Consider the following 57,671-nt stretch of genomic DNA (forward strand, 5'->3'; position numbering starts at 1 on the left):
TGTTGGAGATGCTGGGTGGAGATCGAGCGTTTTTATTGGAGCTATTGTGGTCTTTTAAAGCCAACTCCCAAGACGTCATGGATAAAATCGCGGCGAGCGTCGAATCGGCGGATTTTAAAGCCGCTACCGAGCTGTTGCACGGGCTGAAAGGGACGGCCGGCAACCTGGGCGCTTACGGTTTACAAGGCGTTTGCGCGCGTTTGGAGACTGCTTGTCGGCAGGAGGCGTGCAATTCAAGCTCGTTAGCCGAATTAGAATCGGTTTATCGCGAGACCATTGCCGAAATCGACAGGATGTCGGAACACTGAGGATGTTTTGCCGACTGTAAGCGCTAAGGATATTCCACATACTCACTTATCTAATTTGCCGCAGCTGCTCCTGTTTATCTCAAAGCACCGATAGCCTGACACGAATGAAGAGGATAGGGGTCACTACCCTAGGGCTTAGGTCAGATGGAACCGTGCTCCGCAAACCTCTTTATACCGGCAGAGCCATGGCCGGACGAATCCGCTCCATCATCGAGCGGATTCGGTTCATGGCAGGGGATAAGCGTTCTAACCTTACTCTGAAAGTCACGCGGCAGGTGCTCGAAAGACTAACGAGCCTCGTCGACTTTCATTTGCCGGGGCGATTGCCAAGCCTTCATGCCCGTTAGAAATAGACGAAGGACGCTTGGCAGCTGATGTCGATGAATTTAGACGGGTTGACCACGCCTTCGAAGGCGGTTGGCGCAAACGGGGTATTGACCGTAGTCAAAATCAGTTTGCTTTTAAAATCGACCGGAGCCTCCCCCATCGAAATCGACGGAATCAATACCGACGCGTGCTCGATTTTAAAATCCGGAATAAATTTTAAGGTTACCTCGTACAAATCGCCGATCAAGGTGGACTCGGTGGTCACCTCTTCACCCTGGAACGAATAGTCTTTGCGGCCTATCGTAAGATTCAAGCTAGTGGTGGGCGCTACTATGCCGACTTCGGCATTGCTGCCGACCACCAAGGTCAAGTCCACTTTTTTACCGCTGCATTGATAGAAATTCGGCGTTTGCACGGCTTGCGCGGAAACGGCGCTTAAACTAACGACGGCGGCTAGTGACAATTGATAACACAGTTTCATTGGGTAATTCCTCTTAACAGTAACGAATGATGGTGAACGGAGCCGGGGTCTCATGCTGCTTCGCCCCTTACCGACGAGATAACGGCCTAACTAGGCGGCCGAATTATAGCGTTTTCCGCAGAAAACTATCCCCTACCGTCCGCAGAAAACTATCCCCTACCGAGGGAGGATGCTTTCAAACCAACCGGAAGTTATTTGTGCCTATATCCTTACAACCCTAGCGCTGTTAAAAACTTGGTATCGATCGCTTTGCAGTCAATCGGACTACTACGTTTCCGCTTTCAGCGGCGGCCGTTTGAACGTCAATCGGCAAGAATTGCTGAATGATCTCGGCATTCGTTGCCGCATGCGGACTCCAATCCGTGGCGACAAAAGAACCGCCCCCCGCCAAAGCCATCGGCAGCAATAACTGATCGGTCAGAAAGTGTCCTGCCGTTGCCTCGCTTGTCATGTAACGTTGGGCGCGCTTGACTGCGGCATTGGCAACCGCTTCGGCGGACACGCCTTTCTCGCCGAAACCGGTAAACACCTCGGTCACGTGTTCATACTCCAAGGTAATAAGCACGGCATTGCCCGGGCCTTGTTGCCGGTCTATCCCGCGCAGCAGTAAGCGGTCGTCCGCCCAAGCCAAGCGTTTTTTGACCATCGCTAATTCACGCTCGGCAATATGCGCGGGTAAACCGGCAAAAAAACTTTCCGCATAGGCGTTGATACGCTCGCCTCGGTTTTTCAGATGCAATGGCTGTAAGGGTTTACCGGCAGTCACCGTCATGCTTATTTCGCCGCCGCCCGCCGGATAAAAGCCGAACCGGTTCAGTTGCAGCTCCACTTTGGCGCCCATTTTTTCCAGCAATGGCACAAAGGCTCGTTGCAGAAAGTGGAATGGCGGGCTCAGCGGGTTATGGGTGCCGCCGCTTAAGGTAACGCGACTATCCTTGTCGGCTACCAGCAATGCCGGCAAGATCGTCTGCAAGACTAGCGTGCAGCTGCCGGCCGTGCCTATGCTGAACCGATAGTCGCCGCCTTGAATTTCACCCGGCGCAAATGCGAGATCGGCCGACCCGACCTGTGCGCCGTCGACGTGGGCGCCGGAAATCGCGGCCGCTGCTTGCACTGCAGTGAGATGCTGCCGCATCAAGCCGGGATTTTTCCGGTTCGCCCGAATATTTTTGATGCGCAGGGCTTGCCCGGTGCACATCGATAACGTTAAGGCGGTCCGTAAAATTTGACCGCCGCCTTCGCCCTGAGAGCCATCCAATTCAATCAACACGTTCTTTCCAGTATGGTTGCCGTTTCCGATGTTATCGAAAACGGCTGCGATTAGCCTTTGACGCATACCACCTGTTTCAAGGTATGCACGATTTCCACCAGATCCGCTTGTGCCTGCATGACCGCGTCGATGTCTTTATAGGCCATCGGGATCTCATCGATGACGCTGACATCTTTTCGGCATTCCACGCCTTGCGTCGCCTGAATCTGGTCGTCTACCGTAAAGCGGCGTTTGGCCTCGGATCTGGACATGACCCGTCCGGCACCGTGGCTGCAAGAACAAAATGCCTGCGCTTCGCCTTTGCCTCGCACGATATAAGACCGTGCGCCCATGGAGCCGGGAATAATCCCCATTTGCCCCGGCCACGCCGCCACCGCGCCTTTACGAGTAACCAAGACATTTTCGCCGAAATGATTTTCTCGTTGCACGTAGTTGTGGTGGCAGTTGACCGCTTCTTCATCGACCGCAAATGGCTTGGGCATAATCTTTTGAATCGCGGCGACCACATTTTGCATCATCAGCGCGCGGTTTTTTTGCGCAAAATCTTGCGCCCAGCTGACCGCGTCGACATAGTCTTTAAAATGCTCGCTACCTTCCGGGAAGTAAGCCAAATCTTTATCCGGCAAATTGATGAAAAACCGTTGCATATCTTTTTTTGCCAGCTCAATGAAGTAGCTACCAATCGCATTGCCGACGCCGCGAGAACCGGAATGCAGCATAAACCACACCCGATTGGCTTCATCCAAACACACTTCTATGAAATGGTTGCCTGTGCCTAAGGTGCCAAGCTGTTTATGGTTGTTGGTATTTTTTAAGCGCCGGTGTTTATCGATCAGAGTTTCGAATGCGGGTAATAGCTCGGCCCAGGCCGCATCGACGTTACTCGGCGGATTTTGCCACGATCCTTTATCACGGCCTTTGAAGGTCAAGCCGTGAGGAACAGCGCTTTCGATGGCAGACCGCCAAGCGTGCAAATTATCCGGCAGATCGTCGGCGCTTAGACTGGTCCGAGCGGCGTTCATGCCGCAACCGATATCCACGCCGACCGCGGCCGGGATGATGGCACCCTTGGTTGGGATAACGCTGCCTATGGTTGAACCTTTACCCGGATGTACGTCCGGCATTACCGCGACATGTTTGTAGATAAACGGCAGCCGGGCGATGTTTTGTAATTGCGTTTTGGCTGTGTCCTCGACCGGTACGCCTTTGGTCCACATTTTTATCGGCTTGGCGTTGCCGGTTTGCAATACTTCGAAATTCTCCATGGTCATGTTCCTAAATAAAAGAGTTAAGTCAGGCGACAAGCGAGCGCCAGGACATCTGCTCTGCCAACCGAGCTACTTACCGAGGCAAGGCCGGATTCGAACCGGCGACACGATGTAGTCTTTAACGGCATTCGCGTTGAACTAAAAAACCGCCGACAAATACCAACGGCAGTGCCGTCAATCATTGAAACGGCACCTCCGGCACGGCTTGCGATGGATCGCATTTATATTTTTCATACGCTTTGGTCAGCGGCGGCAAGTTCTCCACGTTGTAAGGCTTACCGATCACTGCATTCAGCAACTGCTGTTCCGAAGCCGTGTTCAACCAATTTTGGATCAACTTTTTCGGCCGCGTACCCAAGGATTTACGGCCAACCGCACCGCTACGCAGAATCTGCACCAGATTACGCAACATCTTGCCGTTGCCAATCACCCGCGCAAACACGGCTGGTAAATACTCCGGACCGCGTAAGGTCAAGATTGCGGTTAACAATGCCGGCGTATCTTTCATGTAGCTCCTTTCTCGGCAGTACAGCGCTGTCTTGGCAATAAAGCGCGGCTCGACGTTTTGGCAGGCGTCCAACAGGGTGTCCAGTTGTACAACGGCATCGGCATAAAACGTAGCGTTCAAACCTCCGCTTGCCGCATATTGCGCCAGACGATGGCGTTCATCGAAGGCATAAGCCGAAGCGCATGCTTCGTTCAAGGCATCGGCGTGCGGTGCAAATGCGCCTCTGCTGCTCGAAAATAAGTGTAAGTTAGCCATTTGACTCTCCCTTTCCTGATCGATTTTTATATCGACTAACGCGAAAGCCGTGCCAAGCCGCATACAAGCCCAAGAAAAACTTATAACAAATTGTTTTTTAAATTATTTTTTATTGGCTTTCGCGACAGCGCAGCCGCCGAGCATAAGGCTGATATACTTGTTTTATATCTTTATTTATACAACTTTAGATTTATTTATCATGAAACGAAAAGTCGTCATCGGTTTCTTAGGCACACAACTTGACGCCGGCACAACGCCGTCGAGATGGGAAAAATGGCGTCCTACGGTATCTCTGGTACAGCACGAAGAGTTGCTCATCCATCGCATGGTGCTAATGTACGATGGCAGACATCAAAAATTAGCGGCGCAACTGCAGGAAGACATTGCCGCCGTCTCACCGGAAACCGAGGTTGCGCTCATGGAGATCACTATCGGCGACCCCTGGGATTTCGGCGAGGTGTATGCGGCATTGTTCGATTTTGCCAAGCATTACCCGTTCGACACCGAAACCGAAGACTACTGGATACACATCACCACCGGCACGCATGTGGTGCAAATCTGCCTGTTTTTGATGGTCGAAGCCCGCTATATCCCCGGCTTGTTGTTGCAAACTTCGCCGCCGCGCAGGCAAATAGCCGCTTCTCCCGGCAGTTATGCGTTGATCGACCTGGATTTAAGCCAGTATGACGCCATTGCCCAGCGCTTTGCCCGCGAGCAGTCCGACGCGATTGCGCTGCTCAAATCCGGCATTGCCACGCGTAATGTTTCGTTTAACCGCGTCATCGGTGAAATCGAACATGTCGCGGTGCGTTCCAAGGCACCTATGCTGTTGATGGGCCCGACCGGCGCCGGCAAATCCTTTCTGGCCAAACGCGTATACGAATTGAAAAAGACTCGCCACCAAATGACCGGCCCTTTTGTCGAGATCAACTGCGCCACCTTACGCGGCGACGGTGCGGCATCGGCTTTATTCGGTCATATCAAAGGCGCGTTTACCGGCGCCATGCAAGATCGGGGCGGCTTATTGAAAACGGCGCATCAAGGCTTGCTGTTCCTGGACGAAATCGGCGAACTGGGGGCGGATGAACAAGCAATGCTGCTGAAAGCCATTGAAGAAAAAACCTTTTATCCTGTCGGCGGCGATAAGCCGGTCGGTAGCGACTTTCAACTGATTGCCGGCACCCACCGCGACCTGCGGCAAGATGTGCGGGCAGGCCGTTTTCGGGAAGACTTGTATGCCCGGATTAATCTGTGGACTTATGAATTGCCGCCGTTAGCTCGCCGGCCGGAAGATATCGAACCCAACATCGATTATTTGCTCTGCCAACAATCAGCCGATCTGGGGCGGAAAATCGGCTTCAATAAAGAAGCAAGACACAAGTATTTGGCCTTTGCCATGTCGCCCGCCGCAACATGGCCGGGAAACTTCCGCGACCTTGGCGCATCGATCTTGCGCCTGGCAACATTAGCCGACGGCGGCCGCATCGATATTGACTTGGTGGACAAAGAAATCGAGCGGCTGCATCAAATCTGGGGACAACAGGATCCGCACGATTCGAACGCGTTAAGTGCTTTTTGGGCTCCCGCTCAAATAGCTGAACTGGATTTGTTCGATCGCCTGCAACTGCAATCGGTCATTCAGGTCTGCCAAGCATGTAATAGCTTGTCCGAAGCGGGGCGCCGACTATTCAGCGTGTCCCGCACGCAACGAAACAGTACCAACGATTCGGATAGGCTTAGAAAATATTTGAGCCGATTTGGGCTGGAGTGGTCGGCTATCAAGTCGCTATCTGCATGATTGCGCCGCTATACAATGCCAACAATTGCCGGCGATTATTCAGCGTCTGGTAAAGAAAACTAAATCGCCGAATCGGCCCAAGTAAGGCGCAGGATAAACACTCGCCTTGGCGCGCCGGCCGGTTAAAATGCGCCTACCTCAGCAAAACGGCTCCAACGTCTACGTTCGCCCATGACAAGTTCCACCCCTATCGATCCGCTCCGCTTCCCGTTGTCCGGGGTACGGCTGATCGAAGCCAGCGCCGGTACCGGCAAGACCTTTACGATAGCCGCGCTATACGTGCGTTTAGTACTCGGTCACGGGCTGGAACGCCAAGCCTTATTGCCGCCGGAGATATTGGTAGTCACTTTCACCGAAGCGGCTACCCAAGAGCTGCGCGAGCGCATACGCAGCCGGCTGAATCAAGCCGCAGCCTATTTTCGCGAATTGACCGAGGCAGCCGATCCGTTTTTGTCGGCGCTACGCCAAGATTATCCGCCCGAACAATGGCCGGCCTGCGCTTACCGTTTGCATATCGCGGCTAACTGGATGGACGAAGCGGCGGTGTATACCATACACGGCTGGTGCCGGCGAATGCTGCAGCAACATGCCTTCGACAGCGGCGGCTTGTTCGATTGGGAAGTCGACAACGACGATCAGGATTTGCTGCAACAAACCGTGCGCGACTATTGGCGCCGACACTTTTATTCGTTGTCGGAATCCGCCAGCGCAGCGGTGGTCCGCTGTTTCGCCAATCCCGACGCCTTGTCCAAGGAGGTCAACCCACTGCTGTTCGACAGCGAGGCCTTGGAGTTGCAACAGATCGAGGTCGATCTTGAACAAACCTTCGCACGCTGGGAAGAATGGGCATTACGCTGCGAGCAACTGACCACCCGAGCGCAAACGCTGTGGCGCAATCAGCAAAACGACTTGGAAAGGCGTTTGCTCGACGCATCGGAACAGGGTTGGCTAAAAGCCAATCTGTACCCTAAGGCCGGCTTCAAAGACAAGTTGGCGCAAATCGCGGCCTGGGCGCATCATCGGCAGAATCTTGAGATAAAGGAACTGGCCCGATTTTGCTTGCAAAAACTAACTGCCGGCTTGGCTAAAGCCCACCAAGATAAAGCGGCCCTGTTCGATTCCGGCGTTTTTGCCTTGCTGGACCAACTGGTCGGCCATCACGCCGAAGAATTGGACCTCGCCGACGCGATTCGCCGCCACGCCGTGGCCTGGATACGCGAGCGTTACGCCCGGGAAAAACAACGCTTGTCCCGCCTGACCTTCGACGACATGCTGACCCGCTTGGACCAAGCGCTGGGCAGCGACGGCGGCGCGCGCCTGGCACACCTCATCGTCCGCCAGTATCCTTTGGCGCTGATCGACGAATTTCAGGACACCGACCCCGTTCAATATCGCATTTTCAGCCGCTTGTATCCTGCAGCCGCCGACAATGGCGGCGGCTGTTTCATGATAGGCGACCCGAAACAGGCCATATACTCGTTTCGCGGCGGCGATATTTATACCTATTTGCAAGCGCACGCGGCGACCCAAGGCCGGCATTACACCTTGAGCAGCAACTTTCGCTCGACGGTCGGCTTGGTGCAAGCCGTCAACCACTTATTCGAATTTGCCGAACGCGGCCAACCCGAAGGCGCATTCAAATTCGGCGGCGAAACCCATCCGCTGCCGTTCATTCCGGTATCCGCGCAAGGCCGAAACGAAACCTGGATTGTAGACGGCCAAGCAGCGCCTGCTTTCACCGTTTGGCACTTGCAGCAGGACGAGCCGGTCGGCATGCCTTTTTATCGCCATCACATGGCGGAAGCCACCGCTAGCGAAATCGTGCGCCTGTTGACGAGCGCCGCAGCCGGACATACCGGTTTTCGCCACGCCGACGGCGACTGGCAGGCCTTGCAACCCGGCGACGTCGCAATCTTGGTGCGCAGCCGCGGCGAAGCCGAGGTGATGCGTAAAGCGTTATCCAAGCGACATTTACGTAGCGTGTTTTTATCGGAACGCGAATCCGTATACGCCAGTCGGGAAGCGGGAGACCTGCTGCTTTGGCTGCACGCATTGGCAACGCCTGAAGACGAATATAAAGTCCGCGCCGCACTGGCCAGCCGCAGCATGGAATGGAGCTTGGCCGCCTTGCAAAGGCTGGCGCAAGACGAAAGCGCATGGGAACACCATCTGGAGCGTTTCCTGAGTTACCGCGAGCGCTGGCGGCAAGACGGCATATTACCGGCACTGCAACAGCTGATGCACGATTACCGGCTCCCCGCCAAACTGCGCAACGCCACGGACGGCGAACGGCGCTTGACCAATCTGTTGCATCTGGCGGAACTGTTGCAGCATGCCGATAGCCGGCTGGACGGCGAAGCGGCTCTGATCCGCCATCTCGCCGAAGCGCTGCAAAACTCCGGCGGCAGCACCGACGATAACGTCATCCGTTTGGAAAGCGACGCTGAATTATTGAAAATCGTGACGATACATAAATCCAAAGGCTTGGAATATCCTTTGGTTTTTCTGCCGTTTATCTGCAGTTTTCGGGAAGTCAACGCCCGCAACAACCGCTATTACCGGTACCACGACACGGCCGCCCGCTTGCGCGTGGATTTGAGTAAAGACGATGCCAACAAAGCCCTTAGCGACAACGAACGCCTACAGGAAGACATACGCTTGTTATACGTGGCCGTCACTCGAGCCCGTTTCGCCTGCTGGCTGGGCGTGGCGCCGGTCAAAGGACAGGGCAAACAATGCCAGCTGGAGAAATCCGCCATGGGCTACGTGCTGGGCTGGCAATCGGGTCTGGCCGAACCCGCCCTGGCTGCCCGGCTGGGCGAGCTGGCCGGCGCATGCCCTGACATTGCCGTTCTCGGCGCTCCGCCTGTCTCCGAAGCGGTTTTCCAGGCAAATCGGGAAGAAGAGGAATGCCGAGACGGCCCTAGGAACTTCAGCGCAAGCATTCGGGAAGCGTGGTGGATAGCCAGCTATTCGGCGTTAGCGGCAGACCACACCCCTACAACGGCAGCGGAGGCGGAAACCGCCGGAGACGATAAACGCCAAGACGAAACCGAACCCGCGGCTTCGGCAAGCGCCGGGCCGGCAAACGGCATCCACGCGTTGCCGCGCGGCGCGGCGGCCGGGGTTCTGATCCACGCATTGCTGGAGCGGGCCGCAACCGAGGGTTTCGCCTCGGTTGCGGCACAAGCCGAATTACAGGCGCAACTGATCAAAGAACTATTCGGCCAGCCTGATTGGCTGGGCAGCGGCGAGCAAATGCTGCGGCATCTGGCCGCTTGGCTGGAGTGTCCACTGGCCGGCACGCCAACTGTCAGTCTAAGCCGATTGCCGCCTGACGCTTACCAAGCCGAGATGGAGTTTTTGCTGGGGGTGGATTCGGTAGACGTCACCCGCCTGGACACGTTACTTAACCGCTATTGTTTGCCGGGCCGCAGCCGGCCGGCGCTGCAACCCGGTCACATCAACGGCCTGCTGAAAGGTTTTATCGACCTGGTCTTCGTCTGCGGCGGCCGTTACTATGTGCTGGACTACAAATTCAACGCCTTGGGCAACCAGGACGACGCATACGGCGGCGAGGCATTGACGACCGCGCTGCTGGCTAAACGCTACGACCTGCAAGCCGCCTTATATTTACTGGCGTTACACCGTCTGCTGAAATCCCGCTTGCACCGCGATTACCACTATCAGCGCGATGTCGGCGGCAGCTTGTATTGGTTTCTGCGCGGGGTGGGACACCCTGGACGCGGTCAGTTGTTGCTGCAATTGCCGCAGGAGTTGATCGAAACGCTGGACGCAATGTTCGCCGGAGTTCGAACATGATGCCTTCGGTATTCGACGACATGCAAGCCTGGAGGGCACAAGGCTGGCTTAGCGCTTTGGACCAGGCCTTCGCCAAATTCCTGTCCGACCTGGCGCCCAACGTCCATCCTTGCGTGTTATGGGCCGGCGCGCTAGTCAGCCGCCAACTGAGCCGCGGCGAGGTGTACTTGGATATCAAGCGTTTAAGCGTCAATCCACAACTCACATTGGCCCTGCCGGCGGAAGCGGCGAGTACAAGCGGTTTAGCCGCCATTTCGCACTTTTCCTGTGAGGATTGGCTGAACGCCTTGTCCGGCTCTTGCCTGGTCGGCCTGGGAGAAGGCGATACGCCGCTGGTGTTGAGCGAACGGCGCCTGTATCTGCGCCGCTTCTGGCACTACCAGCGCATCGTCGAACGCGAAACAGTGCTGCGGTCGCAGCCGGTCAGGGCTCACTTGCCGCCGGCTTTGGCCACGCGCATTCGCGAGTTGTTCGCAGACTCGCAGGTTCCGGATTGGCAACAAATTGCCTGCGTGTTGGCCTTGCGAGCCAAGCTGGCGATTATCACCGGCGGCCCGGGTACCGGCAAAACCACCACCGTCACCAAATTGCTCGCGCTGTTGACGGAGTTGGCCCAAATCGAACAAACCCGCCTACCGGTCATCGCGTTAGCGGCGCCCACCGGTAAAGCCGCCGCCCGAGTCAGCGAATCGATAGCCGGCGTGCTCGAAAATCTAACGTTGCCGGCAGCGGTAAGCGCACACATTCCGCAAAAAGCCGGCACCCTGCATCGCTTGCTGGGCAGCCGCCCGGATAGTCGCAAATACCGCCATAATCGGCAAAATCCGTTAAGCGTCGACGTAGTCATCGTCGACGAGGCATCGATGATAGACCTGGAAATGATGGCGGCCTTGCTGGAAGCGCTACCGCAATCAGCCTTGTTAATTTTGCTGGGTGACAAAGACCAGTTGGCGTCGGTGGAAGCCGGCGCGGTACTGGGCGAATTGTGCGCCGGCGCTGAACATGCCGCTTACGACACCGACACTCTGGCTTGGATTAACCGATACGCCGGCGCCACTTTGCCGGCACGCCGGACAAGCGGAACGCCGATCAACCTGCAGACCGTCATGTTACGCCACAGCCACCGTTTCGGCGCGGGCAGCGGCATAGGCCGGTTGGCGACAGCGGTCAATGCGGGCGACGCCGACGCCGCGCACGCGGTGCTGAATCATCCGGCGCAATATGTCGACATCAGCTATCTGCAGGTTGCGGCGGATTTGAGCGGCAACGTGCGAAACCTGGTGTTAGCCGCCGACAGTGAACGTGAACCGATCGGCTACGGTCGATATTTGGCAGAGATCGCTAGGCGCGCCGATTTTGCGAGTAGCGACGCCTGGGCCTCGGCAGTGTTGAAGTCTTTCGAGCGCTTTAGAATGCTGTGCGCGCTACGCCAGGGCGATTGGGGCGTGGAGGCTTTGAACCGCTTAATCCGCCACTGCTTGTTTGGGCCAAGCGACAGCGTTTGGTATCCGGGCCGTCCCGTCATGATCAGCCGCAACGATTACAATTTGGGCTTGATGAACGGCGACATAGGCATTGCTTTACCAGCAGCGGACGGACGCTTGCGGATTGCCTTTCCAACCGACGGCGGCGAATCGATGCGCTGGATTTCGCCGTTACGCTTACCGGCGGTAGAAACCGCATTCGCCATGACCGTACACAAATCGCAAGGCTCGGAATTTGAGCACGTCGCCTTGCTGTTGCCGGATGCCATGAGCCCGGTCCTCAGCCGGGAATTGGTATATACCGCCATAACCCGGGCCAAACGGCATTTCAGCTTGTTGGAAAGCGGTCCGGGCGTTTGGCGGCCAGCCGTAGAACGTCGCCACAATGCATGAAAAATGCCGGCAGCCCTGCGTCGGCTGTCGGCATTTGTAGGTTGAATAGCCGAACTAAGACGATTTTTGCCGCACTACGATTTTACCGGGTTGCTCCATCGGCACCGGATGACGCGCTTTGGGATACCAACCCAAAATCCTGCGCACGTAGTTTTGGGTTTCTTGATAGGGAGGAATGCCGCGATGGCGTTCGACGGCGCGCTCGCCCGCGTTATAGGCTGCCAGCACCCATTCCACGTTACCCTCGAAATGTCTTAGCAACCAATGTAAATAAGCGACTCCGCCTTGGATGTTTTGAACCGGATCCCAAACATTCTTGACGCCGAAGCGTTCAGCGGTCGCAGGTATCAACTGCATCAGGCCTTGGGCGTTTTTATTGGACAACGCCGAAGTATTGAAGCCGGACTCGGCACGTATAACCGCCATAATCAGTTCCGGATCGATGCCGTAGGCCGGGGCGATTTGCTTGACCCAGGTTTCGACGATCTGCCGGTTGGCGTTGATGGCTTGATCCGCCACTATCGTCACTTCCGGTAGCTTGGGCTTGCAATTTTCGTCCGCCACGTCCGCCACGTCGGCAAAACGCGCCAACATTTTGCCGGCCATGGGATCGCCTTGCGCCGCCGCCTTGCGAAACCAAGTCACCGCCAAGCCCAAATCGCGCTTGACGCCGCGGCCATTGAAATACATGAAGCCCAAGGCATAGGCCGATTCGCCGTCGTCCTGCAGCGCCGCGTGGCAATAGTATTCGAAGGCTTGCAGGTGATCCTGTTTGACGCCTTCCCTACCGTGCTCGAAGCGCACGGCCCTGGCACGCGCTTCCGCGACCGTCAATTTGATTTCGGTCGGCTCATCGGCTTCGGCAAAACCGGCCAATACGCTTAACCCCAATACGATAAACCAACGGTGTATGCTCGCCATGATGAATCCACAGGTTGAATGTGCTTGAACGATAACGGGCAAATTTATCGGCTAACGCCCGACGAAAAAATTGCACCAAAGGACAGCCGGTAAGCCGGCGGCCATACGTCACGCCGGCAAGGCTCTAATCAAGGCGACGATTTGCGCAACCTCGGCCGCCGGCGCTCGTTCGCCCAGCAAACAACGCAGCATATCGCTGTCTTCCAGGCTCAACAGCTGTATAAACTGGGCTTTTTCCGCCTCATCGGCCAGCGGATAACGCCGATCCAAATAACGCAGCAGCAACACGTCCAGTTCCAGCACGCCGCGCCGGCAGCGCCAGCGCAGGCGCTTGAGCTCGCTCACCGCTTTTCGTATTCCAATAATAATTTTTTGATTTCGGCGATGGCCAAAGCCGGATTCAAGCCTTTGGGACAGGTATCGGTGCAATTCATGATGGTATGGCATCGATAGACTCTGAACGCATCGTCGAGAAATTCCAGACGCCCGGCATCGCTATTGTCTCGACTATCGGCCAGCCAACGATAAGCTTGCAGCAAAATCGCCGGCCCCAAATACTTGTCGCTATTCCACCAATAACTCGGACAGCTGGTCGAGCAGCAAGCGCACAACACGCATTCGTACAAGCCGTCCAACTTGGCGCGCTGTTCGCGGCTTTGCAGACGTTCGCGTTCCGGCGCCGCCTGATCGTTGCTCAACCACGGTTGGATAGCCGCGTACTGTTCGAAAAAATGACTCATGTCCGGCACCAAATCCTTGACCACCGGCATATGCGGCAAGGGATAAATTTTGATCGGGTCGGAATAGTCGGCAATGGCTTTGGTGCAGGCCAAGGTATTCTTGCCGTTGATGTTCATCGCGCACGAACCGCATACCCCTTCCCGACAAGAACGCCTGAAGGTCAAACTGCTGTCGATCTCGTTCTTGATCTTCAAGATCGCATCCAAGATCATCGGCCCGCAATGATCCATGTCGATTTCGAAATGGTCCAGGCGCGGGTTCTCGCCCGTGTCCGGATCCCAGCGATACAGGTAAAAATGGCGGATTTTGGTCGCGCCGGCGGCTTTGTAAGTCTTGCCCGGTTTAACTTGGGAGTTTTTCGGTAAGGTAAATTCGACCATCAGTAAACCCTCTCTTTAGGCGCGATGACTTCGACTTCGTCGCTCAAGGTAAACAAATGCACCGGGCGGTAATCGATGCTGACTTGATTGTTGTCCCGCCAAGTCAGGGTGTGTTTCAGCCAGTTGTCGTCGTCGCGTTTAGGATAATCCTCCCGGGCGTGACCGCCGCGACTCTCCTTGCGATTGGCGGCGGCAGTCATGGTTACCTGCGCCTGGCCCAGCAAATTATCCAACTCCAGGGTTTCCACCAAATCGGTATTCCAGATCAACGAACGATCGCCGACTTTAACGTCGGCAAACGAAGCGGCCACGGCAGCCATTTGCTCTACACCTTCCTGCAAGGTAGATTCGGTCCTAAACACCGCCGCCTTGTTTTGCATGGTGGTTTGCATGTCCAAACGAATCTCGGCCGTGCTGCGGCTGCCGCTGGCGTGGCGAATGCGGTCGAAGCGGGACAGCGCCGCATCGCAAGCGTCTTTAGCCAAGGGTTTGTGTGCCATGCCGGGTTCGATCAACTCGGTACAGCGGATGGCCGCCGCGCGTCCGAACACCACCAAGTCCAGCAACGAGTTGGAACCCAGGCGGTTCGCGCCGTGTACCGATACGCAGGCCGTCTCGCCTATCGCCATCAAACCGGGCACCACGTGATCCGGATCGCCGTTTTTCAAGGTGACTACTTCGGCTTTGTAATTGGTGGGAATGCCGCCCATGTTGTAATGCACGGTCGGTATCACCGGTATCGGCTGCTTGGTGACGTCTACTCCGGCAAAAATCCGTGCGGTTTCGGCGATACCCGGCAAACGCTCGTGAATGATGGCCGGATCCAGGTGTTCCAAATGCAGCAGCGCGTGGTCTTTTTTCGGCCCGACGCCGCGGCCGGCGTTGACTTCCATCGTGATGGCCCGGCTGACCACGTCGCGCGATGCCAAGTCTTTGGCGTTGGGCGCATAGCGCGGCATGAAGCGTTCGCCTTCCGAATTGGTCAGATAACCGCCTTCGCCGCGCGCACCTTCGGTAATCAAACAACCCGAGCCGTATATCCCGGTCGGGTGAAACTGGACGAATTCCATGTCCTGCAACGGCAATCCGGCCCGTAACACCATACCGTTGCCGTCGCCTGTGACAGTATGGGCCGAGGTGCAGGAGAAAAACGCCCGGCCGTAACCGCCGGTAGCCAGCACGGTTTGCCGGCCTTTGAACAAATGGATGGACCCGTCGTCCAGGCACCATGCCAACACCCCACGGCATTCGCCGTCTTGCATGATCAGGTCGAGGGCAATGTATTCGACGAAAAATTCGGCCCGGTATTTCAATGCTTGCTGATACAGGGTATGCAAAATGGCATGGCCGGTGACGTCCGCCGCCGCGCACGTGCGTTGCGCCTGGGCTTTGCCGTAATGAGTGGACATTCCGCCGAACGCCCGTTGGTAAATCTTGCCGTCTTGGGTGCGGGAAAAAGGCACACCGTAATGCTCCAATTCGATAATGGCCGGAATCGCTTCCCGGCACATATATTCGATCGCATCCTGATCGCCCAACCAGTCGGAACCCTTGACGGTGTCATACATGTGAAAGCGCCAGTCGTCTTCGCCCATATTGCCCAGCGCGGCGCTAATACCGCCTTGGGCGGCAACGGTATGGCTGCGGGTGGGAAACACTTTGCTGATGCAGGCGGTTTTCAAACCTTTTTCCACCATGCCGAAGGTCGCCCGCAAACCGGCGCCTCCGGCCCCCACTACTACCACGTCGTGCTGGTGTTCGATGATGTCGTATGCCGCAGCCATGAATTACCTTGCCGTCAAAATGAATACAATTGCCGCCAAAGCCGCAATCCCTACCACCAGAAACAAGCCGTTGCTTATCCTGATAACTCCGTGCCTAAGCGACAGGGTCGACACGTAGTCCTCGACGATTACCTGAACGCCCAGCGCGGCGTGGTATACCGCCGCCAGCGTCCAGGCCAGCACGGCCAGCGCGTTCGCGGGAGCGCTCAACCACAGCAACGTTTCCCGGTACGGCGCATGTAAAGCCTGGTTGAAAAACGCGATCAACCATAGCGACAACGGCACCAGGGCCAATGCCGAAACCCGCTGATACCACCAATGCCCCACAGGGCTTTTGGCCGTAAATACATCGGCCAATTTTTGCAACATTGCCGTATTAGCCATGTAAACCCACCTTATGACAGAACGAAGGTAATCAGTGTCAAAACAGCCGAAGCTGCCAGCTCGTATAGCGCGTAGCGGTCCAAAGTGGCCCGCTCGAAAGTTTTGCCGATGTCCCACAGCAAATGACGCACACCGTGGCACAAATGGAAAAACAAGGCGTAGATGAAACCCCAATACACCAAGCGGGCCAGTGGATGCGCCATAAGCGTCTGCATGCCGACGTAAGCCGGCTCGCCCGCGGCAATCGAAAATACCAGTAATACGAACAGCAGCAGGCCGAATGCCAGCAAGGCGCCGGTCATCCGGTGCGTGATGGAAATCAGGCCGGTCAAGGGTAAGCGGTATATTTGCAGGTGGGGAGATAGCGGTCTATTGCTTGACATGGTTTACCCTTGGCTAGTGAGAAATGCTGTGCCGCTAAAAATCGATGCAACGTCCCTTTCGTTCCCAATCGCCGAAACGGGTTGGTTCCGGCCCCTTGGGACCGTCGATTTCGCCCGGCGCGCTACGGGTAGGCTGATCCGACTCAGCAGCCTTGGGCTCGGGAGCGGAATCCGGCGAATCAACGATAATCTTCTCAATATCTTGCATCGCGTGCGGTAAATGGCTGGGTCAGCGGGCGCCGATGGCGAGCAAATCGCGGCGCGGCGGACCGACGTAAAGCTGGCGGGGCCGACTGATGGGCGTGGCGGGGTCTTCCATCATTTCCAGCCAATGTGCCACCCAGCCGGCGGTACGGGCTATCGCGAACATAACCGTGAACATGTCCACCGGTATCCCTAAGGCTTTGTAGATAATGCCCGAATAAAAATCGACGTTCGGGTACAGTTTTTTCTCGATGAAATATTCGTCCTGCAGGGCGATTTCCTCCACCTTCAAGGCCAATTCGAATAAAGGATCGTTGCTTTTGGTTTTTTGCAACACTTCGTGGCAGGTTTTACGGATGATGGTGGCACGCGGATCGAAATTTTTATAAACCCTATGCCCAAAACCCATCAAGCGGAAAGGATCGCTGGGGTCTTTGGCCTTGGCAATGTATTTAGGCACGTTTTCGGCACTGCCTATCTCGGCCAGCATGGTCAACACCGCTTCGTTGGCCCCGCCGTGAGCCGGTCCCCAAAGCGCAGCGATACCCGCCGCCACGCAGGCATAAGGATTTGCGCCGGTACTGCCGGCCACCCGCACCGTGGAGGTGCTGGCGTTCTGTTCGTGATCGGCGTGCAGGATGAACAACAGATTCAAGGCCCTGACGAAATCCTTATCGATGTAATGATCTTGGTCTATGTAATTTTGCGAGGAGCGCGAGAACATCATGTTTAAAAAGTTCTCGCAGTAGCTTAAATCGATACGCGGGTAAACGAAGGGGCGACCTACCGAATGCCGGTACGACGCGGCGGCGATGGTCGGCATTTTTCCTATCATCCGCGTCGCCGCCCGCATGCGTTGCACCGGGTCTTTGATGTCCATTTCGCTGTGGTAAAAGGCGGATAAAGACCCCACGACCCCAACCAACATCGCCATGGGATGCGCGTCGTAGTGGAATCCGTCGAAAAATTTCCGCAAGGATTCGTGGATGATAGCCCGGTCGCTGATTTCAAGGTTGAAATCCAGCAGTTGCTTTTGATTGGGCAACTCGCCGTTCAGCAACAGGTAAGCGACTTCGGTAAATTCACAGTGCTCGGCCAATTGTTCTATGGGATATCCCCGGTAAAGCAGAACGCCGTTATCGCCGTCGATATAGGTGATCTTGCTTTTACACGCAGCGGTGGCGATAAAACCGGGATCGTAAGTAAAACAACCCAAGTCCTTGTACAAGCTGCGAATATCGACCGTATCGGCGCCCAACGTACTGGTCAACAAGGGATATTCCACCTGTTTGCCGGTACGACTATGCTTTATCAGCAACGTATCATTTGTCATAGTGTTTCTATTACCTCTATGATTTTTACTTGATCGTCGCCCGATTATTACACAGGCGCCGGTGGAGTCCAAACCTCGTCAGCCGCCACAGCCCGGCCGGCGATTGGCGGTTACGTCAATTCAGGTAAATAAACACGCGTCAAAATCAGTTAATCGAGTTCCTCCGCCATCAAACTACCCTATCGCCCGACTCCGGCAAGGCTCTGGCCAATAGACCGGATTGTTCGGTGTCGATAACGGCCGAGGCCGTACAACTCTCGATCAAATCGCTTAGCTGCCGCCTAGAGACCGTATACGCTTCCCGCTCGGATGCTATCACTTGTTTAAGCTCCGCGGCGACAGCGGCCAACGCTAACGCCATACCTTTTTGCAAACCTCGAAACCCGGCCCTGTTGAGCGAAGGTTGCAGTTTCTTATGCAAAAAAAACGGCAGTAGCCAACTTATGCCAATCAATAACACACTATGTACGGCAAAATCCAGTCCTAAATACCCGCTGCCGTTGACCACGCCTTGATAATATTGACTAAATACTTGATATCCAACCCAACTCAACGCAGACAAGGGCAAGGCCGCTTCCGCAAACAAGATAAACTTCAACACACCCCGTCGCAAACCGCCGCCCGGGTTCAGCAAGGCTTGCCGGCCGGTCACTTCCGCATGCGCACCCAGGCTTTTGCCCGCATGGTCGCGAATAGGCTGCAGCGCATCTTTTAAGGATTTACCGGGTATACCGGTTTGCACGGCCTGCAAGACCAACTCGTCTAAAGCATCGCTTAAGCGGCTTTGCGCCCATTCGTCCCATAAACGAATGTCGGCTTTTTGGCCGGGATGAGCCGCCCAGAAATTCGCCAGTTGTTGCGCCGGCCACGCCAAGCCGTCGAGTAAATCCCGCTGGCAAGGCTGCCAAACGTCGTCGAGACTATTGAGCAGCCCCTGGTAATCCCGCCGCTCGAAATCGCTTAACAGCTGCCGCAGATAATGTCCCAAATGCCCGATGCGTATAGCCTCGTTTCGCTTGGCCAATTGGTCTATCGTGCGCCGCCCCGCCAATTCGTGCAACTGCAACAACAATTCGCCGAATTGGTCCGTCTCCGGCTGCAAACAACTGGTGCGGTATAACAAAGGCTGCTGAAACCCGGCGATTTGTAGCTGACGGCGAAAATCGTCGAATTGAACGGTTTGCCCGCGGTCCCACTGATTCATGACGAACAACCAGGCGTGTTTGGCGCCTTCCGCCAACAACAACTGCCAAGCTTTGTTATCGCGATAACGCTCCGGGCTAACCACGTAAATCAACACGTCGATATGCGGCAGCCATTGCAAAACCAAGCGCTTATTGCCCAATTCGATACTATCGAAATCCGGCATATCCAGCCAAACGACAGCGGCATTGCGATCGTCGTTATGTTGGCTGATTTTTACGCTTGCCAGCGGCAAATCGCCGGGCAATCGTTGCAACGAAAAGGTGTGGTGGTGATACAAGGTGACTTCACGCGAGGTCGGCCTTTCCACCCCGGCTTTGGCAATCTCGTATCCGACCATGCGGTTCAACAACGAGCTCTTGCCGACTCCTGTCCCTCCCAGGAATGCAACCACCAACGGCCGCTCGGTCGCAGAGCCCAGGCAGGAGAACAAGCTGTCCGGCAGTTGTTCCGCTTGTTGCGCCAAAAACTGCGCGCGCGCGCGCGGCAACTGTCCGGCCGACACAGCCGAATCGGCCCAAGCTTGCGCGCGAGACAACAATTCAGAGTATGCGCAAGCCATGTTTTTTCTCGGACAGCGTTTGTTCGGCGCGTAAGCAGTCGTATTCCGAGATGTTAAAACGGCCCGACGTTTGAACGGTCGACGGCAAATTCAGCAACGGCTTACACAAACTTTCCTCGAGTACGCACCTCACCGCCTGCAATTGCCTTTGCTTCAGTTCCGCCTCCACGCCGTACATATAGCTGCCGACCGCACTTTCCGCCAGCAGCGAGGTTACGCTTAAAATTAAAGGCGTCAGCAGCAAATCGTGTACGCCCACGCCGCCGGCCTGTATGGCCAACAACATCGCGCCGGCATCAGTCGATAAACGCGTGGCGCGCAGGCCGTTCAATAACAGCGGTTGTTCTTGCAGCTTGAGGTAAAGACGCTGCGCAGCCGCATCGATTTCCAAGCGAAAATCGTGGTGATACTCGGACAGCGCTTGCACGTATCCGCTCAACACCGGGTCCTTTTGCTGCCGTAGCGCGATAGCATTATCCCGCCACCAAATACCGTTGTCCGCCTCGGTTTCGCTCAATTCATACAGTCTATCCGCCAGCTGTATCGTCAGATGCCGGCCGATTTGCTGCAATATCGCGAGTTCTTGGTCGGCGGATTGCGGCACGCTTTCTCGTCCCAGCGCCCATAGCTTGCGGGCCGGCCAGGTCATCACCCGCCGCACCTTGCTGATTAGCCGGGCAACGCCCGGAATTTCCAGCAACTGCAATAAATTCAGCAACGCCGCCTGAAAGGTATGGTAGTGATGCGGATGATCCAGGAAATCGCGCCGATAAGCAGCGGCGGCCTGTTGTATCGCCTGATCCACCAAGGCACTCCAACGCTGTTGTGCCGCGTGCTCGGCCTGCACCGGCGCCAACCATGAACGCCAATGTTGCTTGAGAAACCGCTGTCTATGATGCGGGTAATCTTTAGGCTGGACTTGCTTTGCCAATTGCTTGAGCGCAACCGCATGTTCCGGCGGCCATACCGTGTCGCCCGCCGTCTTATGAAACAGCATGGGCACCACGGCCGGCACGGGATCGGACCGGTATTGGCGCCATTTTTCCCGGAACGATTCCAACACCACGGCTTCCGAGCCCTCGGCCAGCTTGTTCAGACAAACCAGGGTCGGCTGACCGAAACCGGCTATGCTCGTCATCACTTCCCACACCGCTTGGTCGGCGTATTTTTCTTTGCTGACGACCAAAACGACCAGGTCGGCTAGGGCTATGGCACGTATCAAACCTTCCCGGTAGTCTATCGCGTCGATAGAATCGAAATCCGGGGTATCCCAAACCACGCAAACCGGCAACAATGCCGATACCGCCGCACTTTCGCTGACGGCGTAACAATCGTAACGCTGCCGGTTCAACGCCGTGACCGGCAGGGCTTCGAAACGGCCGAAGTAATGCTGCAGCCCTGCTAAGGCGGAGTAAGACACGCCGTGACAATATCCCTGCGCGTGCACCGTATAACCCGCCAGTGGACTGACTCCGGCCAGATCGGCGTTCAACAGCCAATTGACGACTGAACTTTTACCGGCCTGGGTAGGGCCTATGACCGCGATTTGCAGCGGCAAACCGGGACTTTCGGCCAGCAATTTGCCTTTGCGCAGAAAAGCTTCCGCATAAAGCAGTTGCTCAATGGTGTGTTGATATTCAAAATAGTGCGGATTTTTGTTATCCAGCCGCGCAAGCACCGTCTGGTATCGCTGTTTGAGTAGTTGGATAAAGTCCAGCATGACAAAAAGGCTTGGGTTTATAATTACCGAGTGAATCAGTTCGTTTAGCGACCCGGAACGTCGGCATTATAAATATAAAAATACGGGATTGTTCATTTAGGCCACTGGGGGGCTCAACCATGAAAAAAACGACAACCATATTGATATTTCTGCTTTGCGCGTTTGCCGCCGGCTGCAATAAAAGCCACCAAATTAACGGTAGCAGCCTGAAAACGGTTAACCGCTCCGTCAACACCATCAAAGAAAAATTACCGCTCGACCAGCGCATCGAATTCGAAGTGTCTTTTTGGACCCTGCGCGACGATCTTCGCAATAACAAAGATTTTTTAAATGAAATCGACGGCATGACCCCGGAAGATTTGATTTCGCGCGGCAAACAAATTTTCGAGCAACGTAAAGCCAGCGGCAACAAAGATTACAGCCAATACGACAATTGGGATCAAATGATCAGCCAATACACTCAGGAACGCATTGATCAAAACCGGAAAAAAAACCCGGATACCCGCGACAAGACTAATCCGCACCGGGTCGATTACAAGATGCATTCCATGTAACGCGCTAACGCTCCTAAATCGTGCGCCAAAAGGATTAACAGTAAAATTGGAAAATGCGCGAAGCGGCTAGCGCCGTAATGCCGGCGCCGGCAAACGCTTTTGTTCGGTCAGCACGGACACGAATTGGCTGGCTTCGCAGATGGTCTTTTCCATTGCATCGACCAATTTGGAAATATCCAAACCCATTTCCACGAACTCGTGCCGCAATGCGGCGATGGCATGGGCGTTCAGATTATGTTTCAAGTACAACACTTGGTCTTGAAACGCCGCCAACACGGGCTGCATGCGTGCCTCGGCCGCCTTCAAATTTTTCAGCAACCGACCGTATTGCGCCCTGGATTTTTTCAATTGCTGCTGGCTACGCACCCGCAAGGCGCGGTTGCTGTACAACTCCAACTCGCCCTCCCATTCGGCGAACAAAGCTTCGCTGACCTGCTCTATCGCCCTAATCCGTTGCCCGACTTGGTCGGCTTTAGTGCAGCACAGGTCGTATCGTCTGCGCAATAATTGGTAACGCTGCTCCAGCGGCCCGGCGTCGGTTTTAGCAAACTGTTTAAACTTCTCCAGGGCGTCCACAAACTGGTCGCGGCTCGCTTTCAAACTCTCGCAAGCCTGATCGACCTCGACTACCACGATGTCTCGCTTGTGATGCCCGAGCAGCGATTCCCGACTTTGATAATAGGCGGTACGCAAGCGTTTATTGAGTAGAGTCTTGATAAATCCGATCATGATAATGTTGATAAACCGGCCGAATCGATAACGCTAATTTTACATCCGGCATTAGCGGCAAAACTCGAAAATGCCGCATCCAGAATGCCTAATACCTGCAAGGTTTGCAGATTGGTCTGCGGCACCGGACAGGTTTTTACCAGCAGCAACTCGTCCGCCGCCAATTGTCGCGCCGCCCAGGCCGATAGACTGTCCGAAGTCACCTCCCAACCGGCGGGGATACCGGCAGCGTCCAGCTCGTCGATTTGCGGCGCCCAAACCTGCAAGCGTTCGTCGCACCGCTCATCGATTCTTGGCATTATCCTAAAACGGCTATCCATAGCGTGAATCAGATAGGCCATTTGCTGCATCGCTAGCACAGCCATGTAATGCGCGTTGCCGTCGTCGAAACCGTATTGCTGCTGTGCCGAGCGGACCTGGTCCGCGAACATGCCGCCACCCGGAACCACCACGATGCGCCCGGCGAATCCGGCAAGCCGCTTAAGGCATGTTGGCAACAAACCTGCCGACAATAAACTCCCTCCGAGTTTGACGACTTTCAACACGTCTGAAACCGGCGCAGCACGGCCAGTAGCGCCGCCGCCTTGTCGAAACATTCTTGGTATTCCGCGGCTTCGCCCGAATCGTTGACGATACCGCCGCCTACCCAAAAACGAATCGTGTCTTGATTATGCACCAGCGTGCGAATGGCGATATTGGTATCCATATTGCCGTCGAAACCGATATAACCGATAGCGCCGCAGTAAACGCCGCGTCTATGAGGCTCCAATTCTTCGATGACTTGCATCGCCCGGATTTTCGGCGCGCCGGTAATCGACCCGCCCGGAAAGCAGGCGCGCAGCAAATCCAGGGCATGGCGGCCGGCTGCCAACTCGCCGGTAACCGTACTGACCAAATGATGCACGGTCGCGTAAGTCTCGACATCGAACAGAGTCGGCACCTTAACCGAGCCGGGCCGGCAACAGCGACCTAAATCGTTGCGCAGCAAATCCACGATCATCACGTTTTCGGCGCGGTCTTTGGGACTGTCCGCCAAGGCTAGAATCTGCAAGCGATCATGCTCCTCGGAGTCACACCTCGGCCGCGTGCCTTTGATCGGCTTGGTTTCCACCGTGTTGGCATGTACGCGTAAAAACCGTTCCGGGGACGAGCTCAATACTTGGCCGTCCGGCAGGTTTAAATAGGCGCTGAACGGTGCGGCGTTAATCCGGCGTAAGGCTTGATACGCCGCCCAAGGATTACCGCGGCACGGACTGGAAAATCGTTGGGTCAGATTGATTTGATAGCAATCGCCTTCTTTCAAATACTGTTTAATCCGTTGAAAAGCGGCGCCGTATTGTTCCCGACTCATATTGGAAACCGGGGACGATAGCACCGAAAAACCGTGTCGGTCTGCTCGCTTCGAAAGCATGCCGAATTGGCCTCGCAAGCGCTCCACCAAATCCGTCGCTAAATCATGCCCAACCAACCAGCTCCGCCGCTGCTGATGATCGACCACTACCGCCCAGCGATAAATACCTATGGCCATATCCGGCATCTGCTCGGCTGCCACCGCCATATTAGGCAAACGCTCTATGCGCCGAACCAAGTCGTAGGCGAAATAACCCAAGGCACCGCCGGAAAACGGCAAATCGCCAATAGTCGGCCGCGCCGGCCCCAAGGCTTGCTTAACCAGGATAAAAGGATCGTCGCTGCTGCTCCTTTCGCCTTCGACGTCGCGAATTACCGTATTCGACCCGTAAGTCAGTAACGTACAAGCCGGTGCGTAACTTAAAACGTCAAAGCGGCCTTGCTGACTGACGGGGTAGCCGCTATCCAAAAAAACCGCCCAGGGCTGATCGGCGCAAGTTTCGAATAATAGCGAGCTATCCTCAAAGTAAGGCAGCGGTATCTGGGTAATGGTTGCGGGCATTCAATGAAAAAAGTGACGATTCGGCAGTACCGAATAGATGGGGCAGCTCAGATTTTACCTTACCGGCGTTGATTAACCAAACCCACCGGCCAACCACGCCACGGCCACCGCAGGCGCGCAATCGCCGGCGGATAGCGCATCGGCCGAGCCTTGCAGGACGAACAAATCGGCAAAGCGGATATAGTCCAGGTCCAAAGCAGCCGCGATGTCCGCCAGTAAAAAACTCCCCACCCCGGCCCCCAGCAGATAGGAGCGCCCGCTCAACCCCGAGCGCGGCCATAGCCGCCGACAATGCTCCAACACCAGGCTTTGTTGCCTGCGTTTCAGCCGACAGGCAAAATCTTGCCAGATCGGCCAGTCGTGGCTGGAAAATTCGTAGCCGGTCATGCGCGACAAACGCCTAGCACTGGCCTCCAAACTTTTGTCTGCGCCATCCGCGGTCTCGCTTTGGTCATGCCAAACCTGCAAATCTCCACTAAGCCGGTACACGTCCGCCATCGTGGCGAAGTACTCCATCATTAGCCCCATAGAACGACCATTAAATTCGATCTGTTGCGCGACAGCCATCACCGGAGTGCGCACCACACCTGTATACAGCAATTCACCGGACACCAAACGTTGATAATCGCTAAAACCTGAGATTTTGGGCTTGTGCTCGGTAAACACCAGTATATCGGTGGTGGTGCTGCCAATATCGACGAATAAGCCTTGCTCGACTCTGATGGCTGCCAACTGCGCGCTCGCCAGCCAGTTGGCGGATGCGATATCCATAGTATGCGCGGGTTCGACTCGAGCGAGCGGCAGCAATCCGCGTCGTCCGGCAAAAACCTGAATCTCCGCGCCGCTCAGCATGCCCGCCATAGCCTGCAATATCGCCCCGACACCTTGTTGTCTATCGGTAAAGCAGTCGACTAGTTCTCCGGTCATAGTAATTGCATGCCGGCATCCGGGCGGCAAACGCCGGATAATGCGCTGCACCGGAGCTTGTAGCTGCTCAATGCCCCTCCATAGCGGGCAAGGCTCTTGCCATACCTGTAAGACGGCGCCGTGCGCATCCAGTTGCGCAGCTTTCACATGCGCTCCGCCTATATCCCAGCCTACGACGCAAGGATCCCTCGGCATTAAATACGCACCTCTACCGACACCCCGACTCTAGGTTCGATATTTACCTCGCCCCACCACAAATTCAACACTTGTTGAGCCACATTGATACCGGTTGCCGCGCTTATACCGACGTAAGAGGTTGTCAATCGCGGGTTAACCTCTAAAATCCTAGGGCCGCTATGCCGATTTTCGATCAAGTCAATTCCCACATAACCCCACAAACCCGGCATTGCAATTGCCATTTGTTTTATCCAATCCGTATACATCTGTTTATTAGGCGATTTCACGTTAACCCTACAAGCCTGTAATTCGAAGCGTTCCTCGACAAGCCTCACTCGCTGCCGGTTGCAACTGAGCAGCCAGGCTTTGCCTCGACCGAACAGACAAGACAAGCTCATCGCCTCCCCGTCGACAAAGGGTTGCACGATGTAAGCCGCGGGATTTTCCAGACAGGCGGACGCAAGCATCAGTTGCGCATTATCGCCGAGCACACGATTGCCGGCGCAACCGACCCCGTCAATCGGTTTAATCACTACCGGAAATGTTAAATCCCCGCCGGTCTGGTCCAAGCGACCGGTAGGTACGCAGGGCAAGCCCAAAGCGGTCAAAGCCCGCAATGTCGCATATTTGTCGGTAAAAAGCCGAATGGTGCGCGCATCCGAGACTAACGCCGGTTTGCCTTGAGCGCGTACCGCGTCTACCACGGCCGCCAATACCCCATCGCTCTCAGGAGCAACAGGCCATACTGCATCGGCGAGGTCGATAAGTCTCGGAAATAGGCAATCCAAACTTTGCCGATCTTTAACCTCAAAAACTTCCGCCTCCGCCGGCACACTTAACCTCGTGCAGCGCTGATCCAACGGCAACATGATTCGGACGCCGGGCAGCTGCTTTAACTCATTCAGCAAAGCCTGTAACATCATGCGCCCTTCCTTGGCCATAGAAGCCGGGATGGGCTCGCCGGCTAAGCCGCCGCCGCATACGTATTCAAATACAAGAATTTTCACACACACTGTTTATGCAAATCATCCCGGTAATCGATTTAAAAGGCGGCATCGTCGTGCACGCCGTGGGCGGCGCAAGGAATCGTTACCGCCCGATACACGAACATTCGCAGGTAACCGAACAAAGCGACTTGACCACAGTGTTGTCCGGACTGTTAAGCATTTATCCGTTCGAACGAATATACATGGCGGATTTGGATGCGATTTGCGGGACAGGCAACCAGCGGACACTCGTTCAATGGGCGGTGACAAACTATCCGGACATCGAATTTTGGTTGGACGACGGCTGTAATATCGCCGACTTAAGCAGCCCTGCGCATAATTTATTGCCGGTCATCGGCACCGAATCGCAGCTATCGCCGCCGCAAACCGCCGCACGAGAATTCATCTTGTCGTTGGACTACAAAAATCGACAACCCCAGGGTCATCAAGCTTGGTTTCGACAAACGGAATACTGGCCGCAAACCGTCATCGCCATGACTTTGCACCGGGTCGGCAAGCAAACGGGGCCGGATTTCGAATTGTTGGCCGAGTTGACAAACAGCCACCCGCAAAAATCCATCGTAGCGGCAGGTGGGGTAAGAGATTGCAACGATTTGGAAACCCTACAAAACCTAAACATATCGGCGGTTTTACTGGCTACGGCGTTGCACAACGGCAATCTCTCGCGCCGGTTTTTCTCGACGCTATAGGCAAAAAAATACCCCGGCAAGCCGGGGTATTTTGAAGACCAACGTCAGCTAAAAATTTAAACGTTGTTGGCCGCGAATGGGTGTTTCGCTTCTTTTTTGCCGGCAACCACTTCTTTAGCGGTTGGAGTACCGGCAACCGCGCGAGCAATCGCTTCTTTGGTAGCGGTGTAGTTGTATTGTTCGATTTTGGCATCGTCTTCAGCCAACCAATGGATGAATACACCAACGGAAACGAACAAATCGTCAGCTTCGTCAGCCGGAATGGTGCCGTCTTCTACAGAATCGGCAACAGCCATTGCCACGCCGCGTTGAGCCGGTCCGAACATTTGCACCGCTTGTTTAGAACCTTTGATGGTTACTTTGTTGAACAGAATGGTAGCCGGCTTAACCATCAGGTTAGGAGCTACTACGGCCAACAGAGTGGAGAAACCGTCTTTGTTGTTGGTCAGAGCATTTGCAAACGCAGTTTCAGCTGCTGAACCGCGTGGGCCGATGATCAAGTCGATGTGCGCAACTTCGTTGCCGTCGCCTACCAATGATTCGCCTACGCGCATGTTTGTAATTTTTGCCATTTTTAAAATATCCCCTAAGAAAGATTAAGATTGAACCAAGAAAAAGACATCTAAATATCCGTTTATTTCGCTCCCGGCCGCATCCATGCAAAAACTCCGCCATATTAACATCTTTCGACAAGCTTTGCCAAAAGCACCACCAGCACTGTCGCCACCGTTAAGTCGGCGCTGGTACCCGGGTTTATGTTTTTCGCCTTGAAAGCCTTATCGATACCTTGCAGCAACGGTAAAACTTCTGTCGGCTCATTTGCCGCTTCCATGGTTTTTAGCAACTCGGCCATTTCCGCCGCAATCCACTCTGAGTACTGCTCTCCATACTTTCGTTCGACATGGCTATCCGGATAGTTAGCCAGCAACTCAGCAAATACTGCTAATGCAGCCCAGCTGCTTTCGCCTGACCAAACGAAAGCACGATTATACCGAAAAACCGCAAAATCAAAAAGATCTTTAAAACCATTTACGTATTGCAACGCAATTCGGTCACGTTGCGCCGCTAGAGCCATCGCTTCGGTCAGCGTGACGGCTGCGGGCGAACGAACGTCTTGCCGATCCGACTCGCCCAGTCCGCCCGGAGAAGCCAACACGATTGCGCGAAATACCCAATCCGCATCCTGTCGGCTGGTGTTTTCCAATACTTGATTGAGACACTCTTGTAACGACTTACCGTCCGCAACCTTTTCGGCGGCAAGCAGCAAGGGTGCGCACAGCAAAATAATGCCTAAATTGGTATTGCAGGCGACGGCGGAACGCGTGGCCTGTACCGCGTAAAAAATTCGTTCTCCCAACGAAAAATCGGGGTTGGTGATAGGCTCGGCACTGACGCTCGCACTGATGCGAAAATCGTCGACCGTCATGTCGTGACCCGCGCTATACACGCTGACATTGCCAGGCTTGAAGGCTTGCAACTCGACTTCGCAAGCTTCCTTATAAACCCGCATCAACTCCGCTCTAGTCAGCATCGATTTTCCTGCACATGCAACGTTCAACCAAATCCCGCACCATGGTCTCCGCGATATTTATGCCGCACACGCTCTGCAACCCCTTCCATGCCGGAACGCTGTTGACTTCGATCACATATAAGCAACCGTCTCTGCCTCGCATGATGTCGACCCCGGCATAATCCATATTCAATGCCGCAACCGCCCTGACGGCCAAATCCGCCACCTCCGCATCCAAATCCAAGGCCTGGCAGGTAGCGCCTCGCGCCACGTTATTCAGCCAGGAAATACCGCGCCGACGCATACCGGCAACCGCCTTTCCGTTAACGACATACACCCGTTTATCCGAATAACCTTGGCCCTCGCACTCGATGAAGCGCTGCAGATAATAGATTCCGCGACTGCTGGTCAGCCAAAACAAATCGGTAGACTTTTCCAAGCGTCTAATGCCCTCGCCTTGCGAACCGAACAACGGCTTACTAATCACGTAACGACCTGCAGCCAATTCCCGCTCCACGATAGCTAGCGCGGCGTCGCGCTCGCGCAATACCCATGTCGCCGGGGTAGCGATACCGGCATTTTTTAATAAAAAACTGGTCATCGCTTTGTCGACGCTACGTTCGACCGCTCCGGCGTCGTTATAAACCGGCACCCCCAAAATCCGTAGCGCGTGCAAAACATCCAAATAGAACACGACCTCTTCCAGGGAACCGCCCGGTACGCCGCGCACGAACGCCGCATCGGGTAAAACCGTCTCGAAGCCGGGTATCGCGACAGGCAAATCGCCATTCAATTGAAGACGGCATGCCGTCAGGGACACGTATTCGGCAACGCAGCCGTAAGCGGAAAACGCCTTGCATAATTGCTTGCCGTGCCAACCGGGATCGTCGGTGAAAATAACAATTCGAGCCAAAGGATTATCGGTAAAGTTGAAAAAATAGACATAAAAAAGCCGGGCTGCTTGGCCCGGCTTGACAGGCTTTATCGGCAATCAAGCGCCGAACGATTGATCCAGCAAGGCGTTATCCAATGTGCCGGCACGAAAACTCTTGCCGGATTCTACAGCCGTGACAATCACGCTGGCCGGGCTGAACAACATTGCATCGACTTTGAAAAAATCGTATTCGTAGGCTTTGAAAATATCGGCAAACGGTTTGCCGTAATCTTTAGAGGTCGAACTCGGCAACGCGTGCGCCAATTTTTCGGCTGCATCGTCGCTGCCTTTTACGAACAAATGCACTTGGCCGGCAAACAATATGGCATCGTTGGTGCGCCCCATCGCTTTGACGAAATTCGGGTGCGGGGGACAAATCGGCGCAGAGCCCGAGCCGTCGACGATATTTTCCAACGGGAAATGCAAGGCGTGTGCTTTGTGCATGGCGACCTCCAATACCCGCCCCACTACCTGCACCCCACCTGCCAAACTACTGGTCGGGGTAACGATGATGGTCAGCTTATCCGCCGGCACGCCGCAAGCCGCCGCCACTTTTTCGACGATTTCGATAGGCGGAATCGCGTCGTTTTCGATGACCAGCACCGTACTGTCGCAAGCGTCGCGGTATTCCAATTCTTGATACAGCTCCTCGACCGGCTCGACATTTCCGTCTTTAACCTTAGTCGCCAGAGCCCGCGCCGGGCCGGAGCCCAAGGCGTAATATTTTCCGTGCGACAAACTCCAGCCGGCGTATTGACTACCCAAACACGACAACACCGGATTGGTGGAATGTACGTTGATAGTCAGCGGCCAATTTTGCGTGTAACAACTATGAGATAACGCCGCAGTTCCCATTCCGCCCATGCAAATCTCGGTGATGATTCTGCCAGCTTCCAAACCGCCCGGCACTTCGATGCCGGCGTCAATTATGGTACAACCATTATCGAACTTGGATACTTTCAGCCTTAACTTGTCCGCGTTCTCTAACAGAGTCTGGACCAAAGGTTGCGTGAGTTTGTTGATACTAGCCTGATATTGCATGGGAATTGGAACCTTGATTGATTAACTTAAGAATAAACTGGGTACGCGCGGTCAAACCCTCGACAAGTTGGCCCGCGTCGTCGGCGGCGGCAATAATACTGCATATAGGTTGACCCTTGCCAATAATAGAACCGGCCGCCGGCCTGTCGCTAACGCAGTCCGGCCAATCCATATTCTCCGGAATTCGTACCGATTTTGCCGCGAAAACGATTTGATAAACCATCGGAGGGCGCCGTTCCATGACAATTCCCGTTACTTTGCCGTCACATGCCGAACAGTGCGCTGAAAACGCCTGTTCTCCATACAATTGTGCGCTAGCCGGAATCCTGGGATTGATCTCTAAAAAATAGCAATCGTCTCCCTCGCACAAGAAATCCAAACTCCCTAAACCGCACAACGGTAAGGCCGCCGCCAATTTCTGCAGCCAATCGGTCACAGTTCGATTAACGGCGACAGAGACTTCTACTCCATTGCGGATAGCACGAAACATGAAGCTCTCTTCCAAGCACCACTGCCGATTGAAACCCAAAATTTTGACTCCCCCATTCCCGGCGACAAACAAAGCCGACATCGATACCCCGGTTTGAAAGCGTTGCCAATAATAGCGACTTGAGTCGACTGCATCTCCGCCAACATAATGCCGAATATCCGTACCGCCTTCCCCGGCCCACGGCTTAAGCAACCACTGCTTGCCATGTTGCGGCGGAACGAACTGCGTTTCAGGGAAGGCAATGCCCAGCACTGTTAAGCGGCAAAACCAAGTCGGCTTATGTTGCAGCGCGCGAACGACTTCGCTACCGTTGCCCAACAAACGTCCTTGCCGCTGTAAATATTCGACAGTATCCGGAAATCTCTCTAACCCGCTACCGTAAACCACCCAGTCCAGCCGATGGCTATGCCTGAGTTGCGTCACGGCTTTGCGCACCTCTTCGACATGCAGCGATTCGATCAACCGCCAATCAGCCGCCAAAGCCCGGCTATCCATATCGGCAAAACAATCGACAAGCAACGGCAACAAGCCCGCTTGCCTAGCCAAAGCAGCCAACATGCGCCCCGAGCGCGCGACTATCAATATTTTTTTCTCGGTAAATTCAACCACCACAACACTCCCGAACAACGAATTCGCTGCAAACGAAAATTGACACTGGATTTTAAAAAAAAACATGGCATAATGGCGAGCCATTGGAGAGCTGGCTGAGCGGTCGAAAGCGGCGGTCTTGAAAACCGTTGAGGGCTTATACCCCTCCTGGGGTTCGAATCCCTAGCTCTCCGCCATACAAATCAAGCACTTACAATACTTTTACACCGTTGTAAGTGCTTGTCTTTCATACCCACCAAAAGCTGGGTTTCTAGCAGATTTATAGCAAACGTAATAAAGCCCAACACAATAGGCTTATACAGAGTGTTGTAACTGCCATAATATCAGCCTCCTGTATCAATAGCGCTTTCAGTGCTAGGTGTTATGTATTTTCCGAGAGATTGATGCCTGTTCTTGCACGGTACGACAACCCTTCCGGCATATGCTCAAAGAATTTGTAGGCTTTCCCCAAGTATCGGTTGCCTCTTCTCCGAGACATGTCTTGCAATGTGCATCCTTCAACCCGCACAGGAGCAACGACAATGGAAGCCAAGACCTACACTAAGCGCACGAATGCCCGCCGCGCTGGTGTTGCCGCAGGAGTGTCCGGTGAACTGGTAGAAATCACCGTACATAAGAACGGCGAAGAAGTGCGATTTGGATGGAAGCAGATGGAAGCACCGACACCCGCCGACACTGTGGCGACCACAGGCAAGCCGAAGAAAGCAGCCTCCCCGAAGGTTGAGCGTGTCGAGCAGAACGGGGTCAAGCGCCCTGGCCCGGGCAAGTGCTTGGAGGTGTGGGAATACCTAGACCAGCACGGCAACATGAAGCCGAAGGACTTGCAGCCGGTCGCAGAGGCGAAGGGGTGGAACGTCAACAATGCGTCCATCGAGTTGTACCAGTGGCGCAAATTCAACGGCATCAGCGGGGGCGTAACCGTGACAAGCTAAGAACTTGCTATACGCATTGCCGAGCGCTTACCGAAAAGCCCGCCCAGCGGGCTTTTTTGTTGGCTGTCGCAAAGCACGACCGCCTAACTGTGTGTTTGTTGCTCGACCTTCGCAGGCATGCGCTTCGCTACAGGCCACGCGCAGCACTTGCCCGTACCCTTGCGGCGGCAATGTGGTGATCGTCGCCCCAACCGCCCGCTACGCTCGCGCAGCCGCACAAACGACAACGGGTGCCAGCGGCACCCGTTGAAGGCCAGGTCGCACGGGAAGGAGCGCCCGTTCCTAGCTGAGTCCGTTTGATTAACGTCCAACGGTTCCCGATGGGACGGCGCAGCTTCTCCGGGACTGCGCGCCACTGCACCACTGACGACAATAAGGGCGATGCAGGGTTTTTCAGATTGGACGGACCAGCCCCTCTTCGATCCAGCGCAACACGCTGCGCAGGACTATGGCCCCATCAGTCGGGCACATCCGCCCCTGGGCCATGGCATCCGTGAAGGTGGCGGAAACCCCTTCTCGGTATTCGCGGAGCAGTTCGGGCGGGCGCTCCAGCCGGCGTGCCCGAGCTAGCAGGGCTTTGACACTGCCTATGCCCATGCGGTCACCTCCGTTTGATTTTGCCTAGCAGCGGGCCGAGCTTCTGCGCAATGGCCCGGTTCTGGGCCTCGGCGTCGCGGCGCTCGATCTCTCGCCTCACATACGCATCAACCCGACGGGCGGCGCTGGCTCCTGGGGAAGCAGTAACCACAGTCTCCCGCTGAGTTGCCTCCCAGCGCGCAAACACCGTCATTTGATGAGTTTTGTCGAGCATTTATGGAGGCCGCTGAAGTTATCAAAGCTAAATTTCCTAATGCTAAAGTAACGGAGTTCTCTAATATACAATATCAAGCCGCCTATGAGCATGTTTTAAGGTGTTCATCCAGACTCGAAAAAGAATCAAAATTTCTAATAAGTATTGGAAAGACAATATGCAACCGTCCAAGCGACAAAAACCTTGAAGCCTGCAAAAGAGTTGTTTTACAAACTTCCGATGCATTGGGGCTCGATAGGCGATCCTTGGTTGTTCTTGCGGCGCTATCATGCGTCTATGAATCCCGTGACGGAACTGGGTTTCTCGCCTCTAGAAAAGTCTTGAAGCCAAAATCAAATTATCAAGAGTCTGACGCGTTCAACGCCTTATCAGATTTACGCGCATTGGAATTATTCATTGCATTTTCAAGCATTGATGCGCCAAAGTTTCATTTTTGCACCTCTGATCGCGCACTCGCTGGAATTTGGTGCGGATTAAATCCAAGAAATGTGCGCTGGGAAAACGAGGTTCTGACCTTTGACTTGTCTATTGATGAGGCTTTATTTCCAAGCCTGCCTATCGAAGATCGAACTGAAAATGTCCTGCTTGACTATTAAATTTTCTGAACGTCATTCAGAAGGAGAACCGCTATGACCGCCCAATATTACGAAGCCGTTGCAGAAATTCCGTTAGATCACTGTCTGCACTTGCAACTGCCACCGGAGATACCTGCTGGCCCGGTACGAGTTGCGATTATTTATGATCATGCCCTCGATACCGAGGGACAAGACATCAAAAATCTACTGGCCGCGATGCCGGATGTTGGCGACGATGCGGATTTCAATTTGCGGTATGGAGCAAATAATGATCAGCTATTCTTCTGAAATTAAATCTTGGTTTTCTTTCCATGACTTTTACTAATCAACTCACCGATAAACATACTGCTGATTTCTCGACTTTATTGAAAATCGATGGCGCCGAAGCGGAATATCATGAAATCCGCGCGGAGACTTTAGCTTCGGTTTTGGCCGGTTTGCAAAAATTGGTTTACTTGTTGGCCACTGCCGAATCCGGTCAGGAGTTGGGCGAGCGGCTGAAACCCAGCAAAGCTATGCGCGAAAGCTGTTCTCTGCTTTGTGGTGTACCCCAAGCAGGCAGCTATGCCGTGCCGTTGGATCTGGGCTTGCATCAACAAATGGATATGGCCCCTAGCCCCTTTTTGGCGCGTATCGAGCAAATCTGGAGTGCGTTGGCGAGTCAGGATCAAAACCAGTTAAAGCAGTTGTTGCCCGCTACGATTGCCCAAAAGGCATTGAGAGAAATCCAGAAATTCTTGCCCAAGGAACATGAAGGCTTGCGTTTGGGTTTCCAGAGCCGTTCCTCGACAACGCCAGCATTTTTGACGTCAAAAACCTCGCGTTTTATCGCCGACTATTTGGCCCCTAAAACGTCGGAAGATGCCGTCATGACAGTTACGGGCGAACTACAGCGGATCGATTTTGCCGCGCATCAATTGACCATTCTTTATCCACCGACTCGACGAGAAATTGTCTGTACTTATTTGGCGGAAATCGAAGAAAACATTATTGAATCACGTAAAGAGCCGATTCAGGTCACCGGTCGGTTTGTTTTAGATGATACGGGTAATCCGATCAAATTAATGGATGTCACGCGAGTCGAGCCGATCGATCTTTCCCCTGTGCTGATTAACGAAGTGGAAGCCGTTAATGTTCGCTTTAAACAGCCTTTGGAATTATTGCCTTCACTGGATGAGGACAGTCAACAGTATTTATGCATAACCGAACCGAATATAGGGTTACAGGTTTTTGCTTTGAATCGCGAGTTATTGTTCGCCGAAATTCAAGAGCAGTTGGCGATGTTATGGCAGGAGTACGCACGGGCTGCCGATCAAACTTTAGATGCTGATGCCAAAATCATTCAGGCCAACTTATTGAATCTTGTGGAGGCAGCAGATGCCAAGGCGTAAGGACGATATTGAGCAAGGTTTGCTACGCAAAGGGTTTGTGAAAAAAGAAGGCGACCATCATTTTTTCATCTACTACAACCTGAAAGGCGAGAAAACCGCTGTTTTCACCAAAACCAGCCATACACCCAAAATGCGCGAGATTCCGGATAATCTTTTGGGATTGATGGCAAAGCAATGTCGGCTTAATAAAGCGGAGTTTTTGAATTTGGTGGATTGCCCGCTGAGTCGGGACGAATACGAACAAAAATTGGCCTCAAACAAATAAGGGACTTTTACGATGACGCTGTCTGCGCCTACCCCCACTTCGATTCGCGACGAATTGACTCAAATGGTCATTCGCGATCTTCTCGGCCCTGCCGGTGGTGTTGAGGAAGAATTAAACCAATATGAAGACCATGCCTACCAGCGCTATTTGGTCGGCATGTTGGCGCCGAAGGACAAGGAGGTAGCCGGCGGCGAATTGGACGAATTGGCAACGGGCGACGGCGATGAAGGCGAAGAAGGCAACACCGATGCCGGCGTACCTGCGGGCAGCACGTACTTTCCGTCGTCAATGGGTTTGAGTTTTGTGGTGGCATCCGAAACGGCTGACATTCTGGTTGCTGCCGAATGGGGGCAATATCAGCGGATAAAAAGCGATAATCAGCAGAACAAAGACGGCAATCCTGCCAATGTCTGGAAGCGCAAACCGGTGGTTGCGCCAGAGTTACCGTTAGTGCTGAAGGAAGGCAATATTGCCCCACAAGCGCTTCATCCCGACCACCCCTTGGTGTTGCTGCAAGGACGTATCCGTTCGACTGCGGACGGCTGGGTCGTTACTTTATTCATGATCAATCAACAGGAAGAACGTAAAGGCCGGAACGAGCCGAAAGACGAGGTGTGGGTATTTCAACCGAAGCTCAAAGTGTATGCTGCGGATAACCGGCCGATTTTTGTGCAACGCAAAAATGCCAAACTTGATTTGTCGAAAATGGACCCGTTGACGCGTGAGGAATCGGAAACTTTGGATATGCTTTACCGGCATCAGCGTGAGTTTGCCGTCGGTCACGGCATTTCGGTGCATGCCACGTTACCTGAGCCTTTGGCAGAGCGTGCCAGCCAAGTAGAAACCGAATGGGTGCCTTGTTTTGAAGTGCCGCAACAAACCCCGCGGTCTGCGGCAGACGATGAAAATCTGGCAGGCTTGAGTATGGACATGAAGGCCCTGGCGGATTTACCCAAGGAAGGCTTAATTGCCAGCTTGCGCCATATTGAGACTGCTTACCGGGTGTGGATCAAGGCAGAAGCCAACAAATTGACCTTGCCGTCTGAGAAACTCGATGGTCATGAGGAAACGGCGCGCCGAGCCGTGGAGCGTTGCACACGGGCCTTGCAACGGATTAAGGCCGGTATCGATTTGATCGAAAACGATACGCTGGCGGAGGAAGCGTTTCGATTTGCCAATCGGGCGATGTGGCAACAGCGGATTCACACCACTTTTTCCCGAAAAGTGCGGAAAAAGGAAATCAAACTGGAAGATGGCACTTCTTCCTTGGATGTTGCCAAAAACCGCAGTTGGCGTTTGTTTCAGTTGGCATTCGTATTACTGAATTTACCGAGTCTGACCGATTTGCATCACCCTGATCGTAGTCATGAAACCGATGCGGTTGCCGACTTGCTTTGGTTTGCTACCGGTGGTGGTAAAACCGAAGCATATCTGGGTTTGACGGCCTATACCCTGGCATTACGGCGATTACAAGGCGAAATCGAGGGTCGACGCGGCGACCATGGCGTAGCAGTTTTAATGCGTTATACCCTACGCTTATTGACGCTGCAACAGTTTCAACGGGCAGCGGCATTAATGTGTGCCTGCGAGTCGATTCGTCAGGCTGATATTGGCAAATGGGGTGAAACACCCTTTCGTCTGGGGCTTTGGGTGGGTAATAAAACCACTCCAAATACCCTTGCCGCTGCAGCCAATTCTTTACGGCAGCGCAATGTCGGTGGCAGACCGTCGGCCTCGGGTACACCGCAACAAATCACGTCCTGTCCTTGGTGTGGTTGTGAGATCAAGGAAAAACATTTGCGGGTCTATGAAGCACCTAGCGACATTGGCCGCTGCGTCACTTATTGCGGCGACGATTTAGGACGATGCGAATTTTCCGAAGCCAAAGCACCGAAGGAAGGTTTGCCGGTGATGGTGGTGGATGAAGAAATCTATCGCCGGCCGCCCTCGCTATTAATTGCCACTGTCGATAAATTTGCGCAAATGCCCTGGAAAGGCGAAACGCAAATGCTGTTTGGAAAGGTTACGGAGGTGTGTGATCGGCACGGCTTTTTGTCGCCGGAAATCGATGATGGGCAATCCCATCCTTCCCGTAATGGTTTGCCGTCAGTCAAAAATCGGCCCCATGGCGCATTACGGCCACCGGATTTGATTATTCAGGACGAATTACATTTGATCAGCGGGCCATTGGGCTCAATGGTCGGGCTCTATGAATCGGCGGTTGACGAGCTGTGCTCTTGGCAAGTCGATGGCAAAAAAGTGCGACCCAAGGTCGTGGCTTCGACAGCGACGATTCGTCGTGCGCCTGATCAGGTGCAAAAACTGTTTGTGAAAATTTCGTCCCGAAAAGTTCTACGTGCGGGGCTATTTTGGGGTTGAAATTAAGCGACTGTCAAATGGTTTTTTCATTTTATTTCAATTGCTTAAGTGATGAATACAGGCTGGACGGCGTTGGATTTTATTGGACAATTCAGATTTAACGACATGAATGACTTTCGCACCAACCGCCATTGAAAATCGGGGTATTAAAAACTGGGGTGACGCCAAAATCGATTTCGATAAGAGAGAGACCTCGATGATCTGGAGGCTTATTTTATTTATAGACATCGTCTGCGAGTAATACCGGTAACACTAGGTAATCCGTCGACATATCCTTTGCAGCCTACACCAGACAGGGTGGTAACACCGGTAATACCAGTAATCTCATTTTCAACAGTTACAGTGCTCGGGTGTTCCCAGAGTCGCAATGCAGGCTGCGTGATGTTTAAACAGGTCCTTTATCGTTCAATAAATGATATATTTATGATCGATAAAATCATTTTGTATTAATCATGATCTGGAATTGGCAACTGGCGGGTTGGCCGTGCTTCACCTACAACGCGACGCAGCTGGACGATTTTGAAAAGCGCTTGTTGCTCGGCGCCGGTGTGTCATTCGGCGCGATCAAGCATTTGTCTGAAGACGACAAGCGGCATTTGACCATCGAGCTAATCAGCAATGAAGCCTTGAAAACGTCAGCCATTGAAGGCGAATATCTCAACCGGGACAGCCTGCAATCTTCGATTTGCCGTCAATTCGGTTTAACCACCGATCATCGAAAAGTCCCGCCAGCCGAGCAAGGCATCGCGGAGGTTATGGTCGATTTGTACCAGCATTTTTCTACCCCACTAAGTCATGAGCAGTTGTATCGCTGGCACACTTGGATTACGGCCGGTCGTAGCGACCTACAGGATGTCGGACGGTATCGAACACACGACGACCCGATGCGAATTGTCTCAGGTCCCATTTATGCGCCCAAGATCCATTTCGAGGCGCCGCCATCCTGCCAAATGACGCCGGAAATGGATCAGTTCATTGATTGGTTTAATAGCACGGCACCTGATGGAAACACGCCCTTGCCGACCTTACAGCGCGCGGGGATCGCGCATCTTTATTTTGTCAGCATCCATCCGTTCGAAGACGGTAACGGTCGCATCGGTCGCGCCATTGCCGAAAAGGCATTGGCCCAATGTCTGGGGCAACCGACATTAATCGCCCTGGCATTTACCATCGAACGCCACCGTAATGCGTACTACACCGCTTTGGAAATGGCTAACAAGCAAATCGACGTGACTGATTGGCTGGTTTATTTCGCCGAATTGGTAATGGCCGCTCAGGAATACACCCATCAATGGATCGATTTCTTAATTCAAAAAACCAAACTCTACGACCACGTGCGTGGGCATCTGAATCCGCGACAGGAAAAAGCGTTGGCGAGAATGTTTCGGGAAGGTCCGGATGGCTTCACCGGCGGACTCAGTGCAGACAAATATCGCAGCATCACGGGGGCACCTTCAGCAACGGCCACGCGTGATCTGCAGGATCTGGTCGCCAAGGGCGTATTGTTTAGAACGGGAGAACGCAAACATACGCGCTACTATTTGAACTTAACCGGAACACTACCTTAAAGCCTGATTACCCTGCTCGCAATACATAGTCCAGTCGGCCATGAGCTGAGATCGCTTTTCCATCAAATCGCCTCGGCGATACGCGGCCTCTGCCTGATTTTTAATCGTGTGGGCTAATGCCATTTCAACTACTTCATTGGGATAATGGGTTGTTTCAGCAGCCCAATCCCTAAAACTAGATCGAAATCCGTGAACCGTCAGTTCCGGTAGGCCCATGCGTTTTAATAGTTGCAGCATGGCCATATTCGACAAACCTCTTTTTAACCCAGGAAACACAAATTCATTCGTTTTGAGTAGACTCATCTCCTGAACGATAGCCATTGCCCGAGGCGACAAGGGCACTCGATGAGGTTTGTTGGCTTTCATCCGTTCGACGGGAATGGTCCACGTCTGACTGATAACATCTATTTCATCCCAAGTTGCGCCAATGGATTCATTGGTTCGGGCAGCGGTAAGGATCGTAAATTCCAGACATCGCGCGGCTATGCCTTGTTGATTTCTTAGTTTTACAATAAATTCCGATATATCCGTGTAAGGCAATGCGGCGTGATGTTCGACATTTTGAACTTTGGATGGTTTAGGTAATATCTTGTCAAGATGACCACGCCATCGAGCTGGATTTTCACCTTCTCGATATTTGCTTACAGTCGCCCAATCCAGCACCGTTTCGATGCGACCTCGCAATCTGCTGGCCGTTTCATTTTTGGACGTCCAGATTCCTTCAAGACATTTAACAACCAGTGCCGTATCGACTTCCGCGACCGGGAGTTTGCCAATGGTTGGATATGCGTACTGTTCTAGGGTATTGGACCATTGCTGAGCATGCTTAGGATTTTTCCAGCCATGGCGATTAATTTCAATGTAAGCGGAGGCACATTCTGCAAATGTCATTGACTTGGCGACGGACAAATGAAGCTCGCGTTCAATTTTCCGTTTTTCGACCAGAGGATTCAGACCTTGCTTGAGCAGCTTTCGGTACTCAGATGCTTGCTCCCTGGCTGCTTCCAGCGAAATATCGCCAAAACTACCCAGACCAATCTCGGTAGCCTTTTTATTCCTGACAAATTTGAAAATCCAGCTTTTTGAAAGTGTCGGACTAACCTGTAGGTAAAGACCACCACCATCACTGTGATAACCGGGAGTTTTGATTGTCACAACCTTGCGTGTGTTCAGCTTATTCAAAATCCGACTCATAAATCCTACCCTACTTCCTACCCTACTTTCGGCATCGGATTGGAGTATATTTTATCAAACCAAGCTGGACAATAAATTTGTAACTTATCGTTTTTTAACAAGAATTTAGGACGATAAAAACAATATCGGACTTTTGTTAGGCGGACTAGCTCTCCGCCATAATTCAATGACTTAGGTCAGACTAAACCGGCTTAACCGCCGGTTTTTTTATGCCTAAATAAAGTCGCGCGGCAGCCGTCCAAAACACTAATGCGGGGCGATTGCAAGGCCTTCATGAGCGTTACTGTTAGCCCTCTTTGGCTATTCCTATCTAGTTCTAACACCGTCATTCCGGCGGGGCTTGCCGAAAGCCGAGCTGCAAAGTGCTTGAAGTAGCCGTCCATGGCATTAGACGACGGCACTGGCGTGCGATGAGGATATTTAACCCCTCGTACCTCTCGTCAGGCCAATGTCGGATTTAAGACAAATTGACGGAATTAATACCAAATCCGCTCCCGGCCGGCTTTCAAAAACAGGCTGCGTGTCGAGCTTAGCCATCATTAATGTTAAGTTACGATAAAGCCTTGTGTAATCAAACCGTTATAAAGCCGTAACATGCTTGCATTATTCTGATCGGCATAAAGTAAACCCTAGACACTACCGATTCTTCGAAAAATGCCGACATCGAACCAAAACGCTTCGCTCGACGATAGAAAAAATATCGTATCGATTCGCTTGAGCAACGAAGACCGAATTGCCGTACGTTCCACAGCGGCTCGCTTAATGGTGCGCGAATCCAAATTGTATCGCTTTGCGGTACACCACTTGCTGGAACGCCTACACCCGTTGCACGACTCCAACTTTAGCGGCAGCGATTTGCTGATGCTGTTTTTGGAATTTAAAGACGAATTGGCGGAACACCTGGAATTAAAAAAACACCAACTGTTCAAAATCTTTAACGGCCGCATTACGGAACCGCATAAATTCGTTGCCATGGCCGATATAGAACTATTGCTGATACCCGATCACGCAGTGCGCCAACGTCTGGCATCGATGCCCGATGCACAAGCATTCAAGCATACGGATACCGGCATTTGGCTAAGAGATTATTTCTGTGCTAAATATCCGAACCAGGCTTGGCGGGAGATTTCGATGCAAGCTGAACCTAACGAATAAAGGGTTGCCGGATCCGGCACATTGACGGCTAGCAAGTTTGAGCGGCGGGAAAAGCCAAGTTTGGCGCAACGGAGAGCGCGCTGTTGACTGGTTCGGCAAGCGCAGCCTGGCGCCTGCCTTCAAGAAAAGTTGACTATCATCTCTTGCTGGATTTTCCGCACGATATGGTTCAACTTTTCGGATTTAACATTTAAGTGTTTAAGCGGATCATTTTGAATCAAAACGAAATTCCTGATCGTTTCGTCATTCCATGCTCTATGGTTGTCGTGGACCACCCGCAATACGAAATTCAATTTGTTAGCGGCATAAATCACGTCGTCTTCGTCATCTTCTCCCTGAAAATTCATTAAGCTCTTGATGGCGGTTCTCACTTGCCAAAACGCATTATCGCTATCGGTTTCTTGATTCGCTTGCATCATGTTGTCTCCAATTTACTCAAAAACGGTATCAATTCGGTCGGGAGGCAATATCGACCCCAGCGCTTAACCCATCCTTAAAAAATTTCCAAACACCGGCGATCTCATTTTATGTTAAGCATATGCCGTGCCATTAAGTTACCGGCCTCGACCAAGGGATGAATGACGAAGCGCGCGCCTAGCTCGACTAGCTCCGCGTATTCGTCGTTGTCGTAGCACAAGGTGCCGATACTGCCTTTGAAGCCCCGGTTTTTTAGCTGGGTAATCGCGGAGCGGCGCGCTCCGAAATCCGGCATGGTTAACATCACGCCGCTAATCTTTTCCAGCTGCAAACCGTTCCAAAGTTCGGAATCTTCGGAATCGCCGTAAATCACCCTGCGATTTTGCGCGAGCTGCATTTCCACGACGATGGGATCCGCATCCAAGCCCAATACCAATTTGTCCTGCTGGTGCAAAGCCGCATAGGCGGACGTTCCGGTCCGCCCCATGCCGACGACCAACCATTCCGCCGCACCGAAAGAATTGGGAATACGGTCTATATGGACCAAGCGCTTTTTGTCCTCCAAACGCGTCAAAAAAGGTTCCAATACCGCGAATATCACGTGGGAATAACGATTGACCGGCGCCGCGATGGCCAACGAACCGGCAACCGCCAAACTGATGATGGAACGCCATTCCGGTGTCAATAAACCCGATTTGACGATGGCATCGGTAGTGATTAAGGCGAATTCGCTGTAGGTAGTCAATGCAACGGACGACACGAACGCGGTGCGGGCCCTCAAGCCCGCCAAGATAAACAAGCCGAAAAACAGCAGGCCCTGCAACGGCAGCGTAGCAAGCAGGGCCAGCGCGGCGACGGCTTGCTCTTTATTCGGCAAACCGGTCAAACCGATTTGCAAAAAGAAAGCGATCAAAAATAGCTCTTTCACCCCCCATAATTTATGGGCAATCTGCTCGGATTTTTCATGACCTCCCAACATCATGCCACTCAACAACGCGCCGATATCCGCAGAAACATTGAGGTGTTCGGCGAGCACGCCGCCCGCCAAGGCCATGGTCACGCCCAACAGCATTTGCAACTCCGCGTTGCGGCTGACTTGCAGCAGCAGTCGACCCAGGGGCCGCAGCAGCGGAATCAGCGCCAGCGCCAGCGCCCACAGCGTCGGTTGGCGTCCATCGGTGAAAGCCAACAACCCAATTGCAATCAAATCCTGCAAAATCAGAATGCTGATCACGTCGCGGCCGTGAAACGACGACAGTTCGCCATTGTCGTCCAACACTTTAATGGCTAAAACGGTGCTGGAGAACGCCAAACTGACCCCTAACAGCAATCCACCGCTCATTTGCTCGTCCAGCCAGAAAAATACCAGCGAAGAAATACCGGTAACCAGCAACAAATGCCCGCCGCCCACGCTGAGCACTTCGCTCCGAATCAAGGTCGCCGGCTTTATTTTCAAGCCGACGCTGAACAACAATAACTGGATGCCGATGTCGGCGATATGCGCCAACGCGCTGAATTGACCCCATCCGAAACTGTGTAACAAATATCCGGCAAGCAAATAGCCAACCAACGGCGGCAGCAATATCCTGCTGACCACCAAGCCCATCAAATAAGCCGAGCCTATCCACACAAGTTCGATCATATATTCAGTTTATCCTTTCAACCCTGCAGTAAATCGGACAAAACCACGCGCATAGGTTAAGACCGGTATGTTAGCGATCGATGAATCGACACTATAAATCGCTGCCGACTGCGCCGCATCCGTCCGGAAGGACCGCAGTAAATCCTCGATGATATTGTCATTCCAGCAAGCGGCCTCGCGTATTTTAAACAGCTGTAATCGTAAAAAAGTTAAATCATCCCATACAAAGCCGGGGATGATTTAAGCTGATGTCGATAAAACCAAAGATGCCGGACGAAGGTCCGCGACGAGTAGCGGCTGGCGCACCCGCGAAATCCTACGCTTTAAGGTGCGTTGATTGGCCTAGCACAAATGACCCGACGCGCAATGCCTTAGCTTGAAAATCCCGCGCCCGTTTTTATTCTGAATCCGGGGCTTCGCCGCCGGCTTGCCGGCAGCGGAATCGGCATGCGCAATCCTGTTTGGCGATGCAAGAGGTTTGCTGCACCGGCCTGTCCAATAGGGTGGCAAGCAAAGCTCGGTCGAACTGACAAAGTGCGGGATACTTTTTCGCCACATCGTGATAAACGCAATTTACCGCTTTGATGCCCAAGGTCTCCGGCTCAGCCGCGCTATCGATTTCGGCGTGATAGCCGAGTTTTTGCATAAGCCCGATTAAGGAAACCAATCTTTCTTGCGGGGTTTTGCCGGTAAATTGCGGCAGCAAGGTAGCGGCTAATTTGCTACCCAAGTGCCACATCATGTCCTCCAACGCGGCCGGCTCCATCCGTTCGGCCAACTCTTCCAGCAGCAGGTTGCAAAACCAGGCGTATTGCTTGGGAAAGTGATTGATCCCCTGCTCCGTCAATACGTAACTGCGGGCCGGCCGGCCGCCGGTGTTGGTTAAAGCCGCTTCCTTGATCAGTTGCTGTTTTTCCAGACCATCCAAATGCTGTTTCACGGCGTTTCTGGAAATACCCAATTTTTCGGCCATTTCGTCGATGGACAGGCCTGCGCCGGCATTCAGCAACAGAGTAAGAATTTGTTCTTGGCGCGAGGCCGGCGCTGTTTGCATCGTTATAAGAAATTGAATATGAAGGTTGATCGGCTACAGGCTGCGGAGTTTAGCACACCCTTTCGGCAAGGCACGGCAGGCAAAAACGCACTTTTAACATATTTATATTGTAAAAGTTTATTTTCGAGACTATCCTATTCCCGTCCGATGTCACCATAACCTACAACCTCTGCGGAGATTCCAACCATGACAGACAGCAAACCCTCTCTCTATCAACAACTTGGCGGCGAAGCCGCGGTCAGCGCAGCGGTCGATATCTTCTACCGCAAAGTGCTCGGCGATTACCGAATCAACCGTTTTTTCGATCACACCGACATCGAAAAACAAGCGGCCAAGCAGAAAGCGTTTTTGACCATGGCTTTCGGCGGCCCGGCCAATTACAGCGGCAGCGATATGCGCCAAGCGCATGCGCATCTGGTACAAAAATTCGGTCTGGACGACAGCCATTTCGACGCGGTCATGGAGCATTTAGCCGCCACTTTGCAAGAATTGAAGGTACCGTCGGAATTGATCGTCGAAGCGGCGGCCATTGCCGAAAGCACCCGGAACGATGTGTTAGGACGCTGAGGTCCGCAATGCCAGCTTACAGCATTACTTTGGGGAATCGGGTTTTCGCCGGCGCCGCCGGCGAGTCGGTGCTGGAAACCCTGCTGCGGGCCAAGGTCGAGGTAGCGCACGGCTGTCGGCAAGGCGTCTGTCAAAGCTGCATGATGCGCAGCCTGGACGGCCCGCCGCCGGTCGAAGCCCAAACCGGGCTGAAAGACGTTCTACGGCAGAACGGGCATTTTCTGTCCTGCATGTGTTACCCGCAAACCAACATGCAGGTCAGTCTCGGCAACGGCACGGATGTTTACCAGCGAGCAACCGTGTTGGACAAACAGAACTTGAATACGGAAATCCTGCTGCTGACGCTAGGTTACGAAACACCGTTCGAATACCGCGCCGGACAATTCGTCAAGCTGCGGCGGCAGGACGGATTGACCCGCAGCTATTCGATAGCCAATCAACGCGACCATTCGAATAGCGTGAATTTTCATATCCGCCGCCTTGCCGGCGGCCGCTTTAGCGAATGGCTGCATAGGGAAGTCGCTATCGGCGATTCCATGGACATCTCCGCCGCGCAAGGTTCATGTTATTACCTGCCGGGTAACACCGCGCAAAATTTGTTGCTGATCGGTACCGGCAGCGGTTTGGCGCCACTGTACGGCATCCTGAGGGAAGCCTTGCAGCAAGGTCACCGCGGCCGGATCAGACTTTATCACGGCAGCAGCGAAATCAGCGGTTTGTATTGGATAGACGAAATGCGACGCTTGGCCCGCGAGCATGCGAACCTCAGTTATACCCCGTGCGTATCGCGCGGCGATGTAAAACCGGGTTTTGCCAAGGGACGGGCCAACGACGTCGCGATGGCCGAGCTGCCCAACCTTAACGCTTGGCGCGTCTATCTTTGCGGTCACCCCGATATGGTCATGCACAGCAAGCGCCAAGCGTATTTGCAAGGCGCCGGCTTGCAAGATATTTACAGCGACGCTTTTCATCTCAGTTCCTGAAACCGCACGCCTAAGTTGCCGTCGTCCCGGCTGCGAGGGGCAACGCCCGCATAGTCGAACGGTTGCCGGTGCTTTATGCAGGTCGATTGACGGACGGCGAATCCGCATGCACATTGAACGCCCCTTGCGCCAACGGCGCAGATGAAGCGCGTCTACACCCGAAATGCCGCACCCCCTCTGCGTCATCCGCAGGCGGCTTGCCGCGATAGCCGGCCGGCAAGCCGCACTGCGCAACGCCCAAGCAGTCGTTGCTCGGACGCATTCGCGGTTTACAAGATTTTCAAATATTCCAGCAACGCGGCTTTTTCCTGATCGTTAAGTTTGGTGCCGAACTCGTGGCCGCAGCGGCTGTTGCCGGATAGGCGGTCGTTGCAATCCGTGGTTTTATAGGTGTAATCGAATTGGCTTTGTTCGGCGGCCAAACCTACTTTGCTGATGTCGTAGGCCGGGCCGACCTTGAACTGGGCCGGGCGTTCGGCGACCGGTTTCAGCAAGTCCTGCAAGGTCGGCACGGAACCGTTGTGCAAATACGGCGCGGCAGCCCAAATGCCTTGCATCACCCGCGATTCGTAAGCTAATTTCGGCACTGGCGCGGTAAAGTCGTCCTTGCAGATCGGATCGGTTTGCCAATCTTCCGCCGGCGACGGCATCACCCAGGCGTTGCTCAACTGATGAAACGCCCCTTTCAAATCGATCACGTCCGGGCTAAGCAACTGGTTTTGCAGTTTTCGTAAACTTTCGACGGCTTTGGGATCCGGCGCTATGCCCAGTTTACCGTGCAACTTTTCCGCCTTGCGCTTGATGTCGTCTTCCAGTTTAACCACCAACCGCTTCTCGTACTGCAACACCGACGACATCACCGCCACGCCCAGTACGTTGAATGCGGCGTCTTGAGCTTTGATCGGTTTTTCGAAGAAGGGAATGAAAGCGCCTTCCATCACCCCGGAATCGACCGTCCAAGTCAACAGATTGAATTGACGCATGTCGCTGCCGACGTTACACAAAGGCGTCGCCCAGGTTTTCTTCCATGACCGGATCGCCCCCTTGCGAATGCCGTGACAACCGGCGCAGCCGCCCTGCTCGGTTTTGCTCGGACTTTCATAAATCGCCTTGCCTTGCGCCGCCAAGGCCTTGTCGACCGACCACGGCCATTTGGGCGGGCCGATTTTTTTCACCATGTTTTCCAAGCTTTTCAAACCGTCGAAATTGCCGGAATTAACCTTCAGGTAGTCGTAGCCGAGTATTCTCCAGTCGTCTTTTTGCGGATGAAACTCGGCGAACACGCCCACCACTTCGCCGAAATTGCGCGCCAAGCCCAATATATCGTTACCGTTGTCCGCCAAGCCCGGCCACTGGGTTTTATCCTGGATAGGCGCGTTCCAGATGAAGGGATAACGCACCGGCGCGTCGGCCAAATGGATGTTGCCCTCTATGACGTACTGATGTTCCGGCGAACCGATGTCCAGGCCGGTCAGGCGATTGAAAATCATGCCTACCGCGTCCAAGCGGGCCGGCCCCCAGGGCGCGTCTTTCGGCAAGGCCTTATCCATCAAGGTGCGATACGGCACGAACCAATCCTGCAATGCCTGTTTCAGTTCGGCTTGCTTTTCAGCGTCGGCACCGCTGCCCAGCACGTTTTGCGCGAAATCGGCAAAGGCGGCCGGGTCGTTGAGTGTCCTGTCCACCACGTTGCGTAACTCGGCGGCAAAGCCCTGAAAATCGGCAATCGCAGGACCGCCGTCAATCCGGTACGGCACGCCGCCGACTTCGATTTGGCGGGTATGGCAAGCCGCGCACGTCATGCCGACCGCCTCTTTGTTGGTACTAAAACCCAGCGGCAGACCCGGCGTCGGACTGGCCGGGTTGGGCAAATAGCCGAAACGCCGCATGTTATCGGCGGTAAAAGCTTCGCCGCTGGCTTGCTTCAAGGCTTGAAACCATTTCAAAGGCATGATGCGCGAACCTTGGTCGCGGCTGTAAAAATCCTCTCTGACGGGCTTGGTCCACGCCTTGCCCTGCTCGACGTAAACCGTGTTTTCAGCTGCCGACGACGGCAAAGCCGCAGCAAAAAAACCGATGGACAACGCAATCGCGAAAAACGTTTGCCTACTGCAGCTGAGTGCTTTGTTGTTATTTCTATGCATAGCTATCACCGATGGATTAAGCGGCCATCGTCCCCGCGAGGCTAAGCCATGCCTGGCTTACGTCCACTCTCCGTACTTTTTGCCGACTTTAACCCCGGGCGCGGCGGCACATGGAAGAATGTTGCCCCGCCGCAAGTGCGAAACCGGTCTGAGCGCCGGTTTTTAGTGCGCTCGACTCCGCGTTCCGCCAACCCCAAAAGACGGAACGGCCCCACCAAAAGCAAGGGAAGTCGAGTAAAAGGGTGAAGGCGATACGCCGTCGGCTGACCGGCTTCCAGCGGCTTAGCCACCACCGCCGGTCTGACCTTGATTCGCTGCATCCAGTCCACCCTTACTTTGCAATCGCTACCTGCGGTATAGCAACACCCCAAGCATAGTCGGAAATTTTGAACCAGTTCGCTTTTCAATCGCCTCGATTCGAACATCTAACACTCATGTTTATACTGCCGGCATTGACACTATCGCTTTCGACAATTTTTATTGCATCCCGCATCGCCGGCCTTTAGCATGAACGCCCGGCCCGGCTCGCCAGATCCGAACCGGCGCACATTTTTCGCTTCTTACACAGTTAACATGAGCAATACGCATCTTTTCGGTTTGCACGCGGTGCAGGCGGCCCTGGAATACTCGCCGCAAAAAATTCGCCGGGTCTGGGTGGACGGCCAACGTCACGACAACCGGTTGCAAACCGTGCTGGAGGAACTGCAAAAGCTCGGCGTGCAACCGGAAAAAACCGAACGCAAAAAGCTGGACCGGATGGCGGACGGCAAGAATCACCAGGGTATCGTGGTGGCAGTCGATTTGCCCGGCATGCTTAGCGAAGAGCAATTGAAAACCGACGTCGAGCGGCTACAAGCAACCGCCTTTTATCTGGTATTGGATCAGGTGCAAGACCCGCACAATCTGGGCGCCTGTCTGCGCACCGCGGACGCGGTCGGCGCGCACGGCATCATCGTCACCAAAGACAACGCGGCCGGCATTACCCCTACCGTGTGCAAAGTCGCCAGCGGCGCGGCCGAAACGGTGCCGGTTTACCAGGTCGTCAATTTAGCCCGTACCTTACGCTGGCTGAAACAGCAAAATATCTGGATTTTAGGTACGGCCGGAGATGCTGAGCAAACTTTGTACGAGCTGGACTTGAACCTGCCGCTGGCCCTGGTGATGGGGGCGGAAGGCAGCGGCATGCGGCATTTGACCCGCCAGCACTGCGATTTTTTAGTGAAAATTCCGATGCTGGGCCAAGTGGAAAGCTTGAACGTCTCGGTCGCTGCCGGCGTACTGATGTACGAGGCATTCCGGCAAAAACGGGGCGGCCGGTGAATACAGCGCAAGCCGCTCTGGCCGCCGGCTTGCTGGTCTTGACCCACTCACCGCCCAGTGCGGCGGACGCCGGTCCGCAAGCCGTCGCGTTAAACTGCCTGACCTGCCACAGCCATGCCGAATCCACCGGCATCCCGAAGCTGACAGGTTTGTCGGCCGCACAAATGACTCTGATACTGTTGGATTTCAAATACGACCGCAAGTCCGCCACCTTAATGCCGCGTATCGCCAAAGGTTATAACGACGCCGAGCTGGCCGGGGTGGCCGCTTATTTGACGGCCCTGAGGCCATGATAAACGATGCCAGACGTCGGTTTTTACGCACGCTAGCCGTGGCCGGCCTGGCGCCGTTGAGCGCCTGCCGGTTGTCGCGACACGCCGCCGGCAAGGCCCGCGTGGTGGTGGTCGGCGGTGGCTTCGGCGGCGCGACTTTCGCCAAAACCCTGCGCTTTTTGGACCCGGACCTGCGCATCGCCTTGATAGAGCCGAAAAACGCTTACATGACTTGCCCCGGCAGCAATTGGCTGTTTGCCGGACAATCCACACCGACGGCATTGCAAGTGGATTACCAGGCCTTAAGCCAACGCTATAACATTGATGTGGTGCAGGACCGGGCGAAATACATCGACAGCTCTCGCCGGCGCCTGCACTTGGCCGGCGGAACCGATTTGGCATACGACCGCTTGCTACTAGCGCCCGGCATCGCATTCGACTGGGAAGCAATAGCTGGTTACGACGTCAATGCCGCTGCACGTTTTCCGCATGCCTGGCAAGCCGGCCCGCAAACTCAATTGCTGCTGCGGCAGATGCAGGCCATGCCGGACGGCGGGGTGCTGTTGATCGCCGCACCGCCTGATCCTTACCGCTGCCCGCCCGGTCCTTACGAACGGGCCAGCATGATGGCCCATTGGTTAAAGCGGCATAAACCGCGCAGTAAAATTTTGATTCTGGACCCTAAACGCAGCTTCTCCAAGCAAGCTTTATTCGAAGCCGGCTGGCGCCGCCACTACGGTTACGGCACCGCCCATAGCCTGATCGAATGGCACAGTTTGGCCGACAATCCTATCGTGCGCTTGGATGCCGTCGGCAAAACCGTCGTGACCGAATTCGGCGACCGTTTTTCCGGCCATGTGTTGAACATCATCCCGCCGCAAACCGCAGGCCGCTTGGCCTTGGAATCCGGCTTGACCGACGCGTCCGGCTGGTGTCCGGTACTACCCGCTACGTCGCAGTCGCCGCTGGACCCTTTTATCCACGTCATCGGCGATGCCGCCCAGCTCGCGCCCATCCCCAAATCGGCGTTTGCCGCCAATTCGGCCGCCAAAACCTGCGCCCTGGCGGTGACCGCATTGCTTAACGACCGAGAACCCGGCGAAGCCGGCTGGCTGAACATCTGTTACAGCTTGGTCGCGCCGGATCACGGTATTTCTATAGCGGGCGTGTATCGACTGGATTCCAGCGGACGGATAGCCGCAGTACCCGGTGCCGGCGGCGTCAGCGATTCCCATCTGCCGGACGCCGCCGAGCGGGAAGCCCTGTATGCAAAAAACGCCTATCGGAGCTTGATCGCCGACAGCTTCGGCTGATCGAGCAATCCTATTGCTTCAACGCTTGCGGGCCAACGCTACCAGTTCGAATTCGCGGCCCAACCATTTTTCCGGCCAGGAGAACAGCGTGACGATACAGCGGCCGATCAAACCGGCGCGGCCTTTGTCGGCAGGGAGCGGACGGCCTTGCAGGGAAACCAGCTCGAATCCGCTATCGCTCAGCGCTCGCCGCAAGGTGTTTTCGTTGAAGTAATACAAATGGAATTGGTGAAACAGTTTTTTCAGCGGCCCGTCCACGCGTCCGCCGCTGATATCGTAAATCAGCCTGGCTACGCTGCGGATCAAGCTGCGTTCGTTGGGGGTATCCACTAACAACCAACCGCCAGTTTTCAAAATGCGGTTGACTTCTTTAAGTTGTTCGACCGGCTTTTCGAAATGTTCGACCACGTCCCACAGCGTCACTACGTCGAAAGTCTCATCGGCGAATGCAATGTCGGTCAAAAGACCGCTGTGCGCCTCGACGCCCAAGCGCTCCCGGCAATACTCGGCGGCGTAATGCGAAATATCGACACCTGTTACCGTCCAGCCGGCTTGTTTGGCCAATCCCAAAAAACCGCCCAGCGCGCAGCCCACGTCAAGCAAACGCCCTTTTTCCGGCCGGAACCGTTCCAACAAAGCCAAACCGTTTTTGAAGTTGGTAAAATCGACGGCCTCGCCGCTAACTACTCGATCGGGATCGACGTCGACCTGAAAGTAGTCCGAACGCTCCTTGTAGTAGTTATCGCTGTACATGTCGCTCAACTTGTCGGCGTTCAACGCCATGTTTAAAAACACCAAACCGCACTCTTGGCAGCGCACGATGGCAAAATCGTCCAGCTCGTACAACACGGTAATGCGCTCGGATTGACATAGATTACATTGACATGCCTGGGCGGCCACATCGTGGCTAGTGGTAACGGTATTCATAGAGGTTGCAAGGTTAAGTGAATCGGAATAGGTTAATGGGAACTGCCGGACAAAACCGCACGGTATAGAGTCAAAGTCTCGGCCGCCATTTTGCGCCAGGAAAACTGTCCGGCCCTGGCCAGGCCTTTTGCGCGCAATTCGGCGGCCAAGGCCGGATCCCGGCAAAGATTGAGCATGGCGTTGCCGATGGCCTCCGGACTGTGCGGGTCGACCAACAATGCCGCATCGCCGGCCACCTCCGGTAGTGCGGTGCGGTCGGAGGTAATCACCGGCGTACCACAGGCCATGGCTTCCAGCACCGGAATGCCGAAACCCTCGTGCAGGGACGGAAAGGCGAACGCCAATGCCCGACGGAACAAGCCGGGCAACTCTTCGTTAGGCACGTAGCCCAGAAACGATACCTTATCGACTATGCCCTGCTTTTCCAACAGCTCCGACAAATTCCATAGACTTTTATTCGGCTTGCCGGCTACCGCCAGACGCGGGCAGTCCGGCATCTGCCGCACCGCATAAGCGTAACCGGACAACAAACCGAAGATGTTCTTGTGATTGGTCAAGGCACCGACGTAAAGGAAGTAACGGTCCAAGCCGTATTTGCCGGTAATACCGGCATCGTCGTCGCCGTTTAGATTAAACTCCGAACCGACTCCATTATGGACGGCGCTAATTTTATTTTTAAACTTAGAATAAAACGCCGAGTGGCCGATTATTTTATTGCGCACGAAATTAGACACGGTAATTACCCGCTTGGCTTTAACCAAGCCGTAGGCCATCATCAGCTGATAATATAAATAGGTGGAAAACGAGCGAAAATATTCTTTCGATTTTGCCGGTGGCAGGAAATAAGCGTCGTGAACGGTTAATATCAGCGGTGCATCCAGCCACAGCGGGGCGCCGTATTCGAAGGTGGCATGATAGAGATCGACTTTATCGGCTTTTACCGCTTGGATCAGGTTCCATTGCTCCCGGCCGCGAAAGGCCGCGCCGGCTATGAAGCGCCATTCGATGTTTTGCCTTCTCGGTGCGTGTTGTGTATAGTAATCGCTGTGCTCGGCATTAAAGTATAATATATACCGGTAATCGGGAGCCAACTCCGCCAAATTTTCGACTAATTCGAATAAATATCGGCCTATTCCTTCCTTATAACCCAATCTTCCGTCGATTCCGATTTTCATCGTCGAATATCTCTATATTAATATGAAGTTACTATTAAAAATAATAGCTTGGTGCGGAAAATATATCGGCTTTTTATTTTCCCACCAGCCTGACAATGGGGATTTCAAGCGAATATTGGTTTTTCAAGCCGGCGGGATAGGCGACATCATCCGGGTATTTCCGGTTATCACCGCCCTGCGCGAGCGATTTCCCGACGCCTATATTGCCAGCCTCAGCCCGTTTCCGGAAACCGTTTATCAATTGTTGCCCGAACAATACAGACCCAACCCACGCTTCGCGTACGAACCCTTAAAGCAACACAAAGGCTTATCCGCCAAACTGCGATTAATGCACTCGCTACGAAAACAGCGCTTCGATCTTATTATAAACCCGGCGCGCGGCGAAGGAATGCTGGAGAATGCAATTTTAGCCTGGGTTTGCGGCGCTCCTTGCCGCGCCGGCTTCGAACGGGCAGGCGCCGGTTTTTTAAATACCGTCAAAGTCGAGCTGCAGGACCGAATCGCTATCGTCCGCCAAAACCTCGACCTGTTAAACGCGCTCGGCATTGCGGAGCAAACGCCGGTCGGCTTGGAAATTGCCGCGGCGGACCGGGATTTCGCCCGCCAACTGTTGGCCTCGCTCCGGCAAAACCCCGAACAAGCGATTGTCGTCGTGCAGGCCGGCAATCATTGGCGACCGGAGCTGCGATGGCCGCAGCAACGCTATGCACAGCTGCTGCAAACCCTGTCCCGGCAACGGCCTTGCCTGTTCTTATTGTTGGGCACAACGGCGGAAACGGCATTAAACCGTTGGGTGATCTCCGAAGCCGCGCTGGACAACGTGGTCGATCTATCCGGCCAAACCACGCTGACCCAATTGGCCGCCGTCATGACCGCAGCCGATCTGTTCATAGGCAACGACTCCGGTCCCTTGCATTTGGCGCTGGCCGTCGGCGTGCCCTGCATCGGTTTATTCGGTTACACTTTGCCGGCGCAAGTTATCTGCACCAGCGACAATTGCATCGCATTGCACAAGGCCTCGGCGGAACAAGTGTTCTTGCATCAGCCTTTTCAAGAATTCGACCGCACGACTCGCAATCCGATCGAGAATATCGATGTGGACGAAGTCGCCGCCGCGGCCGTCGGCTTGCTGAACGGCGATTCCAAGCCGGCAAGCGCCCATGGCTAAATCCGTGTCTTGGCAAATCGTGGCGATAGGCGCACTGGTCGCCGGATGGATTTGCGCCGACCCGATTCTAAGCTTTACCTTCGGCTTCAACCGCTTCCCGTATTTTCTGACCGCGGTTTTGGCTGGTCTTGTCGTGCTGATCGCGGCTCTAGCGCTGAACGGCCCAAGACTGTATCGTCACAAAGATCTCAGCCTCTTGGTGTTCATTGTCGCCGCCAGCCAGTTTAGCGGAGTCGGCATAGGTTCGTTGGACGTGCTGGACGTATCCTCGGTCGGCTTGTTTGCGCTGTGGCTGTTCATCGCCGCTACCGAATCGCGCGCGCCGGTACAAATCAGTCCCATCATGTTCGCCGCGTTGGGCTTGATGTTTCTGGCAGTACTGGCGCTGATCAACCGGCCGCCGATAGGCGGCTTGATCGCCATTTCAGAGAAGTTCGCGCTGTTTTTCGCGGTGGTCGCTTTACTCCGGCGCCGGCCATTGATCGAACATACCACTTACGCCTTGATCGCGGCCAGCGTGTTTTCCTCGTTGGTTGCCATCGGCCAAACCGTGGTGTTTTGGGTGTGGGGCATATTATGGACCACCGGCATCGGCGAATCGCAAGCCATGGGATATTTAAAACCCACGCCGTTCGGCGTCATGCCGCGTTCGACCGCCTTCTTCCCCAACCCGGCCGGCTTGAACGATTATTTGTTGTTCTGCGCCGGCCTGGTGCTGTTCGCCATCGCCAACGCCAAGTCGGCAACGTGGAAATGGTTTTACATACTGGCGTTTTTACTGAATTGCGCCGGCATCACCTTGACCTGGAGCGCATCGTCCCTTTCCGGCTTAGCCTTGGTGATGCTGCTGTTCATTTACTTCAACCGCCCGGCCTTAACCATTCATTACACCGCGGCCATAGGCTTCGTTCTGATTGTCTGCTACTGGTCCGGACTGTTGGAATTCATGTACCGCTTGATGAAGAACTATGCCAGTTCGTCCGGCGAAGTACGCTTGCGCCTGCTGGAATTGGCCATGGAGGTATTGGATAGGCAGGCATTGATCGGCATGGGCGTGCAAAACTTCGCCAACGCGTCCGGCAACTTATTCCAGGAAGGCATATTTACCGTCGCCTACCCGGTCCACAATGCCTTCGGCCAAATGGCCACCGAATTGGGCGTGTTCGGCGCGTTGATTTATTTAGGCATCGTGACTTTCATCATCGCTCGGGTAATCCGGGTGCTGCGCTTGCCGAACGTACCGGAAAAATGGATATTCAAAGGCTATTTATTGGGACTTTTGCCGTTGATTATCCACATGTTCTCCGAACCCATGGCTTACGAAGGCACACTATGGCTGCTATTCGGCATCATCGAAGGCTCCGCGCTGATCGTCCTCCGACCGTTGCGGGCTGTGAGCGTCCGTAAACCGGAAGCGCGAGTTGCCGCCCTAAACCTCGGACGCTAAGGCTTGCCGATAAAGCTTGAGCGTATCCTGGGCGATAGCCTCCCAACTGTATTCGCCGGAACTGACCCGCTCGAACCCGGCCCGCCCCAAACGACGGCACAAATTTTGATCCTCGCATAAGCGCTTGATCGCCGCCGCCAGGGCCGCAGCATCGCCTTGCGCGACGATCAAGCCGGTCTCACCGTCGCTGACTATGCCTTTGAAACAATCGATATCCGACGCGATGACCGGCCGCTCGAACGCGTATGCCAGATGCACGGCACCGCTGGTCGTACCCTTCAAATACGGCATTGCCACTACGTCGGCCTGCGTATAAATCCGCCACATATCGTGATTAGGCACATAGCTGGCGTCCTGCTTTACGTTAGCCAATTGTTCTATCTGCGCCAGCAAATCTTCGTCGCCGGGATTGATCCGTCCGGTGACTATGCCTTGAACCGGAAATTGCTCGGCTTGCAATTGGCGCATTGCCTCCAGAAAGACCTCTATGCCTTTATGGCGTTTGACGCCTAAAAACAACACGACCGGTTTTTCGTTAGCGGCGCGTGCCTCTTGTTGGGAGCCGTGCGGCATGTATTTGCGAAACACCAGATAATTGCCGTGCGGTATCGCCGCCACCGGGGTGCCGTCGCGGCCCAAGGCGGCGCGCACTAGCGGGATGTTGCGCGGATCGTGCACGATGACCGCATCGGTCAATCGGAGTAACAAGCGGCCGAACCACAATTCGTATCCGCTAGGATGCGCTAAACGTTCGGCGGCGGTCAGCTCGTGTATGGTGCGCACAATCGGGATACCCTTGAGTTTGTATGCCAGCAACAACCCTAAATCCAAGGCGTTCAAGCCGGTAGCGGTATGTAAATGCAC

Annotated in this window: 53 protein-coding genes and 1 tRNA gene (2 of these 54 running past the window's edge); 22 read left to right on the forward strand and 32 right to left on the reverse strand. The window is 54.2% G+C overall.

The annotated features are described in order from the left end of the window. A protein-coding gene (locus AB0A83_RS14790) for a PAS domain S-box protein (RefSeq protein WP_367154575.1) crosses the window boundary here: on the forward strand, positions 1-308 show its 3' end. 4,561 nt of this gene lie to the left of the window's left edge; only the last 308 of its 4,869 coding nucleotides appear in the window; its start codon lies beyond the left edge, outside the window; it ends in the stop codon at positions 306-308. 343 nt (positions 309-651) lie between these two features. Here AB0A83_RS14790 and AB0A83_RS14795 read toward each other — a convergent pair whose 3' ends face one another. From AB0A83_RS14795 to AB0A83_RS14810, 4 genes are all read right to left on the reverse strand, one after another. Further along, positions 652-1,116, reverse strand: coding sequence for a hypothetical protein (locus tag AB0A83_RS14795; RefSeq protein WP_150049710.1), 465 nt, complete (start codon positions 1,114-1,116; stop codon positions 652-654). 226 nt (positions 1,117-1,342) lie between these two features. Beyond that, on the reverse strand, positions 1,343-2,386 hold the full coding sequence (gene rtcA, locus AB0A83_RS14800; RefSeq protein WP_367154576.1) for an RNA 3'-terminal phosphate cyclase: 1,044 nt from the start codon (positions 2,384-2,386) through the stop codon (positions 1,343-1,345). A 50-nt stretch (positions 2,387-2,436) separates the two neighbouring features. Then, positions 2,437-3,657, reverse strand: coding sequence for an RtcB family protein (locus AB0A83_RS14805; protein ID WP_367154577.1), 1,221 nt, complete (start codon positions 3,655-3,657; stop codon positions 2,437-2,439). A 175-nt stretch (positions 3,658-3,832) separates the two neighbouring features. After that, on the reverse strand, positions 3,833-4,417 hold the full coding sequence (locus AB0A83_RS14810) for a hypothetical protein (RefSeq protein WP_367154578.1): 585 nt from the start codon (positions 4,415-4,417) through the stop codon (positions 3,833-3,835). Between the two features lie 199 nt (positions 4,418-4,616). Here AB0A83_RS14810 and rtcR point away from each other — a divergent pair, with 199 nt between their 5' ends. The 3 genes from rtcR (at position 4,617) to recD (ending at position 11,914) form a co-directional block, all read left to right on the forward strand. Continuing rightward, positions 4,617-6,215, forward strand: coding sequence for an RNA repair transcriptional activator RtcR (gene rtcR, locus AB0A83_RS14815; RefSeq protein ID WP_190303156.1), 1,599 nt, complete (start codon positions 4,617-4,619; stop codon positions 6,213-6,215). Between the two features lie 171 nt (positions 6,216-6,386). Next, positions 6,387-10,037 carry an exodeoxyribonuclease V subunit beta gene (gene recB / locus AB0A83_RS14820; RefSeq protein WP_367154579.1) on the forward strand — a complete coding sequence of 1,217 codons (3,651 nt, stop codon included), beginning with the start codon at positions 6,387-6,389 and terminating at the stop codon, positions 10,035-10,037. Continuing rightward, entirely contained in the window at positions 10,034-11,914 is a 1,881-nt protein-coding gene (gene recD, locus AB0A83_RS14825; protein ID WP_367154580.1) for an exodeoxyribonuclease V subunit alpha, read from the forward strand. The genes recB and recD overlap by 4 nt, the downstream gene beginning before the upstream one ends. A 54-nt stretch (positions 11,915-11,968) precedes the next feature. Here the strand turns inward: recD and AB0A83_RS14830 are convergent, their stop codons facing one another. The 10 genes from AB0A83_RS14830 to AB0A83_RS14875 all read right to left on the reverse strand — a co-directional run bounded on the left by AB0A83_RS14830 (position 11,969) and on the right by AB0A83_RS14875 (position 21,529). Next, the gene (locus AB0A83_RS14830) at positions 11,969-12,835 is read right to left on the reverse strand and encodes a transglycosylase SLT domain-containing protein (RefSeq protein ID WP_367154581.1); all 867 of its coding nucleotides are present in this window, start codon (positions 12,833-12,835) and stop codon (positions 11,969-11,971) included. Between the two features lie 108 nt (positions 12,836-12,943). Continuing rightward, positions 12,944-13,180, reverse strand: coding sequence for a succinate dehydrogenase assembly factor 2 (locus tag AB0A83_RS14835; protein ID WP_197737375.1), 237 nt, complete (start codon positions 13,178-13,180; stop codon positions 12,944-12,946). Beyond that, positions 13,177-13,956: a succinate dehydrogenase iron-sulfur subunit gene (locus AB0A83_RS14840; RefSeq protein ID WP_367154582.1), complete on the reverse strand. Its 780-nt coding sequence runs from the start codon at positions 13,954-13,956 to the stop codon at positions 13,177-13,179. Before AB0A83_RS14840 ends, AB0A83_RS14835 begins: the two co-directional genes overlap by 4 nt. Then, the gene (sdhA, locus tag AB0A83_RS14845; protein ID WP_367154583.1) at positions 13,956-15,740 is read right to left on the reverse strand and encodes a succinate dehydrogenase flavoprotein subunit; all 1,785 of its coding nucleotides are present in this window, start codon (positions 15,738-15,740) and stop codon (positions 13,956-13,958) included. The genes AB0A83_RS14840 and sdhA overlap by 1 nt, the downstream gene beginning before the upstream one ends. A 3-nt stretch (positions 15,741-15,743) precedes the next feature. Next, positions 15,744-16,124, reverse strand: a complete 381-nt coding sequence (gene sdhD / locus AB0A83_RS14850; protein WP_150049729.1) for a succinate dehydrogenase, hydrophobic membrane anchor protein — start codon at positions 16,122-16,124, stop codon at positions 15,744-15,746. An 11-nt stretch (positions 16,125-16,135) separates the two neighbouring features. Then, positions 16,136-16,507: a succinate dehydrogenase, cytochrome b556 subunit gene (gene sdhC / locus AB0A83_RS14855; RefSeq protein WP_150049731.1), complete on the reverse strand. Its 372-nt coding sequence runs from the start codon at positions 16,505-16,507 to the stop codon at positions 16,136-16,138. Between the two features lie 34 nt (positions 16,508-16,541). Continuing rightward, positions 16,542-16,715: a succinate dehydrogenase assembly factor 4 gene (locus AB0A83_RS14860; RefSeq protein ID WP_150049733.1), complete on the reverse strand. Its 174-nt coding sequence runs from the start codon at positions 16,713-16,715 to the stop codon at positions 16,542-16,544. Positions 16,716-16,736: 21 nt separating this feature from the next. Next, positions 16,737-18,044 (reverse strand): citrate synthase, encoded by a 1,308-nt coding sequence (locus AB0A83_RS14865; RefSeq protein WP_150049735.1) that lies wholly within the window; start codon positions 18,042-18,044, stop codon positions 16,737-16,739. Positions 18,045-18,213: 169 nt separating this feature from the next. Next, the gene (locus AB0A83_RS14870; protein ID WP_367154584.1) at positions 18,214-19,809 is read right to left on the reverse strand and encodes a GTPase; all 1,596 of its coding nucleotides are present in this window, start codon (positions 19,807-19,809) and stop codon (positions 18,214-18,216) included. Next, a complete protein-coding gene (locus AB0A83_RS14875; protein ID WP_367154585.1) occupies positions 19,790-21,529 on the reverse strand; it encodes a GTPase domain-containing protein in 1,740 nt (579 codons plus the stop codon). The genes AB0A83_RS14870 and AB0A83_RS14875 overlap by 20 nt, the downstream gene beginning before the upstream one ends. A gap of 119 nt (positions 21,530-21,648) precedes the next feature. Between AB0A83_RS14875 and AB0A83_RS14880 the strand changes: the two genes are divergently transcribed. After that, on the forward strand, positions 21,649-22,083 hold the full coding sequence (locus AB0A83_RS14880; protein ID WP_150049741.1) for a hypothetical protein: 435 nt from the start codon (positions 21,649-21,651) through the stop codon (positions 22,081-22,083). A 66-nt stretch (positions 22,084-22,149) separates the two neighbouring features. Here AB0A83_RS14880 and AB0A83_RS14885 read toward each other — a convergent pair whose 3' ends face one another. From AB0A83_RS14885 to AB0A83_RS14905, 5 genes are all read right to left on the reverse strand, one after another. Continuing rightward, positions 22,150-22,812, reverse strand: a complete 663-nt coding sequence (locus AB0A83_RS14885; RefSeq protein WP_150049743.1) for a DUF2959 domain-containing protein — start codon at positions 22,810-22,812, stop codon at positions 22,150-22,152. Further along, entirely contained in the window at positions 22,809-23,357 is a 549-nt protein-coding gene (locus tag AB0A83_RS14890; protein ID WP_150052013.1) for a uridylate kinase, read from the reverse strand. The genes AB0A83_RS14885 and AB0A83_RS14890 overlap by 4 nt, the downstream gene beginning before the upstream one ends. Next, on the reverse strand, positions 23,351-24,724 hold the full coding sequence (gene pabB / locus AB0A83_RS14895; RefSeq protein WP_150049745.1) for an aminodeoxychorismate synthase component I: 1,374 nt from the start codon (positions 24,722-24,724) through the stop codon (positions 23,351-23,353). Before pabB ends, AB0A83_RS14890 begins: the two co-directional genes overlap by 7 nt. 72 nt (positions 24,725-24,796) lie before the next feature. Further along, complete coding sequence (locus tag AB0A83_RS14900) at positions 24,797-25,846, reverse strand: hydantoinase/oxoprolinase family protein (RefSeq protein ID WP_150049747.1); 1,050 nt, start codon at positions 25,844-25,846, stop codon at positions 24,797-24,799. After that, a complete protein-coding gene (locus AB0A83_RS14905) occupies positions 25,846-26,835 on the reverse strand; it encodes an ATP-grasp domain-containing protein (RefSeq protein ID WP_367154586.1) in 990 nt (329 codons plus the stop codon). Before AB0A83_RS14905 ends, AB0A83_RS14900 begins: the two co-directional genes overlap by 1 nt. 11 nt (positions 26,836-26,846) lie before the next feature. On the opposite strand from AB0A83_RS14905, the gene AB0A83_RS14910 reads away from it, so the two are divergent. Continuing rightward, complete coding sequence (locus AB0A83_RS14910; RefSeq protein ID WP_150049751.1) at positions 26,847-27,524, forward strand: HisA/HisF-related TIM barrel protein; 678 nt, start codon at positions 26,847-26,849, stop codon at positions 27,522-27,524. Positions 27,525-27,580: 56 nt separating this feature from the next. Here the strand turns inward: AB0A83_RS14910 and fae are convergent, their stop codons facing one another. The 5 genes from fae to AB0A83_RS14935 all read right to left on the reverse strand — a co-directional run bounded on the left by fae (position 27,581) and on the right by AB0A83_RS14935 (position 32,108). Next, entirely contained in the window at positions 27,581-28,096 is a 516-nt protein-coding gene (gene fae, locus AB0A83_RS14915; protein WP_150049753.1) for a formaldehyde-activating enzyme, read from the reverse strand. A gap of 104 nt (positions 28,097-28,200) precedes the next feature. Continuing rightward, complete coding sequence (locus tag AB0A83_RS14920; protein ID WP_150049755.1) at positions 28,201-29,055, reverse strand: triphosphoribosyl-dephospho-CoA synthase; 855 nt, start codon at positions 29,053-29,055, stop codon at positions 28,201-28,203. Continuing rightward, positions 29,045-29,947, reverse strand: coding sequence for a RimK family alpha-L-glutamate ligase (locus AB0A83_RS14925; RefSeq protein ID WP_367154587.1), 903 nt, complete (start codon positions 29,945-29,947; stop codon positions 29,045-29,047). Before AB0A83_RS14925 ends, AB0A83_RS14920 begins: the two co-directional genes overlap by 11 nt. Positions 29,948-30,025: 78 nt before the next feature. Then, positions 30,026-31,009, reverse strand: coding sequence for a methenyltetrahydromethanopterin cyclohydrolase (gene mch, locus AB0A83_RS14930; RefSeq protein WP_150049759.1), 984 nt, complete (start codon positions 31,007-31,009; stop codon positions 30,026-30,028). Continuing rightward, on the reverse strand, positions 30,993-32,108 hold the full coding sequence (locus AB0A83_RS14935; protein ID WP_367154588.1) for an ATP-grasp domain-containing protein: 1,116 nt from the start codon (positions 32,106-32,108) through the stop codon (positions 30,993-30,995). Before AB0A83_RS14935 ends, mch begins: the two co-directional genes overlap by 17 nt. A gap of 85 nt (positions 32,109-32,193) precedes the next feature. On the opposite strand from AB0A83_RS14935, the gene AB0A83_RS14940 reads away from it, so the two are divergent. From AB0A83_RS14940 to AB0A83_RS14975, 8 genes are all read left to right on the forward strand, one after another. Beyond that, positions 32,194-32,284, forward strand: a tRNA-Ser gene (locus AB0A83_RS14940). Between the two features lie 345 nt (positions 32,285-32,629). Beyond that, entirely contained in the window at positions 32,630-33,040 is a 411-nt protein-coding gene (locus AB0A83_RS14945; protein WP_367154589.1) for a hypothetical protein, read from the forward strand. An 813-nt stretch (positions 33,041-33,853) separates the two neighbouring features. Next, positions 33,854-34,447 (forward strand): hypothetical protein, encoded by a 594-nt coding sequence (locus AB0A83_RS14950; protein ID WP_367154590.1) that lies wholly within the window; start codon positions 33,854-33,856, stop codon positions 34,445-34,447. Between the two features lie 33 nt (positions 34,448-34,480). After that, the gene (locus tag AB0A83_RS14955; RefSeq protein ID WP_367154591.1) at positions 34,481-34,714 is read left to right on the forward strand and encodes a hypothetical protein; all 234 of its coding nucleotides are present in this window, start codon (positions 34,481-34,483) and stop codon (positions 34,712-34,714) included. A 23-nt stretch (positions 34,715-34,737) separates the two neighbouring features. Beyond that, the gene (locus AB0A83_RS14960; RefSeq protein ID WP_367154592.1) at positions 34,738-35,817 is read left to right on the forward strand and encodes a hypothetical protein; all 1,080 of its coding nucleotides are present in this window, start codon (positions 34,738-34,740) and stop codon (positions 35,815-35,817) included. After that, the gene (locus tag AB0A83_RS14965) at positions 35,804-36,082 is read left to right on the forward strand and encodes a hypothetical protein (protein WP_150049771.1); all 279 of its coding nucleotides are present in this window, start codon (positions 35,804-35,806) and stop codon (positions 36,080-36,082) included. Before AB0A83_RS14960 ends, AB0A83_RS14965 begins: the two co-directional genes overlap by 14 nt. A gap of 12 nt (positions 36,083-36,094) precedes the next feature. Further along, positions 36,095-38,461, forward strand: coding sequence for a hypothetical protein (locus AB0A83_RS14970; RefSeq protein ID WP_367154593.1), 2,367 nt, complete (start codon positions 36,095-36,097; stop codon positions 38,459-38,461). Between the two features lie 452 nt (positions 38,462-38,913). After that, positions 38,914-40,029 carry a Fic family protein gene (locus AB0A83_RS14975; RefSeq protein ID WP_367154594.1) on the forward strand — a complete coding sequence of 372 codons (1,116 nt, stop codon included), beginning with the start codon at positions 38,914-38,916 and terminating at the stop codon, positions 40,027-40,029. On the opposite strand, the gene AB0A83_RS14980 is transcribed toward AB0A83_RS14975, so the two are convergent. Beyond that, a complete protein-coding gene (locus AB0A83_RS14980; RefSeq protein ID WP_367154595.1) occupies positions 40,021-41,223 on the reverse strand; it encodes a tyrosine-type recombinase/integrase in 1,203 nt (400 codons plus the stop codon). The genes AB0A83_RS14975 and AB0A83_RS14980 overlap by 9 nt on opposite strands. A 654-nt stretch (positions 41,224-41,877) precedes the next feature. Between AB0A83_RS14980 and AB0A83_RS14985 the strand changes: the two genes are divergently transcribed. After that, the gene (locus AB0A83_RS14985; protein ID WP_150049792.1) at positions 41,878-42,378 is read left to right on the forward strand and encodes a hypothetical protein; all 501 of its coding nucleotides are present in this window, start codon (positions 41,878-41,880) and stop codon (positions 42,376-42,378) included. Between the two features lie 119 nt (positions 42,379-42,497). On the opposite strand, the gene AB0A83_RS14990 is transcribed toward AB0A83_RS14985, so the two are convergent. The 3 genes from AB0A83_RS14990 to AB0A83_RS15000 all read right to left on the reverse strand — a co-directional run bounded on the left by AB0A83_RS14990 (position 42,498) and on the right by AB0A83_RS15000 (position 45,491). After that, positions 42,498-42,797, reverse strand: coding sequence for a hypothetical protein (locus tag AB0A83_RS14990; RefSeq protein WP_190303162.1), 300 nt, complete (start codon positions 42,795-42,797; stop codon positions 42,498-42,500). 101 nt (positions 42,798-42,898) lie between these two features. After that, positions 42,899-44,437 (reverse strand): cation:proton antiporter, encoded by a 1,539-nt coding sequence (locus AB0A83_RS14995; RefSeq protein ID WP_367154596.1) that lies wholly within the window; start codon positions 44,435-44,437, stop codon positions 42,899-42,901. Positions 44,438-44,834: 397 nt separating this feature from the next. Next, complete coding sequence (locus AB0A83_RS15000; RefSeq protein WP_150049798.1) at positions 44,835-45,491, reverse strand: HTH domain-containing protein; 657 nt, start codon at positions 45,489-45,491, stop codon at positions 44,835-44,837. Between the two features lie 186 nt (positions 45,492-45,677). On the opposite strand from AB0A83_RS15000, the gene AB0A83_RS15005 reads away from it, so the two are divergent. Together AB0A83_RS15005 and AB0A83_RS15010 are read left to right on the forward strand one after the other, a co-directional pair. Then, entirely contained in the window at positions 45,678-46,058 is a 381-nt protein-coding gene (locus tag AB0A83_RS15005) for a group 1 truncated hemoglobin (RefSeq protein WP_150049800.1), read from the forward strand. A gap of 8 nt (positions 46,059-46,066) precedes the next feature. After that, a complete protein-coding gene (locus tag AB0A83_RS15010; protein ID WP_150049802.1) occupies positions 46,067-47,041 on the forward strand; it encodes an FAD-binding oxidoreductase in 975 nt (324 codons plus the stop codon). A gap of 269 nt (positions 47,042-47,310) precedes the next feature. On the opposite strand, the gene AB0A83_RS15015 is transcribed toward AB0A83_RS15010, so the two are convergent. Next, entirely contained in the window at positions 47,311-49,185 is a 1,875-nt protein-coding gene (locus AB0A83_RS15015; RefSeq protein ID WP_367154597.1) for a di-heme-cytochrome C peroxidase, read from the reverse strand. Between the two features lie 573 nt (positions 49,186-49,758). Between AB0A83_RS15015 and rlmB the strand changes: the two genes are divergently transcribed. The 3 genes from rlmB to AB0A83_RS15030 are packed head-to-tail and all read left to right on the forward strand — an operon-like array spanning position 49,759 to position 52,090. Beyond that, positions 49,759-50,505 carry a 23S rRNA (guanosine(2251)-2'-O)-methyltransferase RlmB gene (gene rlmB, locus AB0A83_RS15020; RefSeq protein WP_150049806.1) on the forward strand — a complete coding sequence of 249 codons (747 nt, stop codon included), beginning with the start codon at positions 49,759-49,761 and terminating at the stop codon, positions 50,503-50,505. Continuing rightward, positions 50,502-50,798 carry a cytochrome c gene (locus AB0A83_RS15025; RefSeq protein WP_367154598.1) on the forward strand — a complete coding sequence of 99 codons (297 nt, stop codon included), beginning with the start codon at positions 50,502-50,504 and terminating at the stop codon, positions 50,796-50,798. The genes rlmB and AB0A83_RS15025 overlap by 4 nt, the downstream gene beginning before the upstream one ends. Beyond that, on the forward strand, positions 50,795-52,090 hold the full coding sequence (locus AB0A83_RS15030; RefSeq protein WP_367154599.1) for an FCSD flavin-binding domain-containing protein: 1,296 nt from the start codon (positions 50,795-50,797) through the stop codon (positions 52,088-52,090). Before AB0A83_RS15025 ends, AB0A83_RS15030 begins: the two co-directional genes overlap by 4 nt. Before the next feature lie 18 nt (positions 52,091-52,108). Here AB0A83_RS15030 and AB0A83_RS15035 read toward each other — a convergent pair whose 3' ends face one another. Both AB0A83_RS15035 and AB0A83_RS15040 read right to left on the reverse strand, forming a co-directional pair. Continuing rightward, complete coding sequence (locus AB0A83_RS15035) at positions 52,109-53,017, reverse strand: class I SAM-dependent methyltransferase (protein WP_367154600.1); 909 nt, start codon at positions 53,015-53,017, stop codon at positions 52,109-52,111. A gap of 32 nt (positions 53,018-53,049) precedes the next feature. Beyond that, positions 53,050-54,192, reverse strand: coding sequence for a glycosyltransferase family 1 protein (locus tag AB0A83_RS15040; RefSeq protein WP_150049814.1), 1,143 nt, complete (start codon positions 54,190-54,192; stop codon positions 53,050-53,052). Positions 54,193-54,214: 22 nt separating this feature from the next. Between AB0A83_RS15040 and AB0A83_RS15045 the strand changes: the two genes are divergently transcribed. Together AB0A83_RS15045 and AB0A83_RS15050 are read left to right on the forward strand one after the other, a co-directional pair. Beyond that, complete coding sequence (locus AB0A83_RS15045; RefSeq protein WP_367154601.1) at positions 54,215-55,360, forward strand: glycosyltransferase family 9 protein; 1,146 nt, start codon at positions 54,215-54,217, stop codon at positions 55,358-55,360. Beyond that, positions 55,353-56,807: an O-antigen ligase family protein gene (locus AB0A83_RS15050; protein ID WP_367154602.1), complete on the forward strand. Its 1,455-nt coding sequence runs from the start codon at positions 55,353-55,355 to the stop codon at positions 56,805-56,807. The genes AB0A83_RS15045 and AB0A83_RS15050 overlap by 8 nt, the downstream gene beginning before the upstream one ends. Here AB0A83_RS15050 and AB0A83_RS15055 read toward each other — a convergent pair. Continuing rightward, positions 56,790-57,671, reverse strand: the 3' portion of a protein-coding gene (locus AB0A83_RS15055; protein ID WP_367154603.1) for a glycosyltransferase family 4 protein. Its footprint extends 300 nt past the window's final position; the window shows 882 of its 1,182 coding nt (coding positions 301-1,182); its start codon lies off the right edge, out of view; the stop codon is at positions 56,790-56,792. The genes AB0A83_RS15050 and AB0A83_RS15055 overlap by 18 nt on opposite strands.

The organism is Methylomonas sp. HYX-M1 (assembly GCF_040741385.1).
Lineage (GTDB): Bacteria > Pseudomonadota > Gammaproteobacteria > Methylococcales > Methylomonadaceae > Methylomonas > Methylomonas rhizoryzae.

What these genes read in the sequence shown, in the direction of transcription:
- AB0A83_RS14795 (WP_150049710.1), bottom strand. Translation starts at nt 1,116, where the DNA reads ATGAAACTGTGTTATCAATTGTCACTAGCCGCCGTCGTTAGTTTAAGC.
- AB0A83_RS14805 (WP_367154577.1), bottom strand. Translation starts at nt 3,657, where the DNA reads ATGACCATGGAGAATTTCGAAGTATTGCAAACCGGCAACGCCAAGCCG.
- AB0A83_RS14810 (WP_367154578.1), bottom strand. Translation starts at nt 4,417, where the DNA reads ATGGCTAACTTACACTTATTTTCGAGCAGCAGAGGCGCATTTGCACCG.
- rtcR (WP_190303156.1), top strand. Translation starts at nt 4,617, where the DNA reads ATGAAACGAAAAGTCGTCATCGGTTTCTTAGGCACACAACTTGACGCC.
- recB (WP_367154579.1), top strand. Translation starts at nt 6,387, where the DNA reads ATGACAAGTTCCACCCCTATCGATCCGCTCCGCTTCCCGTTGTCCGGG.
- recD (WP_367154580.1), top strand. Translation starts at nt 10,034, where the DNA reads ATGATGCCTTCGGTATTCGACGACATGCAAGCCTGGAGGGCACAAGGC.
- AB0A83_RS14830 (WP_367154581.1), bottom strand. Translation starts at nt 12,835, where the DNA reads ATGGCGAGCATACACCGTTGGTTTATCGTATTGGGGTTAAGCGTATTG.
- AB0A83_RS14840 (WP_367154582.1), bottom strand. Translation starts at nt 13,956, where the DNA reads ATGGTCGAATTTACCTTACCGAAAAACTCCCAAGTTAAACCGGGCAAG.
- sdhA (WP_367154583.1), bottom strand. Translation starts at nt 15,740, where the DNA reads ATGGCTGCGGCATACGACATCATCGAACACCAGCACGACGTGGTAGTA.
- sdhD (WP_150049729.1), bottom strand. Translation starts at nt 16,124, where the DNA reads ATGGCTAATACGGCAATGTTGCAAAAATTGGCCGATGTATTTACGGCC.
- sdhC (WP_150049731.1), bottom strand. Translation starts at nt 16,507, where the DNA reads ATGTCAAGCAATAGACCGCTATCTCCCCACCTGCAAATATACCGCTTA.
- AB0A83_RS14860 (WP_150049733.1), bottom strand. Translation starts at nt 16,715, where the DNA reads ATGCAAGATATTGAGAAGATTATCGTTGATTCGCCGGATTCCGCTCCC.
- AB0A83_RS14865 (WP_150049735.1), bottom strand. Translation starts at nt 18,044, where the DNA reads ATGACAAATGATACGTTGCTGATAAAGCATAGTCGTACCGGCAAACAG.
- AB0A83_RS14870 (WP_367154584.1), bottom strand. Translation starts at nt 19,809, where the DNA reads ATGGCTTGCGCATACTCTGAATTGTTGTCTCGCGCGCAAGCTTGGGCC.
- AB0A83_RS14875 (WP_367154585.1), bottom strand. Translation starts at nt 21,529, where the DNA reads ATGCTGGACTTTATCCAACTACTCAAACAGCGATACCAGACGGTGCTT.
- AB0A83_RS14880 (WP_150049741.1), top strand. Translation starts at nt 21,649, where the DNA reads ATGAAAAAAACGACAACCATATTGATATTTCTGCTTTGCGCGTTTGCC.
- AB0A83_RS14885 (WP_150049743.1), bottom strand. Translation starts at nt 22,812, where the DNA reads ATGATCGGATTTATCAAGACTCTACTCAATAAACGCTTGCGTACCGCC.
- pabB (WP_150049745.1), bottom strand. Translation starts at nt 24,724, where the DNA reads ATGCCCGCAACCATTACCCAGATACCGCTGCCTTACTTTGAGGATAGC.
- AB0A83_RS14900 (WP_150049747.1), bottom strand. Translation starts at nt 25,846, where the DNA reads ATGCCGAGGGATCCTTGCGTCGTAGGCTGGGATATAGGCGGAGCGCAT.
- AB0A83_RS14910 (WP_150049751.1), top strand. Translation starts at nt 26,847, where the DNA reads ATGCAAATCATCCCGGTAATCGATTTAAAAGGCGGCATCGTCGTGCAC.
- fae (WP_150049753.1), bottom strand. Translation starts at nt 28,096, where the DNA reads ATGGCAAAAATTACAAACATGCGCGTAGGCGAATCATTGGTAGGCGAC.
- AB0A83_RS14920 (WP_150049755.1), bottom strand. Translation starts at nt 29,055, where the DNA reads ATGCTGACTAGAGCGGAGTTGATGCGGGTTTATAAGGAAGCTTGCGAA.
- mch (WP_150049759.1), bottom strand. Translation starts at nt 31,009, where the DNA reads ATGCAATATCAGGCTAGTATCAACAAACTCACGCAACCTTTGGTCCAG.
- AB0A83_RS14945 (WP_367154589.1), top strand. Translation starts at nt 32,630, where the DNA reads ATGGAAGCCAAGACCTACACTAAGCGCACGAATGCCCGCCGCGCTGGT.
- AB0A83_RS14950 (WP_367154590.1), top strand. Translation starts at nt 33,854, where the DNA reads ATGGAGGCCGCTGAAGTTATCAAAGCTAAATTTCCTAATGCTAAAGTA.
- AB0A83_RS14955 (WP_367154591.1), top strand. Translation starts at nt 34,481, where the DNA reads ATGACCGCCCAATATTACGAAGCCGTTGCAGAAATTCCGTTAGATCAC.
- AB0A83_RS14960 (WP_367154592.1), top strand. Translation starts at nt 34,738, where the DNA reads ATGACTTTTACTAATCAACTCACCGATAAACATACTGCTGATTTCTCG.
- AB0A83_RS14965 (WP_150049771.1), top strand. Translation starts at nt 35,804, where the DNA reads ATGCCAAGGCGTAAGGACGATATTGAGCAAGGTTTGCTACGCAAAGGG.
- AB0A83_RS14970 (WP_367154593.1), top strand. Translation starts at nt 36,095, where the DNA reads ATGACGCTGTCTGCGCCTACCCCCACTTCGATTCGCGACGAATTGACT.
- AB0A83_RS14975 (WP_367154594.1), top strand. Translation starts at nt 38,914, where the DNA reads ATGATCTGGAATTGGCAACTGGCGGGTTGGCCGTGCTTCACCTACAAC.
- AB0A83_RS14980 (WP_367154595.1), bottom strand. Translation starts at nt 41,223, where the DNA reads ATGAGTCGGATTTTGAATAAGCTGAACACACGCAAGGTTGTGACAATC.
- AB0A83_RS14985 (WP_150049792.1), top strand. Translation starts at nt 41,878, where the DNA reads ATGCCGACATCGAACCAAAACGCTTCGCTCGACGATAGAAAAAATATC.
- AB0A83_RS14990 (WP_190303162.1), bottom strand. Translation starts at nt 42,797, where the DNA reads ATGATGCAAGCGAATCAAGAAACCGATAGCGATAATGCGTTTTGGCAA.
- AB0A83_RS14995 (WP_367154596.1), bottom strand. Translation starts at nt 44,437, where the DNA reads ATGATCGAACTTGTGTGGATAGGCTCGGCTTATTTGATGGGCTTGGTG.
- AB0A83_RS15000 (WP_150049798.1), bottom strand. Translation starts at nt 45,491, where the DNA reads ATGCAAACAGCGCCGGCCTCGCGCCAAGAACAAATTCTTACTCTGTTG.
- AB0A83_RS15005 (WP_150049800.1), top strand. Translation starts at nt 45,678, where the DNA reads ATGACAGACAGCAAACCCTCTCTCTATCAACAACTTGGCGGCGAAGCC.
- AB0A83_RS15010 (WP_150049802.1), top strand. Translation starts at nt 46,067, where the DNA reads ATGCCAGCTTACAGCATTACTTTGGGGAATCGGGTTTTCGCCGGCGCC.
- AB0A83_RS15015 (WP_367154597.1), bottom strand. Translation starts at nt 49,185, where the DNA reads ATGCATAGAAATAACAACAAAGCACTCAGCTGCAGTAGGCAAACGTTT.
- rlmB (WP_150049806.1), top strand. Translation starts at nt 49,759, where the DNA reads ATGAGCAATACGCATCTTTTCGGTTTGCACGCGGTGCAGGCGGCCCTG.
- AB0A83_RS15030 (WP_367154599.1), top strand. Translation starts at nt 50,795, where the DNA reads ATGATAAACGATGCCAGACGTCGGTTTTTACGCACGCTAGCCGTGGCC.
- AB0A83_RS15035 (WP_367154600.1), bottom strand. Translation starts at nt 53,017, where the DNA reads ATGAATACCGTTACCACTAGCCACGATGTGGCCGCCCAGGCATGTCAA.
- AB0A83_RS15040 (WP_150049814.1), bottom strand. Translation starts at nt 54,192, where the DNA reads ATGAAAATCGGAATCGACGGAAGATTGGGTTATAAGGAAGGAATAGGC.
- AB0A83_RS15045 (WP_367154601.1), top strand. Translation starts at nt 54,215, where the DNA reads ATGAAGTTACTATTAAAAATAATAGCTTGGTGCGGAAAATATATCGGC.
- AB0A83_RS15050 (WP_367154602.1), top strand. Translation starts at nt 55,353, where the DNA reads ATGGCTAAATCCGTGTCTTGGCAAATCGTGGCGATAGGCGCACTGGTC.